The sequence below is a fragment of the Arsenophonus sp. PmNCSU2021_1 genome, assembly GCF_036919435.1.
In the GTDB taxonomy this organism is placed as follows: Bacteria; Pseudomonadota; Gammaproteobacteria; order Enterobacterales; family Enterobacteriaceae; genus Arsenophonus; species Arsenophonus nilaparvatae.
In genome coordinates, this window is record NZ_JAZHPL010000011.1 from 590,644 (window position 1) to 632,072 (window position 41,429).

General features: G+C 43.1%; 59 protein-coding genes and 9 pseudogenes (1 of these 68 running past the window's edge). 26 read left to right on the forward strand and 42 right to left on the reverse strand.

Annotated elements, in window-relative coordinates:
* The 10 genes and pseudogenes from V3224_RS29270 to V3224_RS29315 form a co-directional block, all read left to right on the forward strand.
* Positions 1 to 677: pseudogene (locus tag V3224_RS29270) on the forward strand (IS701 family transposase); it begins 297 nt to the left of the window's first position.
* 238 nt (positions 678 to 915) lie between these two features.
* A complete protein-coding gene (locus V3224_RS29275) occupies positions 916 to 1,560 on the forward strand; it encodes a flagellar basal body L-ring protein FlgH (protein WP_334473931.1) in 645 nt (214 codons plus the stop codon).
* 61 nt (positions 1,561 to 1,621) lie between these two features.
* Positions 1,622 to 2,395, forward strand: a pseudogene (locus V3224_RS29280) (flagellar basal body P-ring protein FlgI); the annotation flags it as partial.
* Between the two features lie 179 nt (positions 2,396 to 2,574).
* Positions 2,575 to 2,892, forward strand: a complete 318-nt coding sequence (locus V3224_RS29285; RefSeq protein ID WP_442891172.1) for a flagellar basal body P-ring protein FlgI — start codon at positions 2,575 to 2,577, stop codon at positions 2,890 to 2,892.
* The gene (locus tag V3224_RS29290; protein ID WP_334473844.1) at positions 2,892 to 3,428 is read left to right on the forward strand and encodes a rod-binding protein; all 537 of its coding nucleotides are present in this window, start codon (positions 2,892 to 2,894) and stop codon (positions 3,426 to 3,428) included. The genes V3224_RS29285 and V3224_RS29290 overlap by 1 nt, the downstream gene beginning before the upstream one ends.
* 158 nt (positions 3,429 to 3,586) lie before the next feature.
* A pseudogene (locus V3224_RS29295) lies at positions 3,587 to 4,011 on the forward strand (glucosaminidase domain-containing protein); the annotation flags it as partial.
* A gap of 106 nt (positions 4,012 to 4,117) precedes the next feature.
* Positions 4,118 to 5,140 carry a flagellar hook-associated protein FlgK gene (gene flgK, locus V3224_RS29300; RefSeq protein ID WP_334473845.1) on the forward strand — a complete coding sequence of 341 codons (1,023 nt, stop codon included), beginning with the start codon at positions 4,118 to 4,120 and terminating at the stop codon, positions 5,138 to 5,140.
* A gap of 137 nt (positions 5,141 to 5,277) precedes the next feature.
* Positions 5,278 to 5,961 carry a hypothetical protein gene (locus tag V3224_RS29305; RefSeq protein WP_334473846.1) on the forward strand — a complete coding sequence of 228 codons (684 nt, stop codon included), beginning with the start codon at positions 5,278 to 5,280 and terminating at the stop codon, positions 5,959 to 5,961.
* A 35-nt stretch (positions 5,962 to 5,996) separates the two neighbouring features.
* A complete protein-coding gene (flgL, locus tag V3224_RS29310; protein WP_334473848.1) occupies positions 5,997 to 6,935 on the forward strand; it encodes a flagellar hook-associated protein FlgL in 939 nt (312 codons plus the stop codon).
* A 455-nt stretch (positions 6,936 to 7,390) separates the two neighbouring features.
* A pseudogene (locus V3224_RS29315) lies at positions 7,391 to 8,158 on the forward strand (transporter substrate-binding domain-containing protein).
* 144 nt (positions 8,159 to 8,302) lie between these two features.
* On the opposite strand, the pseudogene fliR reads toward V3224_RS29315, so the two are convergent.
* From fliR to V3224_RS29400, 18 genes and pseudogenes are all read right to left on the reverse strand, one after another.
* Positions 8,303 to 9,081: pseudogene (fliR, locus tag V3224_RS29320) on the reverse strand (flagellar biosynthetic protein FliR).
* 2 nt (positions 9,082 to 9,083) lie between these two features.
* A complete protein-coding gene (fliQ, locus tag V3224_RS29325; protein WP_032115314.1) occupies positions 9,084 to 9,353 on the reverse strand; it encodes a flagellar biosynthesis protein FliQ in 270 nt (89 codons plus the stop codon).
* 8 nt (positions 9,354 to 9,361) lie between these two features.
* Positions 9,362 to 10,099, reverse strand: coding sequence for a flagellar type III secretion system pore protein FliP (gene fliP / locus V3224_RS29330; RefSeq protein ID WP_334473851.1), 738 nt, complete (start codon positions 10,097 to 10,099; stop codon positions 9,362 to 9,364).
* Positions 10,092 to 10,289, reverse strand: a pseudogene (locus V3224_RS30435) (FliO/MopB family protein); the annotation flags it as partial. The gene fliP and the pseudogene V3224_RS30435, both read right to left, overlap by 8 nt.
* A 94-nt stretch (positions 10,290 to 10,383) precedes the next feature.
* Positions 10,384 to 11,427, reverse strand: coding sequence for a tyrosine-type recombinase/integrase (locus tag V3224_RS29335; protein WP_334469839.1), 1,044 nt, complete (start codon positions 11,425 to 11,427; stop codon positions 10,384 to 10,386).
* Positions 11,384 to 11,578 carry an excisionase gene (locus V3224_RS29340; RefSeq protein ID WP_334469841.1) on the reverse strand — a complete coding sequence of 65 codons (195 nt, stop codon included), beginning with the start codon at positions 11,576 to 11,578 and terminating at the stop codon, positions 11,384 to 11,386. Before V3224_RS29340 ends, V3224_RS29335 begins: the two co-directional genes overlap by 44 nt.
* A 272-nt stretch (positions 11,579 to 11,850) precedes the next feature.
* Positions 11,851 to 12,093, reverse strand: a complete 243-nt coding sequence (locus tag V3224_RS29345) for a hypothetical protein (RefSeq protein WP_334469843.1) — start codon at positions 12,091 to 12,093, stop codon at positions 11,851 to 11,853.
* A 195-nt stretch (positions 12,094 to 12,288) separates the two neighbouring features.
* A complete protein-coding gene (locus tag V3224_RS29350; protein ID WP_334469845.1) occupies positions 12,289 to 12,858 on the reverse strand; it encodes a hypothetical protein in 570 nt (189 codons plus the stop codon).
* An 11-nt stretch (positions 12,859 to 12,869) separates the two neighbouring features.
* Positions 12,870 to 13,568, reverse strand: a complete 699-nt coding sequence (locus tag V3224_RS29355) for a phage antirepressor Ant (RefSeq protein WP_334469846.1) — start codon at positions 13,566 to 13,568, stop codon at positions 12,870 to 12,872.
* Between the two features lie 84 nt (positions 13,569 to 13,652).
* On the reverse strand, positions 13,653 to 13,898 hold the full coding sequence (locus V3224_RS29360) for a hypothetical protein (RefSeq protein WP_334469847.1): 246 nt from the start codon (positions 13,896 to 13,898) through the stop codon (positions 13,653 to 13,655).
* Positions 13,899 to 13,921: 23 nt separating this feature from the next.
* Positions 13,922 to 14,098 carry a hypothetical protein gene (locus V3224_RS29365; protein WP_334469848.1) on the reverse strand — a complete coding sequence of 59 codons (177 nt, stop codon included), beginning with the start codon at positions 14,096 to 14,098 and terminating at the stop codon, positions 13,922 to 13,924.
* A 15-nt stretch (positions 14,099 to 14,113) separates the two neighbouring features.
* Positions 14,114 to 14,560, reverse strand: a complete 447-nt coding sequence (locus V3224_RS29370) for a single-stranded DNA-binding protein (protein WP_334469850.1) — start codon at positions 14,558 to 14,560, stop codon at positions 14,114 to 14,116.
* Positions 14,512 to 15,180, reverse strand: a complete 669-nt coding sequence (locus V3224_RS29375) for a lambda exonuclease family protein (protein ID WP_334469852.1) — start codon at positions 15,178 to 15,180, stop codon at positions 14,512 to 14,514. Before V3224_RS29375 ends, V3224_RS29370 begins: the two co-directional genes overlap by 49 nt.
* A gap of 151 nt (positions 15,181 to 15,331) precedes the next feature.
* Positions 15,332 to 15,796 (reverse strand): annotated as a pseudogene (locus V3224_RS29380) (Sak single strand annealing protein); the annotation flags it as partial.
* On the reverse strand, positions 15,793 to 16,041 hold the full coding sequence (locus V3224_RS29385) for a hypothetical protein (protein ID WP_334467955.1): 249 nt from the start codon (positions 16,039 to 16,041) through the stop codon (positions 15,793 to 15,795). The pseudogene V3224_RS29380 and the gene V3224_RS29385, both read right to left, overlap by 4 nt.
* A complete protein-coding gene (locus V3224_RS29390) occupies positions 16,038 to 16,199 on the reverse strand; it encodes a hypothetical protein (RefSeq protein WP_334469856.1) in 162 nt (53 codons plus the stop codon). The genes V3224_RS29385 and V3224_RS29390 overlap by 4 nt, the downstream gene beginning before the upstream one ends.
* Positions 16,189 to 16,326, reverse strand: coding sequence for a hypothetical protein (locus V3224_RS29395; protein WP_334469858.1), 138 nt, complete (start codon positions 16,324 to 16,326; stop codon positions 16,189 to 16,191). Before V3224_RS29395 ends, V3224_RS29390 begins: the two co-directional genes overlap by 11 nt.
* An 11-nt stretch (positions 16,327 to 16,337) precedes the next feature.
* Positions 16,338 to 17,129, reverse strand: a complete 792-nt coding sequence (locus V3224_RS29400) for an antA/AntB antirepressor family protein (RefSeq protein WP_334473853.1) — start codon at positions 17,127 to 17,129, stop codon at positions 16,338 to 16,340.
* Positions 17,130 to 17,287: 158 nt separating this feature from the next.
* On the opposite strand from V3224_RS29400, the pseudogene V3224_RS29405 reads away from it, so the two are divergent.
* Both V3224_RS29405 and V3224_RS29410 read left to right on the forward strand, forming a co-directional pair.
* A pseudogene (locus V3224_RS29405) lies at positions 17,288 to 18,055 on the forward strand (peptidase dimerization domain-containing protein); the annotation flags it as partial.
* Positions 18,056 to 18,307: 252 nt separating this feature from the next.
* On the forward strand, positions 18,308 to 18,754 hold the full coding sequence (locus tag V3224_RS29410; RefSeq protein ID WP_334473855.1) for a hypothetical protein: 447 nt from the start codon (positions 18,308 to 18,310) through the stop codon (positions 18,752 to 18,754).
* A gap of 16 nt (positions 18,755 to 18,770) precedes the next feature.
* Here V3224_RS29410 and V3224_RS29415 read toward each other — a convergent pair whose 3' ends face one another.
* Positions 18,771 to 19,031 carry a hypothetical protein gene (locus V3224_RS29415; RefSeq protein ID WP_334473856.1) on the reverse strand — a complete coding sequence of 87 codons (261 nt, stop codon included), beginning with the start codon at positions 19,029 to 19,031 and terminating at the stop codon, positions 18,771 to 18,773.
* A 257-nt stretch (positions 19,032 to 19,288) separates the two neighbouring features.
* On the opposite strand from V3224_RS29415, the gene V3224_RS29420 reads away from it, so the two are divergent.
* Both V3224_RS29420 and V3224_RS29425 read left to right on the forward strand, forming a co-directional pair.
* Positions 19,289 to 19,834: a hypothetical protein gene (locus tag V3224_RS29420; RefSeq protein ID WP_334469871.1), complete on the forward strand. Its 546-nt coding sequence runs from the start codon at positions 19,289 to 19,291 to the stop codon at positions 19,832 to 19,834.
* Positions 19,835 to 19,917: 83 nt separating this feature from the next.
* Entirely contained in the window at positions 19,918 to 20,139 is a 222-nt protein-coding gene (locus V3224_RS29425; RefSeq protein WP_334469873.1) for a hypothetical protein, read from the forward strand.
* A gap of 383 nt (positions 20,140 to 20,522) precedes the next feature.
* Here V3224_RS29425 and V3224_RS29430 read toward each other — a convergent pair whose 3' ends face one another.
* From V3224_RS29430 to V3224_RS29445, 4 genes are all read right to left on the reverse strand, one after another.
* A complete protein-coding gene (locus V3224_RS29430) occupies positions 20,523 to 21,734 on the reverse strand; it encodes an IS256 family transposase (protein WP_334468808.1) in 1,212 nt (403 codons plus the stop codon).
* A gap of 52 nt (positions 21,735 to 21,786) precedes the next feature.
* Positions 21,787 to 21,927, reverse strand: coding sequence for a hypothetical protein (locus V3224_RS29435; RefSeq protein ID WP_334473857.1), 141 nt, complete (start codon positions 21,925 to 21,927; stop codon positions 21,787 to 21,789).
* Between the two features lie 47 nt (positions 21,928 to 21,974).
* A complete protein-coding gene (locus V3224_RS29440; protein ID WP_334473858.1) occupies positions 21,975 to 22,316 on the reverse strand; it encodes a transcriptional antitermination N peptide in 342 nt (113 codons plus the stop codon).
* Positions 22,317 to 22,824: 508 nt separating this feature from the next.
* The gene (locus V3224_RS29445; RefSeq protein ID WP_334473859.1) at positions 22,825 to 23,550 is read right to left on the reverse strand and encodes an XRE family transcriptional regulator; all 726 of its coding nucleotides are present in this window, start codon (positions 23,548 to 23,550) and stop codon (positions 22,825 to 22,827) included.
* 107 nt (positions 23,551 to 23,657) lie between these two features.
* On the opposite strand from V3224_RS29445, the gene V3224_RS29450 reads away from it, so the two are divergent.
* Complete coding sequence (locus V3224_RS29450; protein WP_334473861.1) at positions 23,658 to 23,876, forward strand: transcriptional regulator; 219 nt, start codon at positions 23,658 to 23,660, stop codon at positions 23,874 to 23,876.
* A 146-nt stretch (positions 23,877 to 24,022) separates the two neighbouring features.
* Here V3224_RS29450 and V3224_RS29455 read toward each other — a convergent pair whose 3' ends face one another.
* Both V3224_RS29455 and V3224_RS29460 read right to left on the reverse strand, forming a co-directional pair.
* Positions 24,023 to 24,253: a hypothetical protein gene (locus V3224_RS29455; RefSeq protein ID WP_334473862.1), complete on the reverse strand. Its 231-nt coding sequence runs from the start codon at positions 24,251 to 24,253 to the stop codon at positions 24,023 to 24,025.
* Between the two features lie 316 nt (positions 24,254 to 24,569).
* Entirely contained in the window at positions 24,570 to 25,238 is a 669-nt protein-coding gene (locus tag V3224_RS29460; protein WP_334473864.1) for a LexA family protein, read from the reverse strand.
* A 103-nt stretch (positions 25,239 to 25,341) separates the two neighbouring features.
* Here V3224_RS29460 and V3224_RS29465 point away from each other — a divergent pair, with 103 nt between their 5' ends.
* The 4 genes from V3224_RS29465 to V3224_RS29480 all read left to right on the forward strand — a co-directional run bounded on the left by V3224_RS29465 (position 25,342) and on the right by V3224_RS29480 (position 28,076).
* Positions 25,342 to 25,551, forward strand: a complete 210-nt coding sequence (locus tag V3224_RS29465; RefSeq protein ID WP_334473866.1) for a helix-turn-helix transcriptional regulator — start codon at positions 25,342 to 25,344, stop codon at positions 25,549 to 25,551.
* A gap of 182 nt (positions 25,552 to 25,733) precedes the next feature.
* Positions 25,734 to 26,105 (forward strand): hypothetical protein, encoded by a 372-nt coding sequence (locus tag V3224_RS29470; RefSeq protein WP_334473868.1) that lies wholly within the window; start codon positions 25,734 to 25,736, stop codon positions 26,103 to 26,105.
* A 243-nt stretch (positions 26,106 to 26,348) separates the two neighbouring features.
* Positions 26,349 to 27,365, forward strand: coding sequence for a replication protein (locus V3224_RS29475; protein ID WP_334473870.1), 1,017 nt, complete (start codon positions 26,349 to 26,351; stop codon positions 27,363 to 27,365).
* Between the two features lie 555 nt (positions 27,366 to 27,920).
* On the forward strand, positions 27,921 to 28,076 hold the full coding sequence (locus tag V3224_RS29480; protein WP_334467759.1) for a hypothetical protein: 156 nt from the start codon (positions 27,921 to 27,923) through the stop codon (positions 28,074 to 28,076).
* A 7-nt stretch (positions 28,077 to 28,083) separates the two neighbouring features.
* Here the strand turns inward: V3224_RS29480 and V3224_RS29485 are convergent, their stop codons facing one another.
* The 16 genes from V3224_RS29485 to V3224_RS29560 all read right to left on the reverse strand — a co-directional run bounded on the left by V3224_RS29485 (position 28,084) and on the right by V3224_RS29560 (position 36,823).
* Positions 28,084 to 28,461: a hypothetical protein gene (locus tag V3224_RS29485; RefSeq protein WP_334473871.1), complete on the reverse strand. Its 378-nt coding sequence runs from the start codon at positions 28,459 to 28,461 to the stop codon at positions 28,084 to 28,086.
* A gap of 305 nt (positions 28,462 to 28,766) precedes the next feature.
* A complete protein-coding gene (locus V3224_RS29490; RefSeq protein ID WP_334473936.1) occupies positions 28,767 to 28,922 on the reverse strand; it encodes a hypothetical protein in 156 nt (51 codons plus the stop codon).
* 106 nt (positions 28,923 to 29,028) lie between these two features.
* Positions 29,029 to 29,403, reverse strand: a complete 375-nt coding sequence (locus tag V3224_RS29495; protein WP_334467755.1) for a Mor transcription activator family protein — start codon at positions 29,401 to 29,403, stop codon at positions 29,029 to 29,031.
* Positions 29,397 to 29,819, reverse strand: a complete 423-nt coding sequence (locus V3224_RS29500; protein ID WP_334467753.1) for a gp16 family protein — start codon at positions 29,817 to 29,819, stop codon at positions 29,397 to 29,399. Before V3224_RS29500 ends, V3224_RS29495 begins: the two co-directional genes overlap by 7 nt.
* 137 nt (positions 29,820 to 29,956) lie before the next feature.
* Entirely contained in the window at positions 29,957 to 30,136 is a 180-nt protein-coding gene (locus V3224_RS29505) for a hypothetical protein (protein ID WP_334467751.1), read from the reverse strand.
* Positions 30,137 to 30,152: 16 nt separating this feature from the next.
* Positions 30,153 to 30,782 (reverse strand): LysE family translocator, encoded by a 630-nt coding sequence (locus V3224_RS29510; RefSeq protein ID WP_334467749.1) that lies wholly within the window; start codon positions 30,780 to 30,782, stop codon positions 30,153 to 30,155.
* Positions 30,779 to 31,021 carry a hypothetical protein gene (locus tag V3224_RS29515; protein WP_334467747.1) on the reverse strand — a complete coding sequence of 81 codons (243 nt, stop codon included), beginning with the start codon at positions 31,019 to 31,021 and terminating at the stop codon, positions 30,779 to 30,781. Before V3224_RS29515 ends, V3224_RS29510 begins: the two co-directional genes overlap by 4 nt.
* On the reverse strand, positions 31,018 to 31,188 hold the full coding sequence (locus V3224_RS29520; protein ID WP_334467745.1) for a hypothetical protein: 171 nt from the start codon (positions 31,186 to 31,188) through the stop codon (positions 31,018 to 31,020). Before V3224_RS29520 ends, V3224_RS29515 begins: the two co-directional genes overlap by 4 nt.
* The gene (locus V3224_RS29525) at positions 31,185 to 31,715 is read right to left on the reverse strand and encodes a host-nuclease inhibitor Gam family protein (protein ID WP_334467744.1); all 531 of its coding nucleotides are present in this window, start codon (positions 31,713 to 31,715) and stop codon (positions 31,185 to 31,187) included. Before V3224_RS29525 ends, V3224_RS29520 begins: the two co-directional genes overlap by 4 nt.
* Before the next feature lie 32 nt (positions 31,716 to 31,747).
* Positions 31,748 to 31,978: a hypothetical protein gene (locus tag V3224_RS29530; RefSeq protein WP_334467742.1), complete on the reverse strand. Its 231-nt coding sequence runs from the start codon at positions 31,976 to 31,978 to the stop codon at positions 31,748 to 31,750.
* Between the two features lie 2 nt (positions 31,979 to 31,980).
* The gene (locus V3224_RS29535) at positions 31,981 to 32,283 is read right to left on the reverse strand and encodes a hypothetical protein (protein ID WP_334467740.1); all 303 of its coding nucleotides are present in this window, start codon (positions 32,281 to 32,283) and stop codon (positions 31,981 to 31,983) included.
* 11 nt (positions 32,284 to 32,294) lie between these two features.
* Positions 32,295 to 33,449, reverse strand: coding sequence for an AAA family ATPase (locus V3224_RS29540; protein WP_334467739.1), 1,155 nt, complete (start codon positions 33,447 to 33,449; stop codon positions 32,295 to 32,297).
* Positions 33,450 to 33,461: 12 nt separating this feature from the next.
* Entirely contained in the window at positions 33,462 to 35,249 is a 1,788-nt protein-coding gene (locus V3224_RS29545; RefSeq protein WP_334467737.1) for an integrase catalytic domain-containing protein, read from the reverse strand.
* Positions 35,246 to 36,199: a DUF3102 domain-containing protein gene (locus V3224_RS29550; RefSeq protein ID WP_334469234.1), complete on the reverse strand. Its 954-nt coding sequence runs from the start codon at positions 36,197 to 36,199 to the stop codon at positions 35,246 to 35,248. The genes V3224_RS29545 and V3224_RS29550 overlap by 4 nt, the downstream gene beginning before the upstream one ends.
* A 12-nt stretch (positions 36,200 to 36,211) precedes the next feature.
* A complete protein-coding gene (locus V3224_RS29555) occupies positions 36,212 to 36,532 on the reverse strand; it encodes an IclR family transcriptional regulator (protein WP_334469232.1) in 321 nt (106 codons plus the stop codon).
* A 57-nt stretch (positions 36,533 to 36,589) separates the two neighbouring features.
* Complete coding sequence (locus V3224_RS29560; protein WP_026821883.1) at positions 36,590 to 36,823, reverse strand: hypothetical protein; 234 nt, start codon at positions 36,821 to 36,823, stop codon at positions 36,590 to 36,592.
* A 139-nt stretch (positions 36,824 to 36,962) separates the two neighbouring features.
* Between V3224_RS29560 and V3224_RS29565 the strand changes: the two genes are divergently transcribed.
* Positions 36,963 to 38,000, forward strand: coding sequence for a helix-turn-helix domain-containing protein (locus V3224_RS29565; RefSeq protein WP_334469221.1), 1,038 nt, complete (start codon positions 36,963 to 36,965; stop codon positions 37,998 to 38,000).
* 29 nt (positions 38,001 to 38,029) lie between these two features.
* Here V3224_RS29565 and V3224_RS29570 read toward each other — a convergent pair whose 3' ends face one another.
* Complete coding sequence (locus V3224_RS29570; protein WP_334469218.1) at positions 38,030 to 38,797, reverse strand: DNA adenine methylase; 768 nt, start codon at positions 38,795 to 38,797, stop codon at positions 38,030 to 38,032.
* A 233-nt stretch (positions 38,798 to 39,030) separates the two neighbouring features.
* Here V3224_RS29570 and V3224_RS29575 point away from each other — a divergent pair, with 233 nt between their 5' ends.
* The 6 genes and pseudogenes from V3224_RS29575 to V3224_RS29600 all read left to right on the forward strand — a co-directional run.
* Complete coding sequence (locus V3224_RS29575; protein ID WP_334467728.1) at positions 39,031 to 39,384, forward strand: putative holin; 354 nt, start codon at positions 39,031 to 39,033, stop codon at positions 39,382 to 39,384.
* Positions 39,381 to 40,025, forward strand: a pseudogene (locus tag V3224_RS29580) (transglycosylase SLT domain-containing protein). Before V3224_RS29575 ends, V3224_RS29580 begins: the two are co-directional and overlap by 4 nt.
* A gap of 106 nt (positions 40,026 to 40,131) precedes the next feature.
* Positions 40,132 to 40,641 (forward strand): hypothetical protein, encoded by a 510-nt coding sequence (locus tag V3224_RS29585; protein ID WP_334467726.1) that lies wholly within the window; start codon positions 40,132 to 40,134, stop codon positions 40,639 to 40,641.
* Positions 40,638 to 40,961 (forward strand): hypothetical protein, encoded by a 324-nt coding sequence (locus V3224_RS29590; protein ID WP_334467724.1) that lies wholly within the window; start codon positions 40,638 to 40,640, stop codon positions 40,959 to 40,961. The genes V3224_RS29585 and V3224_RS29590 overlap by 4 nt, the downstream gene beginning before the upstream one ends.
* A 2-nt stretch (positions 40,962 to 40,963) precedes the next feature.
* The gene (locus V3224_RS29595; protein ID WP_334467722.1) at positions 40,964 to 41,275 is read left to right on the forward strand and encodes a hypothetical protein; all 312 of its coding nucleotides are present in this window, start codon (positions 40,964 to 40,966) and stop codon (positions 41,273 to 41,275) included.
* A 2-nt stretch (positions 41,276 to 41,277) separates the two neighbouring features.
* The coding region (locus V3224_RS29600) for a phage protein Gp27 family protein (protein WP_334473932.1) at positions 41,278 to 41,429 on the forward strand (152 nt) is incomplete at its 3' end.

The following is a 41,429-nucleotide window of genomic DNA, read 5'->3' on the forward strand; positions in this document are numbered from 1 at the left end:
TTGCTGGCATAGGTTTAGTTAATTTGCTTTGGCATGATCTGACGAAGGTTGAATCAATTCCTATCAATTATCTTATTTATGATGAAGATTCTGATGGAAAAACAAAAAACACGCACTTTTCCGAAATGCTCACTCTTGCTAAAAAAAGAGGGATCATGCCAGAAGCCGTAGTGATGGATGCTTGGTATTCTAGCCTGGATAACCTGAAATCAATTCGCTCTCATGGTTGGATCTGGGTAACCACGCTGAGGAAAAATAGGATTGTTAACCATAACAAACAACTGAACAAGTTAGACATCTCAGAAGAAGGAACGTCAATACACTTGCGAGGATATGGTTGGGTAACCGTTTTCAAATTTACAGCCAAAAACGGCCGTATTGATTACATAGTAACAAACAAAGAGAATCCCACCCGTCAATACCTCAAATCTATCATGGATGCCCGTTGGTCTGTTGAAGTTTATCATCGAGAAGTTAAACAAAACTGTGGTATTGAACGCTGTCAGGCTCACACGAGCCGAGCGCAAAGAAATCATATTTTTCTCGCTATTTCTGCGTGGTTTGAACAACATAAACGTCGTATATCTGAAAAAATAACCCTTTATCAACAAAATTGGGACGTAATCAAAAGTGCTATTACTGAGCAAATCCGTGTTTTATTAGCGTACCCAAATTAGTTTTGTGCGAAACTCGTGTATTGTTCTGAAGCCATTTCTAGAATTTTATATGCCCGTGCGAAACTCGTGTTTAATTCATCCTGCCATCACTCTAGCAATAGACTGTGATGGTTGATCATAAAGAGTTTTTAACATGAATAAAAAGAGCATGGCCAATTTGCTACCGCTTATTTTTACCGCAACTCGCAAGACAGGAAATAGCCGATGGTGGTTGGCGGTTATTGGCTCGGCATTGGTAATGTCAGGGTGTGCGTACGTACCGAAAAAGCCATTGGTTGCAGGCCCAACAACGGTTGAGCCTGCAGCGATGCCAGGTGCCAAAGTAACCGGTTCGATTTATCAAGCTAGTCAACCGGTTAATTATGCCTATCAACCGTTATTTGAAGATCGGCGTCCCCGCCATGTTGGTGATACATTGACTATCATCTTACAAGAAAATGTCAGTGCCAGTAAAAATTCTTCTGCTAATGCCAGTCGTAAAGGGAAAAGTGGTTTTTCTGCTGGCGCTACACCGAAGGTGTTAAATAAATTAGTCGGCGTTGATAAATTACAGTTTGATATGGAAGGCGAAAATGAGTTTAGCGGCAAAGGTGGCGCCAATGCCAATAATACCTTCAAAGGAACCATAACCGTGACCGTCACTAAATTATTGGCTAACGGTAATTTGCAGGTTGTCGGTGAAAAACAGATCGCTATTAATCAGGGCACAGAATATATCCGTTTCTCGGGCGTGGTCAATCCAAGAACCATTAGTGGTAGCAATAGCGTCAATTCAACCCAGGTTGCTGATGCTCGTATTGAATATGTCGGTGATGGTTATATTAACGAAGCGCAAAATATGGGCTGGTTACAGCGAATATTGTTAAATATTTCGCCATTCTAAACAGAGGGAGCTTATGGTTGATTCATTATTAGCTAAGTTACTATTTTGGTTACCATTGCCAATGTTATTGTTATGTTCGAGCATGGTATCAGCAGAACGTATTCGTGATCTAACCAGTATTGAAGGCGTGCGGGAAAATGCGTTGATCGGCTACGGTTTAGTAGTCGGCCTGGATGGAACGGGGGATCAAACTATGCAAACCCCGTTTACTACCCAAAGTATGAATAATATGCTGTCTCAATTGGGGATCACGGTGCCAGCGGGTACCAACATGCAGTTGAAAAATGTGGCGGCGGTGATGATCACCGCCAAATTACCGCCTTTTGGCCGTGCTGGACAAACCATTGATGTGGTGGTTTCTTCATTGGGTAATGCTAAGAGTTTGCGCGGCGGTACTCTTTTGATGACCCCGTTAAAAGGCGCCGATAATCAGGTGTATGCCGTTGCCCAAGGTAACATCATTGTGGGTGGCGCCGGCGCCAGTCCCGGGGGCAGTAGTGTCAAGGTTAACCAATTAGCGGGTGGACGCATTAGTGGGGGAGCGGTAATCGAACGTGAACTGGCCAGCCAATTTGGTAAAACCAACATCCTTAATTTACAGTTGAATGAAGAAAATTTTTCACTGGCGCAGACGATTTCTGATGCAGTTAATCGTATCAAAGGTTTTGGTACTGCAACGCTATTGGATGCCCGGACAGTTCAACTCAGATTACCAGCTATACAGAGTGAACAAGTACGTTTTTTAGCGCAAATTCAGAATTTATCTATAAAATCAGTACCGATTGATGCCAAAATTATTTTAAATGCGCGTACCGGTTCGGTGGTGATGAATCGTACACGAGTTTCGCACCAATAAAAAAACGCTCTATTTTTAAGTTTAATTCAGCATAATATGTAAATAGATAAAACCTTATAAATTAAACATAACTTATTGTAAATTAAGTGAATTTATGCATTTCAGTAACTTGCAGATTAATCATTACTTTTAAGCCATTTCTAGAATTTTATAGGCCTGTGCGAAACTCGTGTCGTAGTGTGATGTTAGATAATTGTGCCATTTCTCAAGGTGGGCTTTCGATTACGGTGGATAGACAAATTAACGTCAGTCAGCCTGACACCCTTTTTGCCGGTGGTAAGACGGTAGTGACCCGTAACACCGATATCGCCCTGAATGAAAAAAATGATGGGCTACATAAAGTGAATGCCAGTGCCAATTTAAATGAAGTGATCCGCGCGTTAAATGTACTAGGTGCTACACCAATGGATCTCATGTCAATTTTGCAGGCGATGGAAAGTGCGGGATGTTTGCGCGCTAAGTTGGAGATCATTTAATGCAAGATCTTGCAACACTGGCGGGAGCAGCCTACGACGCCAGATCATTGAATGCCTTGAAGAGTCAAGTTAGCCAGCAGCCTCAACAGGGGCTGCGTCAGGTCGCTGAGCAATTAGAAAGTGTTTTTGTCCAGATGATGCTAAAAAGCATGCGGGCGGCTTTACCACAAGAAGGTTTGTTCAGTAACCAACAAAGTCATCTTTATACCTCCCTTTATGATCAGCAATTAGCCCAAGATCTGTCGCACAAAAGCTTAGGTTTTGCTGATATTATGGTTGAACAGTTAACTCGTCAGCATAGTGAACCGCAAGATGTTCAGTCTGCGCCGTCACTTAACCACCATCTACCGGAACAGATAGTTAGTACATTTCGCCGTTTTTTACCGGAAGAAGCAACGGGAGCCTTAAAATATCTATCAGAAAACAGTGCCGATTTCCTGGCTAAGTTGTTTATACCAGCCAGAATAGCCAGTGAAAATAGTGGTATTCCACATTTACACGAGTTTCGCACCAATAAAAAAACGCTCTATTTTTAAGTTTAATTCAGCATAATATATAAATAGAAAAAATCTCATAAATTAAAAATAACTTATTGTAATTTAAGTAAATTTATACGTCTTAGCAAGTTACAGATTAATTATTGTTCTGAAGCCATTTCTAGAATTTTATATGCCCGTGCGAAACTCGTGATTTACTGATTATTGCCCAAGCGGCCTTAGAATCCGGCTGGGGACAACGTCAAATTATGACCGCTGAAGGAACCCCTAGTCATAATTTATTTGCTATTAAAGCCGGTAAAAATTGGCGTGGTAAGGTGACCAATATCGTCACTACTGAATATATTGATGGCCAGGCAGTCAAAATACGCGATGATTTTCGGGTTTATCCTTCTTATTTTGAGGCGGTTACCGATTATGTTAATTTGCTGATGCAAAACCAACGTTACGCTAAAGTCGCGGTTGCCAACACACCAGAACAGGCAACAATTGCGTTACAAGCAGCGGGTTATGCTACTGATCCGAGCTATGCGCAAAACTGATCCAACTTATTCAACAGTTAAAAACTACCACTCAACAAGCAAAGCAACTCTATCAGCATGATTTAAGCGATCTTTTTTGATGCTCACTACTTAAGTTTCGTCTTTCGAAGCCGATATTTTATTGGTTAAAACCATTATCTCACTGTCGGTTAGCTGGCAGTATTAGAATTTGTTAGGAGACTGACTATGTCTGGCAGTTTAATGAATACCGCAATGAGCGGCTTAAAAACAGCGCAAACTGCGTTGGCAACAATTAGTAGTAACATAGCCAATGCTAAAGTAGAGGGTTATCACCGTCAAACCATTACCTTAGCAACGGATGGCAGCAGTACAAACAATGTGAATGGAGTAAAAGTGGCTGGTATTCAACGTGAATACGATGAATTTATCAATACCAATTATAACAAGTCATTAACAAAACAGTCTGAGTTAAAAGTTTATGCTGACTATGCATTGCAATTGGATAAATTAATGTCGGCTTCTGATACCGATTTAGCTTCATCGGTGACTGAATTCTTTAGTAGTTTGCAAATGTTGTCAACGGATGCTGCTTCTGAGCCGTTGAGAAATGTCGTGGTTAACAAATCTCAAGCTTTAGTTAATCGGTTTAAATCGGTTGAGCAGCAATTTAATGCCATGGAACGGCAGTTAAATGGCAATATTGGTATGATAGCGGATAAAGTTTCACAGTTGGCGCAACAAGTGGCCAATTTGAATGGTGAGATCACAAAAGTCAAAGGCCTGCAGAGCAATGTACCGAATGAGATATTAGATAGGCGTGATCAGCTGGCACGCGAACTGTCAGCAGTGGTTGGCATTAATGTTGTTGCCCATGGTGAGACTATCAATATTAACCTTACCAATGGCTTATCACTGGTCAACGGCAGCAAAGCGAATAAGATCTTCGCGCAGTCATCAGCCGCTGATCCTAACCATATCACACTAGGTTATGATGATGGCATGACCATCCGCCGTGAAATTGATTATGCTTCTGTCACTGGCGGTCAATTAGCCGGTGCATTAGCCGTGCGTGATGAGGTACTACAACCTAACCGACAAAAAATTAACCATCTGGGTTTGGTGTTGGCTGAAAGTGTCAATCAGGTTCAGCAGGGCGGTTATGATTTACAGGGTAATGCTGGTCAAGCACTGTTTAACACGAGTTTCGCACGGGCATATAAAATTCTAGAAATGGCTTCAGAACAATAATTAATCTGTAACTTGCTAAGACGTATAAATTTACTTAAATTACAATAAGTTATTTTCAATTTATGAGATTTTTTCTATTTATATATTATGCTGAATTAAACTTAAAAATAGAGCGTTTTTTTATTGGTGCGAAACTCGTGTTTAAGACTGGCCAACCGACTATTGTGGCCAATCAACAAAACCAGGGTAGCAGTGATTTTTCTGCTCAATTTACCGATACCACTAAAGTTAAAGGTATTGACTATGCCATGACCTTTGATGGTAACAATTGGCAGGTCACTGAACTGGCAACAAAGCAGCCGGTAACTGTCACTGTTACACCCGCATTTGGTACTAACGGCACAAAATTGACCTTTGCAGGCATGGAAATTGAGGTTGCTTCTTCTTCAATACCACAGGCAGGTGACCAGTTTATTATCAAGCCGGTTGAAGGTGTTATTGATGGATTATCGGTTGTGATGACCGATCCGACAGGTATTGCGGCTGCCGGCCAGGCGGGAGCAGGGCAGGCAGATAATAGCAATATTAAGGAAATATTAGCACTACAAGATAAAAAGTTGATTGATGGCAGGTCAACTTACAGCAAAGCTTATACTTCTGTCGTTAGTGATATAGCGGCTAAAGCAAATCAGGCCAAAGTAGACGTAAAAGCTCAATCAGTGATAACCGATAGCTATTACCAGAAGCAGCAATCAATTGCCGGTATTAATCTGGATGAAGAATATTTGGAAATGACCCGCATGCAAGAATTTTATATGTCAAACGCCAAAGTTGTTCAAGTGGCAAATAGTTTGTTTGAGACTTTAATGCGCATTTTCTGATGTTGATAATGTAATTAATTTAAAAGGAAAAAGTGATGGTAACACGTTTAAGTAATCAATTGATGCATTATCAAAAGATGAGTAGTATGATGCGCTCCCAGTCAGAATTAGCAGATAAATATCAGCGTATAACCACCAAAGAACGGCTGTTACAATCAGCCGATGATCCGGCAGCAGCGGCAGAAAACCTACAGATTAAGCAGACACAAGTCCGCTTAGCTCAATATCAAAGAGTGAATAATATTGCTCAACATCAGATGCAATCACAATTGCAAGTTGTAGACAAAATGGAGGATGTGACTCGTAACATCAAGGAAACCTTGGTGGCAGTTTCTAATCAATCGATTCTGAATGATAAAGACCGCCTGGCTTATGCCACTAAAATTGAAGATTTAAAATCTCAATTGTTTGTTTTAGCCAATAATAAAGATGGTTCGGGCAATTATATGTTTGCTGGTTATAAAACCGATACCGCACCGTTAGAGATGAATAACAGTGGTACGGTTAGTTATCAAGGTGGCGCCGATGCGGTTAAGCAACATATTGATGCTGATCGTGAAGTAACGGTGTACTTTACTGCCGAACAAGTTTTGCTGTCGGCAACTGGGTCAAATATTTTTCAATCATTAGATTCGGTAATTACTACTTTAAAAACACCTTATCAATCAGCCACTCCTCAGGATCAAGCTGCTATGGCTGCTGTGATAAGTACGGCTACTGGAGGTTTACAAGATACCACCAAAACCCTCTCTACTATTACTAGCCAGCTTGGTTTACAACTAAAAGAGGTTGAAAATTTAAGTAGTCGTCATGAAGAGACTTCAGTATTATTAAAAGAGCGGCAAAGCCAATTAATGGATACCAATTTGCTGGAAGAAATAACTGAATTTAAGCAGTTAGAAGAAGTGATGCAGGCTTCTTATAGCATATATGGTCAAATGAAAGATTTATCGCTATTTAAAATTTTGCGTTGAGTGATTTTGTTAATACTTTTTTAGATTATAAAGTAAACAACAAAAAATCAGCCGATAATTAAATAAAATTTTACCAGGAGTCATTTTCTCCTGGTTTTTTATTTTTTTTTCATCTACGCTATTCTTATTTCTATCTTACTTATTTTAATTAATAGCTGGAAAATTATTTTTATTATTCAATAATAGTTAATTCTTTATATTAAATATTAAGCCAATATTATTGCAGGATAATAGAATTCGATGGATAGCTATTGAATTAACTATCAAGTTACTATATATAATATAACGTCAAAAATTATAACGTAATATCAAAAAATAACAGTTTCATAGTGTTGAAAAAATAGTAATATTGAATAAATTTTACTATTTTTCATTTTCATAATTGAGGGTAATTTTGTTTAGCTCGATTTTTCTGCGATAAACAATTTCCTGAGATAAAGGAAGGAACAAGCATGATGAAGAAATTGACAGTAGTCAGCCTGGTTTTCTTGAGCGCAGCAGCACAGGCGGAGTCTCATCTTGACCGAGTGATGAAAACGAAAACATTAACGGTTTGCGCAAGGGGTGATTATAGGCCTTATACTCATTTACTGCAGGATGGTAAATATGAAGGGATTGATGTGGCCCTGATGGAAAATCTGGCCACCAGTCTGGAAGCGACAGTTAAATGGCAAAAAACCACCTGGAAAACTTTAATGGAAGATTTTCGCAGTAAACAGTGTGATATTGCGGTTGGTGGTATTTCTGTCACCTTAAAGCGCCAACAGACGGCTTGGTTATCTGCCCCAATCGCGGTTGATGGTAAAATCCCATTAGTACGGTGTGATGATAAAGCAAAATACCAAACTATTGAGCAACTCAATAAACCAACAGTTCGTTTGATTGCCCCGTTTGGTGGTACTAACGAAGCTTTTGTGCACCGTTATTTACCGAAAGCACAGTTACAGCTGACTCATGATAATGCAGCAATATTCCAGCAAATTATTGATAAAAAATTTGATGTTATGGTTACCGATGCATCAGAAGCGCTTTAGCAACAAAAGCAGTATCCAAAATTGTGCGCGCTTAATCCGAAAAGACCTCTGCAATACATTGAGAAAGCTTATATGCTGCCACGTGACGATATGAGTTGGAAACTATATGTAGATCAATGGTTACATCTAAATAAAAAGACCGGAGTGTATCAGGATATTGTTGCTGAGTGGATAGCGATACCTAAATAAACTCTATTGCTTATCGGGCAAAGTGGCTTTATTAATTTAAAAATAAGCTAAATTTATACCGGTTATGGCATAGAGTTAAACGGATTTAGCGATCTAGTATTAAATAAAGAATTAAAGTTATCGGAGAAAGCGATTTTAAAACTATTATTTTCCAGCTAATATAAGCAATATCAGTGTTAATTGACCGAGAATATCATTAAATATTTTCTCGGCATATTTGGTCACTATGGTTGTTAACAGCGGTAATAGATAAATACCAGTTAAAAGTGTCAGTGGGAAACCGACAGCAAAAATAGAAAGCTGGGGGGTCATTCGATTTAAAATCGCCAAACTGATATTAATAATAAGGTTAAAATAGGTAAAGTCAATAATAAGCCATAATAAAAAATAATTCCGGCTGATTGGGCAACTAATATAAAACTGTTGCTATTTAATGATGATGATAGCAGGGGAATGGTTTGAAAACTATCTGCTAACAGTGACAACAGCCAAAGATGAATATCGAAAGAGAGAAACAAGAGTAGTAATAATAGATTCACAAAACGCGCTATAATTGGCATATTGTGGCCGGCTGACGGATCAACAAATAATGCAAAAGAGAGCCCCATTTGCATGCCTAATATTTCCCCTGCATAACGAACGATGGCAAAGGTAATTTGCATCGTCAGTCCCATTAATAAACCGATTAAAACTTGTTGTATTAATATCCAACAACCCATGGCAGAAAAGAGCGGAATTTGCGGTAAAGGCAATGACGTTGAGATTAAAATCGTGATCATCAAGGCGAGGGCAATTTTGCTTTTTTTAGGAATTTGTTTTTCAGCAAAAAAAGGTGCAATACTAAATAGGGCTAATATTCGCACAAATGGCCAAAATAGTTGGTTTACATAAGTATAAAAAAAATCGGTGGTAAAAGTGATCATCATTAACCAATAAATTGCGGTAGTTGAGTGATTAACTGACGGGTATACTCGATAAATAGTTCTAACATCCATGGGCCGGCTACTATCGCGGTAACAAAAACAGCAATAATTTTAGGAATGAAAGACAGGGTCATCTCATTAATTTGGGTGGCTGCTTGCAATAAACTAATAATTAAACCACTGATCAACGCCGCCAGCAACAGTGGTGCTGCTAATGCAATAGCAACTTTCATCCCATCAATACCAAGCTCCATCACTGTTTCCGGTGTCATTTTTACTCCTAATTAAAAAAGCTTTGCGCTAATGAGCCTAAAATTAATTGCCAGTCATCAACCAAAACAAACAACATTAATTTGAATGGCATCGCAACAGTGGCAGGCGGAACCATCATCATACCCAACGCCATTAATACACTGGCAACCACCAGATCGATAATCAGGAAAGGAATAAATATCATAAAACCGATTTGAAAAGCTGTTTTTAGTTCGCTGGTAATAAATGCCGGCACTAAAATACGCAGCGGAACATCAGCTTGTGTTTGATACTCTTTATCATTGGCTAAGCGGGAAAATAGTGCTAAATCAGGTTGTCGGGTTTGCTGTAACATAAATTGACGTAAGGGTTTAGCGCCTTCAGATAAAGCCACTTCAATGGTAATTTTCTCTTCACTAAAGGGTAAATAAGCATTTTGATAAATTTTATCAAATACGGGTGACATGACAAAAAAAGTCATAAATAGTGCCAGGTCTAATAAAATTTGATTAGGTGGTGCGGTCGGGGTGCCTAATGCATTACGTAATAAGCCTAGGACGATGATGATGCGAGTAAAACTGGTGGTCATCAGCAGCAGCGCAGGAATAAAACCGAGCGCGGTGATAAAAATAAGCGTCTGCACTGGCAATGACCAGCTCTGGCCGCCATTGGCTAATGGCTGGCTAACGATGGTGGGTATAGCAGAGTAGGTATCGAATGGCAGCCAAAATAGCGTGCCTAATAATAAAAATAGCCGTTTACGCATCACTGTTTCTACTTTTTACTAAGCATGTTTTTATTAATTGGCCAAAAGAAGGTGGAGCAGATTTTGCCTCAGCTTGTTCGCTTAGTTCTGTTTTGGCCGGCATTTTATGTAGCAAGCTAATGTTTTCTTCGGTAACACCGAGCACCAGCGCTTGTTGATCAACTTCAATAATAGTAATTTTGGTTTTACTACCTAATGAATAGTTTCATAAAATAAAAATACTTATATATCAAATATATAAAAAGTGATTATCACTATAATTCACTATTTATTCACTATAAATTTTAAATTTCAATCCAACTATTATTCCTATCATCCTGATATTTAGCTGTCATTTCTGCTGATTTATGGCCTAACAATTTGCGAGTAAATTCACTTCCATTTTTATCTGTATGCAATCTTGCAGACAAACTTCTTATTTCATGAAAAGAAGGTGGCGTTCCTTCCCATGTTAATTTTGTTTTATCTCTAAAATTTGTAAATTCTGTTGATATTCTTACTGCTGTAATTTGTTTTTTATTTTTTGTAATAACAAAGTTAGCTTCATGATTAATGTTTTTCAAAATATTGCATAATTTTGTAGACTCAATTTCAAGATCCAGTGGAATAGCTATTTTAGTTTCGGTTTTTTGTTGAACAATCCACAATTTCCCATCATGAATATCTTCCCATTTCATTTTTGAAATATCAGATACCCTCTGACCTGTAACTAAAGCCAGTTTCATTGCATGAGTTAACCAATGATTATCATGGTTAATAAAGTTTAAAATAGTATTAAAGTCATCGAGAGACAGTCTGGCTCTCCGAATTTTGATTTTTGGTGTTTTTGTTAGCTCAGCAGGGTTTAATTGTACTAAACCACTAGCTAATGCTTCTTTGAAGCAGTCAATTAAGGATATTCTCAATACTTTTGCTGTTGTTATTTTTCCATCTTTAATAAATTCATGAATAAAATCAGCAATGTTTTTTGTTGTAATATTTTGAATTGGTGCATCAATAAATCCTTTTCTGATTACACCTATTCTCTGTCGATAGTCTTTTAATGTTTTCTCTCTCAATCCTCTTGTTTTCAATATTTCTTCGTATCTATCTAAAAACTCATGGAAATAGACAGATCCCTGTCCATCGATCCTTTCTGTTAGTGGTTTTACCTTGTCTGCATTGAGTAACAACTGATTCGCACTGATAGCCTCGCTAATTGCATAGGCTTTGTTTCTGCCTAAACCGTATTCTTTACGGGTACGTGGGTCTCTATACGAATAGTAGCCATTTCTTTTATACAGGTTAGGGGGTAAATCCCGATTTTTTATCTTTCTGGTTCTGGTCATGACCTATCCTTCCTAGCAACAAACTCTGATGGCTAATTTCGTTAAGACTGTTGACCTTGACGGCATATTCTTCGACAAGGTACTCTCTACCGTCCTTGATGGGTGGTGGCTGTATGAGTCCATTTCTTGCCCAAATTCTGACGGTATCCATTCGGCGTGGTCTATCCCTTCGAGCGTTCCATTCCGCTAAAGTAATCATGTTTATTTATCCTCATTCAAAAACTCACACTATTCTCAGGCGCTTCATTGCCCGACAAAAACAGATAGCCTAAGCACGAATGATTATCTTCGTGCTTTGTTAGGTTAGGGCATATGATTTGTGGGGAAGATATTAGGATTTATTTGCTGCATCGTTTGATGCTTTGTTTTGATATTGCCAGGGTGGGTCTGCGAGTATCAGGTCATACTTCACGTCATCTCCTGTTAAACATACCCGCTTTTATTTTTATGCAAGTCGTCTGTTTTTTCTAATACAGTGATTTTATTGCCGCCATTTCCGGTTAATGTTCCGTTTTCTCCATTGGTATCAAATTGATATACCAATCCTTTGTTTGTTAATTTTTTCTTCCTCAATCTAATTATTTTCATCATTTCACCATAATAAATAACCTGCATCCCTGCTTTGACATGATGTAACGTTGTTCTGTATTCATGGGTGTTATTCATAGGATTTCTCCGGTTATTGATTAAATAAATGTAAGCTTTGATCAAAAAGTGATCATTTATGAATTATTTGTGATAATATCATTGCCGTTGTGTGTTGGTTAGCAGCAACATTTTTCCTGGTGTTGGCCAGCCTTGCGCTGGTCTTTTTTGAGTGATGCGGAAATACCAAATAGCAGTTGATTTATTGAATAATTGCTAGTGAAGTATGACAGGTAATGGCATACCTTCATCTTGCAGCATCTTTAAATAGCCTTCATGGAGAGTTGTCAGACTTTCACGACCAAAATCAGATAAAATCATCCCGTCTTCGGGTGTAGTCGTAATAAAACCGTTATACATCCCGATGGCCATTTCCAGCCCTTGCTCTCTGCCATACTTCTCAATAGCAATGCTTTCAACATGATTAGCTAAAGCAAAGCGTTCAGCCGCAGGGTAAATGGTTATTGATGATGTGTCGTTCGCGTAAAGCGCAGCAATATCGATGCCACCCTCCTCATTTTGAACTTCAACTGTTCCGTTCTTTTGGGTTTGCTCGATAATAAAGCAAGCGGCCACTATCCAGCGCCAGATGCTTACACGTTGGTCTACAGTCGGTGAAAAGTAATTATGCTCCCATCCCTTGGATATGGCTCCTACAAGCGTGCATCCAGATTTTAAATCGTTATCAAATTTACCAGAGTCGAGCATATTGATAGCATCGGCATAAGTGAAACATCCTTGTTTCTCGTTAAAAATACCGGTTGATATCGGCACAAAATCATTCATTATTTAGTTTCCTATTCTGAAATAGCAAAGCGCCCCATTTTGGGATGATACCACTGACTGCCACGTTTCTCAGCCTGAAGCATCATGTTATGCCGTGTTTTTTTAAAGGCTTCCTCATCAACCACCGACATTTGGGTAATTTGGCCGCCTGGGGCAACATGGGGCACTTTTTTGCAAGGCACATTCCACGCCATGACTAACTGGCGACATTTCGCATCACTTAAGCCATACTTTGTTTTAAGATAGCTATAGCCCTGGAAACCTGCTGGGATAGTGCCTTTTTTGATATGTTCGATTTCTTCTGAAACTTGCTCTACCTGATGTTCAATACTCTTTAACCGACGCTCCTGTGCAACGTTAGCTAATGCCATTGCGGCGATAATTTCATTGGCGCTTTGTGGTTTACTTTGCTGCTCCAGTTTATCAATTAGCGAGCGGCGAACCGCTTTAGATTCACGGGTGGCAACGCGGAGGGCTTGTTTAAGAGCCATTTCGATAATTTCAATATCAGCGCCGTTTTTTTGACCTACGAAAATTTCGTAGGTCTCTCCTTCGAGTTCATCTTTAATTCTGGCGATGAAATCGTTATTACGAATAGGATTTTCACCATATTCTTTTCTTGTCTCGTTAACCATGAACAGCAATTGTTGAGAATCTATTGTTTCACTGTTAGGAAGCATAACATTTTGTATATTTATTAAATTTTGCATAGAGTAATTTCTCAAAGTTAATTGATGAATGAGTATTGATTAAGTGGAATAGGTTAGGTGGGGTAATGACTTCTTGCTTTGTAACTATTTCTTCAATGTGTCGAGAAATACCCCCAAATAGACCAAGAGTGCAGGGACTATCATGATGCCAATAACCAGTAGCTCTTGCCCGCCTAAATGAATATTGCCTAATTCGCCACGTTTAAACCTGATTTGCGGGTCAATGACGGCATCGGCATGTGCAAGATGTCCCACTATCAGTTCGAAGGCAAACGCTGCGCTGATAAACAATAATGTCGTGATTAGTAATTTGATGATGTTAAGTTTCATGGTTGAACCTCGGTAAAATTAGCTTATTTCTTAACGCAAATCGCTTTGGCGTTAATATCCTTGAAAGTTTCAAATTCCCGCTGAAACTGTTTAGCGGCGAATTGGCACATATTTTCAGTGTCAAATTCCTGAGTATGAACACTTGTAAAGTCATTTGATGAGTAAGGGCTGGCGTACATGGTTAAGATTAAAATCCACATGGTAGGGCTCCTTGTCTAAAAGGGGATAGAATCATCAAAATCGGGCTCGATAATTGTGTTACTGTTTGGCTGGTTAGTGGTTGGTATACCCGTTTTACCTTGGCTTTCCTGCGGTTTCTTCTCTTTCCGGTTGCCCAATATTTCAACGTCATTGACTAAAAATTCGGGCGATATCCTTTGCTGACCGGATTTGTCTGTCCATTTATTCTCTTGATAGGCAGTGGTAACACGAACAAAAGTACCTTTTTGTGCATGCTTCTCAATATATTCGGCTATTTGTTTAAATGCCTTACAATTAATCCATGTCGTTTCGTCCATCCATTGACCGTTACTATCTTTCCTTGATTTACTAATAGCTAGAGAAAATGTGGTAAATGGAATAAAAATATCGTTACTGGGAATATAGCGGATATCTAATTTGCCGATGCGTCCGGTAAAGTTACATTGGTTCTGGTTTGCCATGGAGCCTCCACATATTGATTAATTTTGCTGAGTTCTGCTTTCAGTTTTTCAATAAATGCTTGAACGGCTTGTTCAATTTCGTTAACTAAATCATCATCCTTGATAATTCGGATTTTGTAGTAGGCCAGGTTAGGGGGGAGTCTGTCATCATAGCTGACAAAATCGCACCAGTTTCTGCCTGTACACATCATTTGCCCATGCATTTGTAACAGGTATTCGTGTTTGGGTTTTCCTGTGATAATGGTTTCAATGTGGGTAGTGGTGTTGGGGCATTTTATTTCGATAAGTCCATCATCATTCACCAAACCGTCAGGACTGGCACCAAATAGCGCAATAGTCGGGTGGGGAATAAAGCCCACTTCGGTAACTGTGACATCAAACTCATTGAGGCAATATCGTGCTCTGGCTGTAGGTTCAAGGGCAATGCCCCGTTCAATGGCCTGATTGGTTTTAATTTCTTCTCGTCGTCCGGTGAGCGTTTCACAGACTAATTGCATGAGGTAATTTCGTTGTGTTGTTCCCTTGCCTTTGGATAACACCTTGTGTAAATTGCTGGCGGTGACTTTCCCAAGTCTTGCCTGAAACCACTCGTCCGTTCTCTGCTTCATGATTAGCCTCATTTTTCATTGCAATGTTGCGATAAATAGCCATTTTATTTTCTTCGCCAATGATATCCGTCTCTTCTGGTTTTAATTGCAGCCAATGGGATTTCATTGATTCAACACCGCCTTTTGCTGCTATTTCTAATTCCTTGATTAATTGATTGTAACGAGCCTTTTGTTGGGCTTCTTCTTTCTGCATCACAACTTTTTCCTGCTCAGGTAAATCTTCACCCGCATAGATATAAAATCCTAATCCAAACATCGAAATGGCTTTAGTGAGGCAGCGCATCAGCGCTTTGTTGATATCAACGGCGTTAGGATTGGAAATAGCCTGATTCCGGTAATCCATAACGGGTAACCACATTTTGCGGAGACATTCGTTATTACCCTGTTTGACGGTGAGGGTTAATGACACCATCGCACTGCCATCATTGTTATAGCTAACGGCATCAATGACATAGTAGGATTCTGGGTAATGTGCCATTAATACGCCCCACGCCCACGCCCACGCCCATGAGAGATAAGAAAGGCCGTTTTTCTTTTCAACTTTATCGTTAACATTAATCGCCGACAGCGTTTCCCAAACCTGTTGTTGAAAACTGCTCTCTTTTTCGGTATGTTGTGTTTCGCTCATAGATATTTCCTCTTAGGCGCTCGAAGTGCTTTGTACTGATGGATATTCTCATTTTTGAAATGGTCAAACAGTGCCTTCCAGATATCGTCAAAATCCTCAATACTGAGTTTTCGCATCACTGAGGAAGGCAGGCAGTCATAAACAGGCTGGACAAGTTCGCTGATTTCGTCGTCCAGCCTGTCCTCCCAATAAGCAATTTCTTGCTGTTGTTCGTACCAGTAATCTTCCATGGCGTAAGGGTTCATTTGACCTCCTCGAACTGAAATAGCATCCTGTTTTTTCTGGTTTTAATCTCTGCAACTAATAACTCGATTTCATTTTGTGAAAAGTGTGAGTTCAGTAGCAGGGTGATAATTTTTTCTTTAATATGACGTTTTTTCGCCTTTTCAGATTTAAGGGGCATGATGATTTTTTCCATAAGCTTTTAGTTGCAGTGATAAAGCGATTAGCCATATATCTTGTCGTTGGGTATTAATCGCTAACTTTGCTGCCTGTCTTGCCAGTACTAATAGGTTTCTATCTTTGTTCATATATTTAGCCCTTATGCCACCTGACTATATTTGTCGTGGGTAAATTCACCGTTCCAGTCTTTCTTCATCGGTAGCTTACTTTTGAGGTATTGGTTATATAGCCATGTAGCCCCCTTTTTTAGCAGAATGATTTTGTAACACTGACGTTGCCCATAATCGTTTGTCATGATGAAGGGTGATTCGGTTAAATATTTATCTCTTGCATAAGAATGAACACGCCAGACATGAGCCTTGCTGATATCCTTTTCTGCATCGTAGAGAAAATGACGCGATTCTAGAAAAAGGTTAACCTGGTTAATATTTACGCCATTAAGTTGTTTGCAAAACTGAACGGGTGACATACCAACCTGAAACAGGTTTTTTAGGCTATCGATTTCTGTTGTGAGGTTCTTGTTTTCTAGTAATAGCTTTTCTTTATCTTCCTCAGCCCGAACAACCATGAGTGCCAGTTCTTTGGTTGTTGGTAGCAATGTTTGAGGTTGTAAAATCCGTCTTTCGCATTCAATAAAATACTGTCTGGCCTGTTTCCCTTTTTCGTTGCGTTCAACCATGGATAGTTCTTTCGCCATATCGAGGGAAATGTGGTATTCCTTTGCTGGACGGCCTCCGAAGGGGTTTTCCCCAGAATTGGTGAAAACTATAAAGTCGATATTTTCAGCAAATCCATATTGTTTAATTCTGTCTTTTATCCATGTGGTAAAATCTTTCCCAATATCGAAAAACGCATGTAGATCACGAGCATTTACCGTTTGGATTAATTCACCACTAATGTTTTTTGTTTTGATGTTAATTAAATTTTGCATGTAGAAATTCCTCAAAGTTAATTGATCACGAGTTTCGCACGGGCATATAAAATTCTAGAAATGGCTTCAGAACAATAATTAATCTGTAACTTGCTAAGACGTATAAATTTACTTAAATTACAATAAGTTATTTTTAATTTATGAGATTTTTTCTATTTATATATTATGCTGAATTAAACTTAAAAATAGAGCGTTTTTTTATTGGTGCGAAACTCGTGAGTGATACTCAACACGATTTTACTCAGGATCCTATCCGTCCTTACGTAGATAATGAATGGGTGAAAGCGCAAGGTACCACATTAGGAGCAGATAATGGCATCGGTATGGCCTCTGCTTTAGCTGTACTGGATGATGAGCATGTTAAACATGGACCAATAGAGGTTTTACTCACCATGACGGAAGAAACCGGCATGGTTGGTGCTTTTGGCATACAGCCAAATTGGCTACAAGCAGATATTCTGATCAATACCGATTCCGAAGAAGAAGGCGAAATCTACATGGGTTGTGCCGGCGGCGTTGATTTTACCACCACCTTTAAATTGGCAAGAGAAGCCATTCCAGCTGATCATATAATCTTCAAAATAACACTTAAAGGGTTAACCGGTGGTCACTCGGGTGGTGATATTCATTTAGGATTAGCTAATGCGAATAAACTATTGGCGCGTTTTCTAGCAGGTCATGCCAGTGAATTACAATTAAAGCTCATTCATATTCAAGGGGGTAGCTTGCGTAATGCGATCCCTCGTGAGAGTGAAGCAATTTTTGCAGTGCCCATATCAGTAGCAGCTAATTTAGAAACCAGTAAAAATCACTATCTAGCGATGCTAAGATCTGAATTTGCCGCGCTTGAAAAAAACTTAGTCATTACGCTTGATGAGACAACAACAGAATTATTTGCGCTAACCGCAGATTGTCAATCTCGCACGAGTTTCGCACCAATAAAAAAACGCGCTATTTTTAAGTTTAATTCAGCATAATATATAAATAGACAAAACCTTATAAATTAAATACAAATTATTGTAATTTAATAAAATTTATGTGTTTTAGTAACTTGCAGATTAACCATTGCTTTTAAGCCATTTCTAGAACTTTATATGCCTGTGCGAAACTCGTGTTGATGAAAGATTTTGCAGACTGAACCCTAAACCCGTTATACTTACCAAAAAGGAGGATTCCCTATGGGTCAGGTTGCATTTGATACACTACAGGCATCAGAAGAGCTTCAAACGGCTGGGCTTACTAGTCAGCAAGCTAAGGCTATTTCGCTTATTGTACGCAAATCACATGAGGTTGCTGATGTAGCGACTAAAGCTGATATTGCTGATGTTAAGCGTGATATATCTGATGTCAGAAAAGAAATAGCGGATGTTCGTAAAGACTTATCGGCTGAAATAACTGATGTTCGTAAAGACTTATCGGCTGAGATTGCTGATGTCCGCAAAGATATGGCTGCTCGTTTTGAGAAGAATGAAGCTCAGATACAAGCGCGTTTTGAAAAAACTGATGCTCAGATAGCCTTAATTCGTAAGGATGTTGAACATATTGCTACTGGACTACTTTTAAAACTTGGTGGTGTAATCGTTGTGACTATTAGTGCTGCAACAGCAATACTTAAATTCTTCTAATCCCTATGTTGCAGGTTCAAGCCCTGCACAGCCCACCAATTTCACGGTATATCTTCATGAGTCTTCGATTCTCTTTTTTAAGACGCTTATTTTCTTTTGTTAAGCACTGTATAATTTCTTTGAAAGTTCTTGTTTCCATGTCGTCGTCATTCCATATATCAATGCTGCTTAAGTATTTCGCATCGCTCAAATCACGACTGCCATTAGTTACTCCAACCAAATTACCCATATTGGGATGTTTCGCTGTTACAATGCGTGGATTGTCCAATCTCATCATGTGTACTCCTTGTTAACATTTGCTGAAAAGATAGGATGTGTGCCCAAGTGCCACTTGGTGTCCGATTACAGTCATCACGGACGGGTAAACGCAATCAAACTATATTTAGCTATTTGAAAGATAATTTATAGTGTTGACTGTCCCACGAGCGCAGAGCCGCATTCACACATCCTGAAATTGATTTGATTGCCTGAGTGTTTAACCACTTCAGGCGGCAGTGGTTTGCGTATTTACCACAACACACAAAACAGGTTATTATGTGCTCACCACAACACATAGAAAAAGGAATGACACGCTCAATGACACCAATTAAAGAGAGGCATTTAATGCTAATTCGAGAATTAAATAATCCTGATAGCCCCATGCAGCCAATAAGCACTGAGAAATTTGACTTTTTAGAGGAAAAGATAGGCACTAATCAATTAGCATTAGATCTTAATTATTTGATTGAAATTGGTCTTGTTAAAAAAGGTGCAGTTGTTTTAGGTCATAATAATTATTCATTATTTTATGTTGAGCATATGGCTTTAACTGCTAAAGGTTTTGATTACGCCAATACCGATACTATCGGTAGTGAACTAAACGCCGTTACAATTAAAATACACAAAAATACTCTTGAGCAAATTGAAACAATTATCAGATCGGCTAATTTAGCTGAACCAGAAAAGCAAACGCTTTTAAAACTAGTGAAAGAAAAAGGCGCAGAATCTGTTGTAGGCAAATGTGTTGATACTTTGTTTGCTAATGCTGGTACAGTGACTCAAGTTCTTTCTGAATTAGCTAAAAGTCAATTTAACTCTTAATTGATTTGATTGCCTGATTATTTAGCCACCTCAGGCGGCAGTGATACACTTGGTGTTTTCCACAACAACCAAGAGGTAGAGTAATGAATGATTCATTAGCTAATTTCGATAGAAATTTACAATTTGAACTGCTTGAGTTAGCGGTGTACGATTATCCCGATGTTATTGAAACAGAAAATATTCCTGATCATTCACGTTTAGTTGATAAGAAAAAGCTTCTTCAAAACATCGCTTATTTGCAAGAAGAAGGACTGGTTAAGGGAGGAATTCCTTTCAGGAAAAGAACCTGCAATACATCGGATTAAAGCAACCAAAGACGCTATAAACCTTCTTACTGAGGAGGGTAGTATTTCAGCCTCTTTAAAGATCGTTACCGTAAAACTCCATAATGAATCTCTAGCGGTTATTCGAGAATGTATTCAGCAAAATGTTAACGATTCGGAAGAAAAAAAGCTGTTTTTACAGCAGATAAAACAGCTTCCCGCTGACGCCACAAAACACATCGTGCTTGAATTATTGGGTAAGGGGTAAAATCACATGCCGAACGCAATTCAGTGGCTACAAACAGTGCTCCATTTGGGATAAATTCATCCTCCGTGCTGTGTTTTTCAAACTTTATCCAGCCAATGGTGGGAGCGATTTCTAGCCAAAAGGGTCTGTAAAATTTTTTGTGTAAATGGCTCCTCCGTTAGCAGGTGATCCGATCACCGTACATCAACATAAATTGACTCATGGCGGGTTTCCAATCTTTGATAGGCATCGTCCATTTTATTGAAATATTATGCAACGCTAAATAAAGTAGCTTGAGGACAGATTCATCTGTTGGGAAAACTCGCCGCGTTTTAGTAATCTTACGCAATGACGCATTAAGTGACTCAATCGCATTGGTGGTATAAATGGCTTTACGGATTTCAGGAGCAAAGTCAAAAATAACGATTAGCCGTTCCCAATTGTTTGTCCATGACGGACTAATTGTCGGGTACTTCTCATCCCATTTGGCTGAGAATGCCTCCAGAGCAGACTCAGCAGCATCGACTGTCGCCGCACCGTAGATAGCTCGAAGGTCTGCTGCCACCGCTTTACGCTCTTTCCAGTGGACGTAGCGAAGAGAATTACGTACTTGATGGACTAGGCATAATTGAACACGGGTTTGCGGGTAAAGCACTTCAATAGCCTCAGGAAAACCTTTTAAACCATCACAGCATGCAACGAAAATATCTTGCAAGCCTCGATTCTTGAGTTCTGTCATCACGGATAGCCAGAATTTAGCTCCTTCGCTTTTTGCTATCCACAAGCCCAATAATTCCTTCTCTCCATGGATATTTATGCCCAAAGCGAGATAAACGGATTTGTTGATGACTACGCCGGAATCCTGGCTTTTAACAACAATACAATCAAGATAAACAATAGGATACAGCGCCTCCAACGGCCTTTTTTGCCAGGCTTTAACCTCTTCCATCACCTCATTGGTTACCTGAGAAATGAAGGTTCCTGACACTTCAACACCATAGACTTCTTGAAAATGCGCCTGAATATCTCGAACCGTTAACCCTCTCGAATACAGAGAAATTATACGCTCATCAAATCCATTAAACTGTCTTTCCCCTTTCGATATCAACTTTGGTTCGAAAGTGCTATTTCGATCGCGAGGAACATCCAACCCGATAGCTCCATGCACAGAACGTACATTTTTACCGGTTGTGCCGTTTCGAGAATTTCCCGAGTTGTTACCGATAGGATCATGTTTGTCATAACCAAGATGCATCGCCATTTCCGCTTCCAGCACCCTTTCAGCAAGACGTTTGGTGAGTTCTTTAAGCAACCCACCTTCTCCCAATAGGTCTTGTGGGGCATTACAATCTTTGAGTAGTTGATCAATCAATTCGTTACTGATAGGCATTTTGTTATCCTGTAAAAAGTTTTTTATCAAAATGCCATTTACACAGTTTATTTTACACTCTCAGCCAAAAATCTTTTCGGTCATTGGTCGATAAAGTCAATTTGTTATTGAAAAAAGTTAGCGCATAAATACGAAAATCTAATCGGTCGTCAGTATTTTGACACCCCATTAATTCAGGTTCGTTGTTTTCCATGTTTGACCTCGTGCTTGTTATTGAATTTCAAAATCATTTTAATACCTTTAACAGTTAGCGGTTACTCCAAAATGTGATTTTGGTTTTTTGTTAACCCGTCTGGAAGTGTATAAAGCTGCAATAGGAAGACAGCAGTTATTAAATGTGTCATACACTTTAGTAGGACGAATTGATATTGCTTTTTCTACACGATTAATCACCTTTCTTTTTAGTGAAAGAACAGGGAGTTTAGTGTTGGGTGGTGTTTGTTGCTGAGAGGGTTTGCTTGGATTTAAGGCTGCTTTCAGTGCCATATTAAGCGCTTTGTTATAGTCGTAAGCTGCTTGTTTGGCTCTTCTACGCTCATGTCTACGACTACGAGCATTATCATAACCATGAAAGTTACACATATTACCTCCTGACAATGGGTTTTGGTGGTGTGTGCCGGAGGTGTCCGGCTTATATTTACAGTCATATTGGTAGTTCCCTGGTGTTGGTTTTCACTTAATGACTGTATTTTGGTTATGTCACACACCCCAAAACCGACTGTTTGGGTGTTTTGTGGTTCGCTTTTTCAGCGATATAGTGTTAAAGAGCGGTACTGCTTAACTGTCGTCACTTGCCTTCATGTTCATACGCCTCAGGCTGGCTACTTGGCAACGTCTGGCAAAGTTTCAGATAACTCGCAGTATTGTCTGGCGTTTGCCTGTTGCAGTGAGTTGATGGGATGAATAATAGCTTAAGTTATTTTGAAAGTAAATAGCTTTAAATATATTTTTTATACCAAAAGTTATATTTATTGTTTTTGAACAAATTTAATTATAAAAAATCCTCATGTTTCTATGAGAATTCTAAAGAAAAGTACAAATTAGGAGGGTAATTGGCTGGTTAGCTGATGCAAAATATCTCGTCCAGCCATTAAATAAGCATTACAGATATGTTAAATACACGCCCTACTATTTTCACCGTTTTTATATCCACTATTTCGTCAGGATAATCAATAGAGTTATAGCTTTTGATAATAAGTTTACCACCAGGTTGCCGATGAAGGATCTTTATTCGAAGTAGATCATCCTGTTCAATAAAATAAATACCTCCATCAACAACATTATGATCACCCCTATTAACAAAAACAGTTGTTCCATCTGGAATTAATGGTTCCATGCTGTTTCCATGAACAGGAAACGCCTGAACATCTTTAGGCATGATACCGTATCTACGTAGCGTTGAGCGAGAAAACCTTAATTTATAATCATGGATGTCTATCCCACCATAGCAACCATTGCCTGCTGCTAATTCAATGCTTTTGTAGTAAGGGATTTCTAATTCATCATCATCTAATGGTGTTTTGCTATCCCACTCAGTAATTTCACGTAGTTTAATATCTTTTAAGGGTAAACCGTCTTTTTTCGGTTCCTGAAAGATGAAATTAGGTTCAATTCCATCACCGGTTGCAAGCCAAACAGGATCGACAGACAGAGCATTAGCAATCTCAACTGTTTTTCTCGAGCTTTGAGCTTTTCCTGATGTTAATTTCCAAACGCTAGGTTGTGACATACCAACAGCATCAGCAAGCTGACCCTGAGTAAACCCACGTATTTTCATGGCTAGATTTAGCCGTTCCGTAAATGTTGTTTTTTTCATATTTCAATTATATAGCTGTAGTTATAATACGACAAACAGCTAAAGTTATTTACTTTTATAATATCTTTGGGTATTATTGGTTATATGATAACACTAAAGGTTATTTTATGAAGAATGAACTGATTAATAAGGCTATTAGTATAGTCGGTAATCAGCAGAAATTAGCTGATGCATGTAACGTAAAACAACCTACAGTTTGGGCTTGGTTACATGGACGAAAAAAGCCGTCTGCTACTAGCGCAAAATGTATTGAATTAGCAACAAACAAAGTCGTCTTAGCAAGTCAGTTGCGCCCAGATTTACATGAATTATTTGGTGAAATTTAACACCACCGCTCTTTAACAACCTGGCCTCCCTGAAATTGGGAGATTTTAAATTCCCAGCCCATCGGGAGGGATAACTATTATCTGAAACTTATGGGTTAAGTGTAGGATAAAATTGCTGCAAAGACTATCAAATTGTCAGACAACTCTTAATTTAGTAGCTCTTGTTTGGATACCGCGAAGATTGAAGCATTAGGAAGTAAAGCCGCATTTTTATGTTTAACTGGTTTACTCTGACCATAACATTTACGGCGTGCATCACGAATGATAGCTAATTGATAGTCACTTGCTGTAGGGTGAAATTCCATAATGTGTTCGTAAGATTTATTCGGATTGAAACGTTTAGAACATATAGGGCATATAGCAGATGTTTTCTTCATAATATTTTTCCTTAACAAATTTAGATGAATAAATAGTCCTGTTTGTAATGGAAAATGGGTTCTGCCACTTCGGTACATTGTCTCTTAAGAGATACGCCGTCCGCCCGTGCGTTAGAGTGCGCCGTTCACTTTTTTCAATCTCTGGCTGTTTGCCTTTGATGAAATCAATACATACTAATAGTATACTAGTGTAAATACTAAAAGTTAACTTTCTTTGCAAAAAAAGTTAATTAATTGATAACTAAGTAATTTTATATAGAAATAATGAGTGAAATTTAGAATGATATATTTAAAGAGGGGCAAGATATGTGAAAGGTTAAAAAATATCATCAGACCATTGTGATTTAATCACTTTACCTATTATTTTGCAGTTTCCATTGCAAGAAATATTTTCGAATTTAGGATTTAGTGGTTCTAGATATAGCATACCTGAATAATGGATAAGACGTTTAAATGTAAATTCATGTGTATATATATTAGCCACACAAAAATCTCCATCTTTAACGGACTCATTTGGATCTACTAAAATTAGTATTCCTTCAGGAAAACTGGGACTACCGCCCTGAGGCGCTGTCATTGAATGTCCTTCTACTTTAAACCAAAAGGCAGCATCAGTAGCTTTTTTTGTCGACGGTATCCATTTAATTCCATCTTTTTTACTAAATTTCATCTCTTCAATAGTAAAAGCCATAATTTGCTCTTTAGTTAATAATGGATATTCAAATACAGGAATTTTCCTGACAATATTAGCTTTATCAACACTTATCATTCCATCGGAGATAATAGTGGGGTTATTGATTCCCACATAAAAAAGTATAGCAGCAATATCCTTTAAGGATGGCTCTCTCTTGCCGGTCATCCAATGACTAACAGCGCCCTTTGAAACAGAGAAACGCTCAGCTAAATCATCATAAGTAATGCCTTTGTCTTTCATTAAAGACTTGGCTAATTCATACCATTTCATTTTCATAGTTAAATTATACAATACGTATACCCATTTGTTGACTCACAATTAGTATACTTTTGTTGAATCTATAAATTACTTTATGTATACTTATCTGTGAATGATAAGGAGGTTAAAATTTAGAATGAACAATTTAAGTAAATATAGAAAAGAATTAGGTTTAACCCAAACCAACTTAGCCAACGTTCTTGGATGCACAAAAGGGAATATCAGCCACTACGAACACGGACGACGTAAAGCTGATCTCGAATCGTGCAGAAAACTTGTATGTTATTTTAATAACAATGGCTTAAAAGTAACGATAGACGATCTTTTTCCGCCAAAAGTTATATAAAAATAATAATTAATTAACCCGAACGATGCGGTATACCATCGGGCGACCGGATAGCATCCTGCTAAATGGCTGAAGCGGCAAAACCCACTTAATCACTCACAATCTCACTCTATCTATTATTTTTTTCACAAACCTCATAGGAATATCGAGGTAGGGAATTTTATTACTTAAGGATTATAACCATGGAATATTCAAATACTATCAAAATCACCTGCAAACCGGAGCATTTAGAATCTTACTTCTACCAGAAGATGGCATCAGAAGGCGGTAATAACGGGTTTGCTAAATCACTCGGGATACACCCATCAACAGCGAGTCGGGATAAAACCAGAATATTTAAATTAGCCTGTCAGGTCGTCTCAGAATACGGCTTGCCAAGGCATGTGCTGAGTGTGCCTGATTCATCGACACAAGAGGTTGTTATTACAAATATATCTGGTGAAGAAATATGTAAGCTAATAGACATGTTAGAGCATCTCAGATTGCAAAAAAAAGAAGCTTCAAAGTTAAAAAACGATGAAGCCTCTAAATGTCAGATCGAACTTTGTATTTAATTATAGATTTCAGGAAGTTTAATGAGAAGGGAAACGCCAAATTTCCCTTTTTTTCTTTCAATTTCAGCGAGGTCATTATGCCAAAAAAACGCCGATTTTACCAGTCAAATATCCATAAAAACATTATTCGAGAGAGAGAGTCAACAGCTCTTTCACAGAGTTAGCCGCCAAGAAGCTAAAAGCCGCATTTGAAGATGCGAAATTAAGGCTTAACCATCGCAAAAAATCAATTAGAGGTAATCAATGAAACATCTTACTCCAACCGAGACCGTTAACCAAATTGGGCGTCTAAATCTGTCTGGTAATGTTATCCCTGCTAACTGGTGGCATCATATCAAAATTCCAAGTGGAAAACCTGATACTACCGCTATTGTTCTTTTGTCTGAAATCATTTACTGGTATCGTCCAACTGAAATCAGAGACGAATCTACGGGCGAATTGAAAGGCTGGCGCAAGCGTTTTCAGGGTGACAAATTACAGCGTAGCTATCAATCTTTTGCTGATCAGTTCGGATTTACAAAACGAGAAGTGACTGATGCGTTAAAACGATTGAAATCGCAAGGTATTATTACACTAGAACTCCGTACAATTAATACTTCAACAGGGGCTTGTAGCAATGTTTTGTTTATTGAACCTGTTCCTGCACGTATTGATGAAATAACCAACTCAAGACAATTGGCTGATAATCAACTTGCATCAGAGTCAGTTTATGTAACACCTCCTACGTTGAAATGTAAGACCCCCTACGTTGAAACGGAACACCTATTACGTTCAAACGTAATACCCCCTACGTTGAAACGTAAGACGTATACAGAGACTACTACAGAGACTACTACAGAGATTACTACAAAGAATAAAAACATATTGATCGAACCCGTTCGATCTGAGGTTGAAAAAACAGAATCTGAAATTGCAAAAGCAAATCAAAATCCAATTGATTTAGCGTTTGAAGGCATATTCTGGCCACAGGTTCAGCGGAAGGTGGGTAAGCAATCCGCCAAATCAGCATTCAAAACTCAATTCAAGTTGTGGCGGAAGGAAACAGGTGAGACAGCGGAACAGTTTGCAGAAATTCTTGTGGCTGATATCCGTTCGAGGTTACAGGCTAAACAGTTTGGTTTTGAAAAGTTACCTCCTGCCACTTACCTCAATGGCAAACGCTGGCTAGACGATAAACTGGTAATGCAATCACATTCACCAAAACCTCAAACAACCACCACATCAACGTTTACTGTTAGTAACGGCTTGGTATTTTTCTGATGATGGAAATATATCTGCCAGGGAAATGCCAAAATTTATAAAAATCTAAAATTCAATCTCAATTTGCTATTCAAACACCCTCTAAAACGCTCTGTAATCCATTATAAGCCATTTTCTCGATTTAAACGTAAATTCTACCACTAAAATTTTATCGCTGCTCATAATGCGATACGGCGAGTTTTAGAGAAATTAAGTTTTGGTAGCATAAAAATTAATTTTTTGAGTTATTCATCATGAAATCAATTATTGATAGGACGTGAGATATTTAAACGGGAAACGTGCGATAAATGTGGATCTACCTGGGACAAACTGGATCTATCTGGGACAAGTCAGAGGGATTAAGTTGCACATAGTGAAACAGAAATCATGTTTTAAAACCCATTAATTGAAACCATCCTCTTTACTGAACTATACTCAATAAACTTCAAGATGCAGGGAAAGGAAGCTTAACGGCCTTACTACCCGTGCTTTTTGCTGAATAGTCGCCTGCATCTTGAAGTATGTTGAGTATAGAATCGAATCTACTACGATTGATTTCATTTAGAGGAAGTTTCCATGACGACCAAGAACAACAATCATGATAGTTCCGACTTTACAGAGAATCCCAAAAATGACCGAGTAGTCACGTTTGAAAAAGATGCCAGCAAGGAGAATAAACCCACCCCATCGCAACAGTCAAATAACCCGCCTGGTATCCGTCCTAAAAAATGAGTGATAGCTAAACCTTAGGAGGCGTGGATGCAGTTTTAATCTTGTTCCTCCTAATTTCCACCCTAGCTATTTGCTCTGCAGGAATGTAGGTCGCCAGCGCCCCCCAGGAGTCATCGATCACACCAGCAAACTCGCGCCATTCATCACTATCTGGTGCGCTATGGTGTGTTACATAAAGAATGACGTCTCCCGTATTGCCCAGCGCAAACGGCCCATTAGGGAGCCCTTCAAAACGAGCCAGAGGCCGCGATAATAACCCGCTGCCATCCTTGAGAATAACAAACACTTCAGTGGCTCGGTACTCAATCTGTCCGAACAGCTGCTGCCACGCGGAATGGGTGCCATCAGACCATGAGATGTTTAAGGCGCGCATGAGCTTGTACATCCATCTACGCCCGTATTTACGCCATACGGCTCCTGTTATTATTGCGGTAACCAGCGCTACAAGGGTTGACCAGTAAACCGCATATACGGCGACGGATTCATAAGCGGTTGCAGATATAAGACCAAAAACTAATCACGAGTTTCGCACAGGCCTATAAAATTCTAGAAATGGCTTAAAAGTAATGATTAATCTGCAAGTTACTGAAATGCATAAATTTACTTAATTTACAATAAGTTATATTTAATTTATAAGGTTTTATCTATTTATATATTATGCTGAATTAAACTTAAAAATAGAGCGTTTTTTTATTGGTGCGAAACTCGTGCTAATGTCGAAAACGTTATGTCAACGGTTTTGTGGTGCTCTTTCAGACCAACATTGGCAATAAAGTATCCAACATAGCCAGAAGCCAGCGTCACCAATGTTGCCCAGGGCAGATTTAGCAGTGATGAATCGAGCATATGAAATATCCTTCTATTGTTTGGTTAGCATTAAACCAATGCTCACTATCTGGTGTATAGGTTATATTTTTCTCTCCGACGTTTCACTATGTGAAACGAGAAACAGTCATCGAGACGGCTTATCTTCATCTTCAAACAGATTGCCCTGGATGCGAGCAATTTCTTCTTTTTTAACCCGTTTTATCACGGAATAAATCCACTGTAGCGAGACTTCGTACTTGCGTGCCAGGGCGCGGTGGTTATGGCCATTGAAGTCGGCAAATATCTCCCGGTCGCGCTGGTTTATTTTCCACATCAGCCCCATCGGGAAATAGACATTTTGCCCGCCCCATACCGCCATCATTTGACTGGCGACGGCATCGCCTATCTGGCTGGCAACAGCGGGGTCAACATCGATAATCTGTCTGACGATCTGCGCCGTGTGGTCGGCCAGCTCAACCAGTAACTCCGGCCCTTTACTGCGAAAGGTATGCTCTAGCATGAGGTTGTCCTTGCCACGCGTTTTTGCCACTGCTTGAGTTTCTCGATAACCTGGCTGGCCTGTTGGCTATCTAGCCAGTAAGGCGAATCACCGCCGGTTTCCCGTTTAACAAAGTGGGCCAGGGCTGTTGCTGACGCATCCCGGACAATGCCCTCATCGGCCATTGCCTGCCACAGGGCCTGCATTTTCTGGATTTGCGGACGGTCGGTCTGCTTTTTCGTCGTGGGTTGAGTCGGCTGGATACGAAAACCTTTGGCTTTTAGGGCGTTTAACACTTGCGCCAGTTGACCGATATTCAGGGCTTTTGCTGATGTTTTCCTCGTTAGCCTGTGCAGCATCTGGCGGTAAGTCGTGTCATCCAGTTTGAGGTGGTGGGCGGCAATATGGATTAACTGCAGGTATTTTTGTCGGGTCATCGGAGGCGTCCTTTATCGTTGTGGTCGGGGTCAGGATTCCTTATGCCATGAATAAAAAAATAATCCTTCGGGTTTTGAAGGATTATAAAATGAATATCGTTATTATACAATTGAATGCAGTAAACGCCGCTTTTCCGCTATGACTTCTTCACGCAAATCGCCTTGGCATCCATATCCTTGAAGGTTTCAAATTTTTCTGCGAACTGTTTGGCGGCCTGTTGACAGGCGGTTGCCGTGTCAAACGCCTGTGTATGCAGCGTGGAAAAAGCATTACCGGCATAGGGACTGGCGTATAGGGCTAAAATTAATATCCACATGATAATTTATCCTCTTTCACTGAATTAAGGTCGGATGTTCAATAAAACAAAGGCTGACCGCAATGAACACCAAGAAACCGGCAAACAGGCGGTTTTGTTGTTTGCGGGTTTCGGGCGATTGAAAATAAGGCCGCAAGCGGGCGGCAATGAGCGCGTAAAGCGTCATCATCAGCGCATCGACCATTACCATCGTCAGAGTCATAAGGGTAATTTGTGGCCCTAACGATTGGGACGGATTAAGAAAGACCGGTAGTGTGGCAAGTAGGAAGGCGAGCGCTTTGGCGTTGGTGATATCGGTCAGAAAACCCCAGCAGAACCGTTGCGCACAGCGGGTCAATGTCACGACATCGTAAGCATCCATGATGACTGGTGCGCGCCAGGTTCGGTAGGCGGCAAACAGTAGCCAGAGTACGCTAATGCCTTTCAGTAACAGCCAGGCTGTCGCTGAAGCGCGCAACGCTTCCGTGCCTAGTGCCACAATGGGTACCATCAAGCCTAATGCGGTCGCCTGACCGGCAATAAGCGGTAGCGTCTTGCACCATCCCCGCTGGAAGGCATGGTTAAGCGTGAGGATAGCGCCAGCGCCGGGTAATACGGCACTGAGCAAGGCACCGCCTAAAAAAACTAACCAAAGGTCAAGGTTCATGGTTTATTTACCTCGTGCGTTTGATGATGGGGTGGTGTTGATGGCGACTTTGCCGTGATACCTTTTAGCGGCACGACATCCCAATTAAGTACCCAGGCGCTATACCGCTGTCCGCAGTGTGGACAGGTCAGTAACAGGTCAATCCCCCACTCGCCGCTTTCCGGTTGTTGGATGATCTCGGCCTGGGTAGGATTCAGGCGTCGCGTTGCCTGATGGCAGCTGATGCAGGTAATGGTCATAACGTGTTTTCCTTATCTAAGGCGACGATGAGTTCGGCCAATATCTCGAAGGCATTTTGAAATTCACAATACGCGGCGGCAGAATGGTCTGCCTGCAGGTGATGCATGGCGCGGTTTATGTGCCTTTCAATTTGGCGGCGCAGAGGTTTTATTTCCTGATAGCTCATGAGGTCACCTCCTGCTCGAAGGGCGTAATAATGAAATCCTCAAGCTGATTGCGAAACGTAATGCCGGGAATATTCAGTCGCTGGATAGTGTCCTGATTTTTGAGCAGGGCATTTTTATCAAGCTGTGCTTTGCGAATAATGCAGTCGGTCTGTCCGTTTTCTTCCAGCGCCTGAATGATATCATCCACCCCTTTTACCGAAACGGACGGTGGGCGGTTACGCCATGACACCTCGCCGGTTATCAGGTTGGCGGTTTTGGTTTTGCCGTTTTGGGTAAGCGCCTCACGGTTGGCCTCGCACCAGGTCTGGATACCTCTTTGCAACAGGGTGATGCGGGCTTTCCTGGCTTCAATATCAGCCGCATGTTGATGGGTTAACCGCGCAATTTCATCATTAATCTCTGTCTCCAGTCGGGTCATTTCCCGCTGGATATCGCCCAGATTTTTAATATCGTTTATTACCTGCTCACGGGTTTGCGGCGTGCAGGCACCCGCCGCGGCTTTAAGCCGCGTTATTTTCTTTGCCATCTTTTTTACCTTTTCATTAACAACGTCGGGAATTAAACGCGCTCGAAAATAATGTCTTCCAGGGCGTCACTGTGTTGAATATGCTCAAATAAATTCATGTTGTATCGGGTCGCGATTTCACCAAGACGCTGGTCTTGTTCATCAAAATCACGGCAGTTCTCGCAAATCGACAAATAGGTTTCATCGTCCTGTTCCGGCATATCGACGGTCTTTGCCAAATAAACCGATTGGCGAGCGGTAATACGGACAGGGCGTGTTGTCATGATTAACGTACCTCCCAGGTGATTCGGCAGTTATCTTGCAGGAACTGGTATTTTTCCCAGCGGCCCTGACGGTCAGTACCCAGGGCATAGCGAACGGCATGGCCGTTTTTATATAACGCATCACACCGTCGGTCATGCAGCAGGGTAAGGGTCGGACGGCTATAGCCATCAACGGTAAACTGACTGACGATAAAACCTTCCTGGCTGAGTTTATCCATCACCGACAGGCATTGCCTGAACTGCTGCTGGATGGCCTGGTAGGTCATCGCTGACGGGTTTTTAATGGTCACGGCGGGGTTCAGCATAAAAGCCTCCTTTAATGCACACTGTGAATAATATTGGCGTCGATAACCGGGATGGCGTTTTGCGCGGCCAGGTTCATGGCGGCGGTCAGCAGGTTGCCGATAGCCAAGGGGTAAAGCAGGCTGACCGGCGTGTCTTTTTTCGGGCGCAGCCAGCTTAGGCGTTGACGCAGTGCCGGTATCGCATCCGGGCCAAGGACTTTGCTAAGGTCGCCGCCGACGCGTTTAAACTTGAAATCAAGAAAGTCGTTCAAGTGTTCATCTAGCGGCGGCAGGTCAATTACCTCGCAGCGCTGTACCACTTCCCTGACCGCTAACAGGCGCTCGGATAACTTGTCGCCCAGTTCGGGTTGTCCCAGCAGGACGATGGACAGCAGTTTTTTAAAGCCGTCTTCCAGCTCAAAGAAGCGTTTAAGGTGCTTTAAGGTCGGGATGGGCAGGCAATGGGCTTCTTCAATCACCAGTACATGGCTGTACCCGGCGCGGCTGCTCTCTTTTAATAGTCGGTGTAGCTGACGAAAGCGGGCCTCCGGCGAGCGTTTGAGTTTTTCCAGTGGGGCCAGGGTATGGACAATAGCCTCGGCGAGACTGGCGGCTTTCAGGGTTTTGCCCTGATGGTCGTTGTCTTCCATCGCCAGCACGTAGGGTTCAATCACCACCACCGGGGCGTTTTCCCGATAGATGCGGTCAGTCAGGTCACGTCGCAGCGTGCTTTTACCCGAGCCGGATTCACCGATAACCGCGATAAAGCCGCCATAGCTGGCGGTCTGGTACAACGCCTCGCGCACATAACGACTTTCAGGGGTTAAAAACACATCTTCATGACCTTGTACCGCGTTGTCGTCAAATGGGGCACGAAACAGCCCAAAATGCTTTTTGGTGGCAGTCAGTAATACCTGTTTTTTCAGTAACATGGTGTCTTCCTCGTTGCTAGGTGGTGTGTGCTTTTCCTTGCTGCTGGATGTGACCCCGTCAAAGCAGTCGTCCGCCGCGATGCCCTGGTCACTTAGCCAGCCACGGATGCGGTGTTTTAGTGCGTCGGTATCCTGTTTCGGCCACTGATGGTGATTGACTATTTGCGCCAGCGTCGCCTCGGAAAGGTCAAGCGCACGGGCCAGTGCTGCCTGGGTCAGGTTGTGGTGTTGTAACAGGGTTTTGAGTTTCAGCATGATGGCCTCCCGTTAACCGTGACTGGCCAGACTGACCACCACCTCGGTGGACTGGGCCATCAGCTCATCACCCAGCGCGTCGACCTGGTCAGCGGGTATGCCGTCCGGGAAGCGTTGGGTTAGCGTGGTGTAAAATTCACTGCGCCAGGTCTTGCCCGCCGCCTGGAAACGCGCGCGCAACTGTTGAACCACCACGACCGGGTTTAAACGTTCTTCAAAACGTGGCGCGCAAACCGTGGAAGCCTGGCCCTGTTTGGGCAGGTAAATGGGTGGGGTATCGCGTTCATTGTCCAGATAAGGGTTAAAGCGACCGCCCAGTGGCAGCGCTTTGGCTTTTTGCGCGGCAGCGGTTTCGGTGGGACAGGTGGTGCCATACATCGCCTGCTCGACTTCCGCCAGATGGTGTTGCGCCGGGGTGTGGGGTAATGCCTTGAAGGATTCGCCTAATGTTGGGGCATTGAGGGGAAAACCGTACTCGTCTTTCACCACTTCCGGTACCCGGTAAAAGACTTCCATGCCGTCCTCATTGATTATCACCACCTGTGCTTCACTGTCGCGCCAAGGGTTACGGACTATCTGTAGCCAATCGTTGTTACAAACACCCGGCACACCCCTAACGTCATATTCTTTGCTCCCAAATGACACGCGAAGATAGTCATTGACCTTACGGTTTTCCGGCAGACTCACCGCCAGTTCGCGGCACACTTCAACGGGTGGTGCCTTGATTAACTGCTGCGGAGTGATCCGTAGCCAGCTGTCGGTACGGGTCATGCCGGTACGGCGATGCAGCGCGGTACGGTTATACTTTTTACGCCATAACCCGACCCGGTGGTTCAGTTCATCAATATTATCGACTTGCACAAACCGCAGGCCGGATTCAAAACTACACTCCAGAATATCGCGCGCCTTTTCCACTGAGCCGGTGGCGCGGGCATTACGGGCTTTATGGGCGATAAGTTGAATACCGAGGGTTTTGCACAGGTTGCGCATCGTGGCTGAGACCAGCGCGCAGCCGGGGTCGGTATAAAGGATACGCGGTACACCATGTAATACGTCGGCCCCACTGCGCTCCTGCATGGCATTAATCAGCACATCGGTAAAGTTTTGTGCCGTTTCGCCGCCGAAGCGGTACTCGGCGTAAATCCAGCCGCTGGTGTGGTCGGTCAGTTCAAATGACCAGACGCGGTCATTGACAATACGGGCCAGATTTTTGGGCTTGTTCTTGTTAAACTCGGCCTCACTCATCATGCGCAGGCCGCTATCGCGCGTGGTGCGCCCTTTGGCGGGATTTTTCAGGTAATAGAGCACACACAGCGACGCATCCAGCTGCCAGACATGATTGGGATGCCCGGTTTTTAATTGAACGCACGGGGCAGGTACCCGTAACTGGTTGGGATGCAGGCGATAATGGTACAGTGCCCGGCTGATGGCATCGACCGACAGCGGAAACCACTCGCCAGTTTCATTATCAATATACCCGGCATCAATCAGGTTGTTCGCCCGCAGGTCATTAACCGTTTGCTGTAGACTGTAGAGGCGTTTACCATTATTGCGTTCAGATTCCATGATGACGCCGGATATCAGCAGGGCTTCGTCGCGTGTCAGGGCGCTGGTACCATAATCCACCCGCTGCTTGCGCGGCGGTTTATAACTGACCTGTTTGATTTTTCGCAGCAGCGTGGCTTTGGAAATACCGAGTGCCTGACAGCCTGTCTGATACACCGCGTCTTTGCCGCCATGCCCGGCTCTTTCAGCAGTCTGGGCAATGGTTAACAGACGTTCGGTCAGGATGGGGTTCATTGCACCACCTCCTCGACATTATCCTGTCCGGTGCCGCGCAGGTGTTCCGGTAACTGAAAATCCGCATCGTCGGCATCCGCATCGGCTTTTGTCCAGTCAGGCACCAACGCTGATACTGCGTGGTGGGGTAACGAAAAATCACTACGTAACACATTGATTTCAAACTCAATATCATTAAGCAAGCCCGCTAAATAGTCGGCGTGGGATGTGATATCACCACTGTGGCTGCTCAGTTTTTCCAGCCCTTCCCGAAAGCGCCCCATTAATATGGCTTTAACATCAAAGCCCACCAGGCCAATTTCTTCACGGAGCTGGCGTATGCCTTCTTCCCCTAACGGGCGATGCTGATTAAGCAGGCGTTTTTCGCTCAGTTCATTGATCTTTTGATCTTTCTCATTGGCCAGACGGCGGCTGGCTTCAAGTGACTTTTCCGTTTTACGCAGTTTTGCTTTTAGTTCCCGCACCGACATGCGATCAACTTCGTCTAGCGTCAAGCCCGCAATGGTGCCGCCTTCGGCCAATTCCGCCAGATCATCGTCGTCTTCCAGCATGAGTTCATAGAGTTTTGAACGGCCTAAACCTGAAAACGTATTCACCTTTGACTCAAGTGTCGGTGAAAGATATTTCAATGCTGCTTGTGCCATTTTTCGTGCTATTCGATATTCAAGACCTAACTGCTCTTGTACTATCTTCATGAATGTTCCATGTGGCTCATTCTCCTTAAGAATAATCAGCCGTTTCCCCGCCTCCAGCATGGCTTCGGCACTTTGTGCCATATAGAAGCGCGCTTCATGCACAATGCGCTCGCGTTCATAGGGCAACCCCTCGCCGTACTTATCCATAATGGCCTGCTGATGTTCAGCCAGGGCATTAAGGTTGTTCATTAAATCCGGTGCCAAAGGCTGTTCGGGGGCAATTTCAGCCGTTATCGGTAACGCTTTTCTACCCATTATTTTTTCCTCTTACGGTTTTGACGCTGATGCTACGCAGCGGCCATGCCTTTCTGCCATCTTGATTTGCGCCCGTTCGGTTTCATCAAAAAAGGCCAGGGCAATCTGTATCAATTCCTCACCGAGGCCGTAATTCCCATTGAAGCGCTTCTCAATCATTCCTTCTTCCACTAAAAATGGCAGGGTGCGACTGATATTGGCCGCAGAGTCATTGATTAGCGCCGCCAGGGCTTTATTGGACAGGCCATCGCGGTAATGCCCTTTCATGGCTTTCAAAATACGCAGCGCCCGTCGTGTGCGTGAAGAAGGGTGCAGTAATAAGGTGTTTTTCATCGGATGCCTCTTTTTCATTAATGGAAATTGTGTTACCGTCAGTGAAACGGGCGAATGTTATTTTTTATGGCGCTTTTTTCCCGATGGCATGGGAGAACCCATTATCTGTTCAATCGCCTGTTTGATTTTGCGGGCTTCCCCGCGCCAGCCCTGGCAGGAGCCATCAAGCAACATATAAACCTGATAGGGTTTGAAGCCGGATTGGCGTGCCCACGCCGCCACCGTCGGGTAGTTCTGATAGACACGATCATAAAAATTGCGCTTAAAGTCGGCGGGGTGTTGCAGTGACATGGTGTTACCTCCGTCATAAAAAGTTAAAAATAAATATACAATGGCATTCAAAATAATGTAAAGTCTTTTTTGTTTGTTTTTGTATGTTCTTTATTGCCGTAAAAAACCACTGGCTGTTATCGGCCTAAAGGAGACCTGTATGGCAAAGAAAAAAGCGGCAACCAGCCTGTCTGTAACTACGGCGGACAATATCACGATTGCGGGGGGGGGGGGGGCAATTGCATACCCTGAAAAAAATGCAGAAAACAGCGCCCAACAGGAAGTAATGGCACGTTTTGGGGATGGGCTACCCTATGAACGGGAAAGGATTGTGCATGAAGCCCGCTTCTATATGGCGCAAAGTGCCGAAGCCATGCTGGAGGCGGGGAAACGGCTGATTATTCTTAAGGAGAATGAGCCACATGGAACATTCATGAAGATAGTACAAGAGCAGTTAGGTCTTGAATATCGAATAGCACGAAAAATGGCACAAGCAGCATTGAAATATCTTTCACCGACACTTGAGTCAAAGGTGAATACGTTTTCAGGTTTAGGCCGTTCAAAACTCTATGAACTCATGCTGGAAGACGACGATGATCTGGCGGAATTGGCCGAAGGCGGCACCATCGCGGGTCTGACACTGGATGATGTTGACCGCATGTCAGTCAGGGAGTTAAAGGCAGCGTTACGTAAAGATGAGGCAGCCCTTAAACGCAGTCAACAACTGGTCGCCGAAAAAGAGAAGCAACTGCAACAGCTAAGCCAGCAACTGGCGGGCAAAACCTCGTCGGTTGCTGCAAGCGATGAACAAACACCCGTTGATGCACAGCAGTGGGTCACGCTGACGCTAGAAGGCGTGGGAGAACGCCTCAAATCCGAGCGCCTGCGATTGGGGCTTAGCCAGGAAATCTTCGCCGAACGGTGCGGGGTTAAAAAGCTCACTCAATACAACTATGAAAAAAGCGAACGACATCCTGATGCGGGCTACTTAATCGCGGCGAAAGCGTTAGGAGTCGATCTTCTTTATGTGATGACTGGTGAGCGCAGCGATGAAGCCAGTGCGCTCGATGTAGTGCGGGATGAGGAAGAGGCAGAGGTATTAACTGCCTTTCGACATATTCCGGGTGAAACCCGCGAAGTGGCTAAACGCACCCTGACAGCAATGGCAGAGAAAAAAGCCGCCCGCAGCCGCGCATGACCCATCCCTCTCCGTTGCAGTGGAGAGGGTTATTTGACGGTAATAATCAGCTCACGTCGTTGGGTGGGCTGATTACTGCTAAGGCTATACCGAATCGGGACGCTCTCCATCGCAAAGCCTCGAAACACTGCCCGCATCTCGGGAATATCATTAACCGAAATAATCATCATGCCCGCTAGGTCTCGTCCCATCCCCGCCAGTTTTTCATATTGCGCCAGACCAAAATCCACGCCATAGCCCTCGGTCCCCCAATACGGCGGGTCGCAGTAAAACAGCGTGTGCGGACGGTCATAACGGGCAATGCAGCTGGCCCAGTCCAGCTGTTCTATGGTGGTGCGTGATAACCGCAGATGCGCGAGCGACAGCTCTTCTTCCATGCGTAACAGATTCAGGCGTGGCCCCGTGGTGGTAGTCACGCCAAAGGTGTGCGCCGCCACCTTACCACCGAACGCCTGTTTTTGCAGGTAGTAGAAGCGGGCTGCCCGCTGGATATCGGTTAAGGTCTCGGTCGGGGTCATTTTCAACCAGTGATACATCGCCCGGCTGACCAGCGCCCATTTAAACTGGCGCATAAACTCTTCCAGATGGTGTTTCAGCACCCGATAGAGATTGACCAGCTCACCGTTGATATCGTTGATGACCTCCGCTTTGCTGGGTGACTTCATAAAGAAGAGCGCCGCTGCGCCACAAAACGGCTCGACGTAGCAGGTATGCGCCGGGAAGCGCGGTAAAATCTGTTTTGCCAGCCGCCGTTTACCGCCCATCCAGGGCAGTATCGGTAAAAAATATTGTTGCATTCACTGTAAGCCTTTTTCACTAATGGAAATTCGTGTAGACTCTTTCCTGTTCTCGAGAACGGAAAGCGCCACGGTTGACTCACAGGGCGGGTCGCGCTTTTTCCCTTGCCCCATTCGGGGCAATTGCTGAGCGTAATCTAGCGACTACCGGCTATCCCCACTAGTAAACCGCTTTAAAAGCGATTGGCGCACTGCCTTGTCACACTGTCTGCCTGATATTGAGGGAGACCGCCATGAAAACCCGAAAAAAATTGATGTTACCCCCCTTTAAAACCCCACGCCTCGGCGGCTGGTTGCTCACTGCGGCTGGTTTGTTGCTGGTGATTGGCCTGGTCTCACCGCAGCAATTGCCGGTGGTGCTCTACAAGCTGGCCTTAATCACCCTGGCGGCAGTCGTGGGTTACTGGCTTGACCGTTCGCTGTTCCCCAAGGCCCGCCCCGGTCAATATCTGCACCATGACCACCCGGAGGTGGCACAGGGTCGACATCCGGTACGCGGCGGCTGCCATCAGGTGTTTGCGGCAGCCCAACTGCGTCGCGCGGTGATTGTGGCAGCAGTGTGTCTGAGTGTGGCGATGGGGTTATGACCATGAACCGCTATCAACGTCCGCAGGGCGACCCCGGATGGCTGTTATTCCTTTTGCTGATAGTGCTCCTTGGTGGCGCGCTTGATGCCGATGCGGCGCGTCCCCCACAAGCCGCACTGCCATACCGGGCTGAGCTGATACGCAACGCCCGTCTGGTGTGGGGGCTTAATGCGCCAGTGGCGGATTTTGCCGCCCAGATTGAGCACGAAAGTGGCTGGCAGCCGGCCATCACCAACCGTATCGGTGCGCAGGGTCTGGGGCAGTTTATGCCCGCGACCACGGCCTGGATTGGGGAGGTAATGCCGGCACTGGCGGCCAAAGCGCCACTCAATCCCAGCTGGAGTTTACGTGCGGTGGTGAGTTTTGATAACTAGCTATGGCAACGATTATCGGCGGTCAATCGCTGTGAACGTATGGCGATGACCCTGTCGGCCTACAACGGCGGTTTGGGCTGGGTGCAGCGTGACCTTCAGTTGGCCAAACGTCTCGGTCACGACAGTGGGCGCTGGTTTCACCACATTGAACGGGTCAATGCCGGACGTCGCGTGAGTGCCTGGCGTGAGAATCGCCATTATCCCCGCCGTATTTTAAAAAGCCTGGCACCGCGTTACCTGACCTGGGGAGGGGCAAGCTGTGTTTAGTGCAGTCAGCCTGAAAAGCCTCGGCGGGGTTCTGGTAATGGCGCTGCTGTCGGGTATCTGGTGGCACGGCTACACGCAAGGCGCAGGTCGCGCAACCGAACGGTGCGTGGCAACCCTCAGTCAGCTGCGCGAGACGTTTGCCATGCAGGAAAAACAGCGCGCCGAGCAGGCCGCGCAAAGCCTGCAAGCCCTGCAACAACGATTTGCCCATCAGGTGAAGCTGGCGCATCAGGCTGAACAGGACTACCTGAATCGCATTGCGCAACTTCGTGACAAAACCCAACACTTAACAAGGCGGATAGAGGATGTTACCCAACATTGGCGGGATGAAAAAGGCCAGCCTCATGCTATGTCCTGCGTATTTACTCGTGGCTTCGTGCAGCACTACAACGCCGCCCTCGGGCTGTCAGACGTTGATGGTTCAGGCGTTGCCGCCCTTACCGGCGGCACTGGCAACCCGACCCGGTCAGCTGAGACCCCTGGCGAGCGACACACCCCGAGTCCAGTTACCCAGCGTGATATCCTCGCCAATATCACCGACAACGGGCAGCAATGTCAGGTCTGGCGGGCACAGGTCAATGGATTACTGGATTATATTGAAGGATTAACACCATGACATTACAGGTCGATTTTTGGGTACTGGTGAGCTATCTGTTTGGGCTGGCGGGCTTTCTCGCGGGGCTGGCCCGCTGGTTTATCCGCGAGACCGAAAAGCGTCAGGCCGAACGGTTTGCATCACTGGAGCGGTTGATGCGCGAGGCGTCCGATAAAGGGGTACGCCTTGAGCGCGAGGTACTGGAATTCAAAGTGGAGGTGCCGGAACGTTACGTCCGGCGCGACGAATTTATTCATTATCAGCAGGTGGTGGAGTCCCGGTTAGACGCGATTTACCAGAAGCTGGAAACGATACAACTGCGTCAGGTGGCAGGAGGATAAGAATGATAGAGACCGAACAGGCACGCCGCGAAGGGTTGCGCTGGGTGTTACTGCAGGTGGTCAACAAGGCGCGGCCGTATCCGGCCAATGACCGGCTACTGTGGGATGTGGGCCATTCGCTTTACCCGGACATGACCATGCTGGAGCTGCAAAAAGAGTTGCTGTTCCTTGAGGGCTTCAGTCTGGTTCGCCTGACCCGACCGCCCGCACGTTCATGGACGGCCACGCTGACGCCGGAAGGGGTCAATCTGGTGGAATACGTCACCGACGATATCCCCGGCATTGCCCGCCCGGCCAAATACTGGAGGGAGTGACGATGGCACCGCGCAGTCATATCGAAGTCTTGCCCGTCTCGGTGCGTGAATGGCTCGACCGGGCGCTGACCGAGCGTAATTTCAGTGGCTACCGGGAGCTGGAAGCCTTGCTGCGTGAGAAAGGCTATAGCATCGGTCGGGCGCAAATTTCTCG

Bases quoted from the DNA above. Each gene is read 5' to 3' on its own strand.
- V3224_RS29275 (WP_334473931.1), top strand. From the start codon at position 916: ATGTCAGGGTGTGCGTACGTACCGAAAAAGCCATTGGTTGCAGGCCCA.
- V3224_RS29290 (WP_334473844.1), top strand. From the start codon at position 2,892: ATGCAAGATCTTGCAACACTGGCGGGAGCAGCCTACGACGCCAGATCA.
- flgK (WP_334473845.1), top strand. From the start codon at position 4,118: ATGTCTGGCAGTTTAATGAATACCGCAATGAGCGGCTTAAAAACAGCG.
- flgL (WP_334473848.1), top strand. From the start codon at position 5,997: ATGGTAACACGTTTAAGTAATCAATTGATGCATTATCAAAAGATGAGT.
- fliQ (WP_032115314.1), bottom strand. From the start codon at position 9,353: ATGACACCGGAAACAGTGATGGAGCTTGGTATTGATGGGATGAAAGTT.
- fliP (WP_334473851.1), bottom strand. From the start codon at position 10,099: ATGCGTAAACGGCTATTTTTATTATTAGGCACGCTATTTTGGCTGCCA.
- V3224_RS29335 (WP_334469839.1), bottom strand. From the start codon at position 11,427: ATGACCAGAACCAGAAAGATAAAAAATCGGGATTTACCCCCTAACCTG.
- V3224_RS29340 (WP_334469841.1), bottom strand. From the start codon at position 11,578: ATGGATACCGTCAGAATTTGGGCAAGAAATGGACTCATACAGCCACCA.
- V3224_RS29345 (WP_334469843.1), bottom strand. From the start codon at position 12,093: ATGAATAACACCCATGAATACAGAACAACGTTACATCATGTCAAAGCA.
- V3224_RS29350 (WP_334469845.1), bottom strand. From the start codon at position 12,858: ATGAATGATTTTGTGCCGATATCAACCGGTATTTTTAACGAGAAACAA.
- V3224_RS29355 (WP_334469846.1), bottom strand. From the start codon at position 13,568: ATGCAAAATTTAATAAATATACAAAATGTTATGCTTCCTAACAGTGAA.
- V3224_RS29360 (WP_334469847.1), bottom strand. From the start codon at position 13,898: ATGAAACTTAACATCATCAAATTACTAATCACGACATTATTGTTTATC.
- V3224_RS29365 (WP_334469848.1), bottom strand. From the start codon at position 14,098: ATGTGGATTTTAATCTTAACCATGTACGCCAGCCCTTACTCATCAAAT.
- V3224_RS29370 (WP_334469850.1), bottom strand. From the start codon at position 14,560: ATGGCAAACCAGAACCAATGTAACTTTACCGGACGCATCGGCAAATTA.
- V3224_RS29375 (WP_334469852.1), bottom strand. From the start codon at position 15,180: ATGAGGCTAATCATGAAGCAGAGAACGGACGAGTGGTTTCAGGCAAGA.
- V3224_RS29385 (WP_334467955.1), bottom strand. From the start codon at position 16,041: ATGAACCCTTACGCCATGGAAGATTACTGGTACGAACAACAGCAAGAA.
- V3224_RS29390 (WP_334469856.1), bottom strand. From the start codon at position 16,199: ATGCCCCTTAAATCTGAAAAGGCGAAAAAACGTCATATTAAAGAAAAA.
- V3224_RS29395 (WP_334469858.1), bottom strand. From the start codon at position 16,326: ATGAACAAAGATAGAAACCTATTAGTACTGGCAAGACAGGCAGCAAAG.
- V3224_RS29400 (WP_334473853.1), bottom strand. From the start codon at position 17,129: ATGCAAAATTTAATTAACATCAAAACAAAAAACATTAGTGGTGAATTA.
- V3224_RS29410 (WP_334473855.1), top strand. From the start codon at position 18,308: ATGGGTCAGGTTGCATTTGATACACTACAGGCATCAGAAGAGCTTCAA.
- V3224_RS29415 (WP_334473856.1), bottom strand. From the start codon at position 19,031: ATGATGAGATTGGACAATCCACGCATTGTAACAGCGAAACATCCCAAT.
- V3224_RS29420 (WP_334469871.1), top strand. From the start codon at position 19,289: ATGTGCTCACCACAACACATAGAAAAAGGAATGACACGCTCAATGACA.
- V3224_RS29425 (WP_334469873.1), top strand. From the start codon at position 19,918: ATGAATGATTCATTAGCTAATTTCGATAGAAATTTACAATTTGAACTG.
- V3224_RS29430 (WP_334468808.1), bottom strand. From the start codon at position 21,734: ATGCCTATCAGTAACGAATTGATTGATCAACTACTCAAAGATTGTAAT.
- V3224_RS29435 (WP_334473857.1), bottom strand. From the start codon at position 21,927: ATGGAAAACAACGAACCTGAATTAATGGGGTGTCAAAATACTGACGAC.
- V3224_RS29440 (WP_334473858.1), bottom strand. From the start codon at position 22,316: ATGTGTAACTTTCATGGTTATGATAATGCTCGTAGTCGTAGACATGAG.
- V3224_RS29445 (WP_334473859.1), bottom strand. From the start codon at position 23,550: ATGAAAAAAACAACATTTACGGAACGGCTAAATCTAGCCATGAAAATA.
- V3224_RS29450 (WP_334473861.1), top strand. From the start codon at position 23,658: ATGAAGAATGAACTGATTAATAAGGCTATTAGTATAGTCGGTAATCAG.
- V3224_RS29455 (WP_334473862.1), bottom strand. From the start codon at position 24,253: ATGAAGAAAACATCTGCTATATGCCCTATATGTTCTAAACGTTTCAAT.
- V3224_RS29465 (WP_334473866.1), top strand. From the start codon at position 25,342: ATGAACAATTTAAGTAAATATAGAAAAGAATTAGGTTTAACCCAAACC.
- V3224_RS29470 (WP_334473868.1), top strand. From the start codon at position 25,734: ATGGAATATTCAAATACTATCAAAATCACCTGCAAACCGGAGCATTTA.
- V3224_RS29475 (WP_334473870.1), top strand. From the start codon at position 26,349: ATGAAACATCTTACTCCAACCGAGACCGTTAACCAAATTGGGCGTCTA.
- V3224_RS29480 (WP_334467759.1), top strand. From the start codon at position 27,921: ATGACGACCAAGAACAACAATCATGATAGTTCCGACTTTACAGAGAAT.
- V3224_RS29485 (WP_334473871.1), bottom strand. From the start codon at position 28,461: ATGTACAAGCTCATGCGCGCCTTAAACATCTCATGGTCTGATGGCACC.
- V3224_RS29490 (WP_334473936.1), bottom strand. From the start codon at position 28,922: ATGCTCGATTCATCACTGCTAAATCTGCCCTGGGCAACATTGGTGACG.
- V3224_RS29495 (WP_334467755.1), bottom strand. From the start codon at position 29,403: ATGCTAGAGCATACCTTTCGCAGTAAAGGGCCGGAGTTACTGGTTGAG.
- V3224_RS29500 (WP_334467753.1), bottom strand. From the start codon at position 29,819: ATGACCCGACAAAAATACCTGCAGTTAATCCATATTGCCGCCCACCAC.
- V3224_RS29505 (WP_334467751.1), bottom strand. From the start codon at position 30,136: ATGTGGATATTAATTTTAGCCCTATACGCCAGTCCCTATGCCGGTAAT.
- V3224_RS29510 (WP_334467749.1), bottom strand. From the start codon at position 30,782: ATGAACCTTGACCTTTGGTTAGTTTTTTTAGGCGGTGCCTTGCTCAGT.
- V3224_RS29515 (WP_334467747.1), bottom strand. From the start codon at position 31,021: ATGACCATTACCTGCATCAGCTGCCATCAGGCAACGCGACGCCTGAAT.
- V3224_RS29520 (WP_334467745.1), bottom strand. From the start codon at position 31,188: ATGAGCTATCAGGAAATAAAACCTCTGCGCCGCCAAATTGAAAGGCAC.
- V3224_RS29525 (WP_334467744.1), bottom strand. From the start codon at position 31,715: ATGGCAAAGAAAATAACGCGGCTTAAAGCCGCGGCGGGTGCCTGCACG.
- V3224_RS29530 (WP_334467742.1), bottom strand. From the start codon at position 31,978: ATGACAACACGCCCTGTCCGTATTACCGCTCGCCAATCGGTTTATTTG.
- V3224_RS29535 (WP_334467740.1), bottom strand. From the start codon at position 32,283: ATGCTGAACCCCGCCGTGACCATTAAAAACCCGTCAGCGATGACCTAC.
- V3224_RS29540 (WP_334467739.1), bottom strand. From the start codon at position 33,449: ATGCTGAAACTCAAAACCCTGTTACAACACCACAACCTGACCCAGGCA.
- V3224_RS29545 (WP_334467737.1), bottom strand. From the start codon at position 35,249: ATGAACCCCATCCTGACCGAACGTCTGTTAACCATTGCCCAGACTGCT.
- V3224_RS29550 (WP_334469234.1), bottom strand. From the start codon at position 36,199: ATGGGTAGAAAAGCGTTACCGATAACGGCTGAAATTGCCCCCGAACAG.
- V3224_RS29555 (WP_334469232.1), bottom strand. From the start codon at position 36,532: ATGAAAAACACCTTATTACTGCACCCTTCTTCACGCACACGACGGGCG.
- V3224_RS29560 (WP_026821883.1), bottom strand. From the start codon at position 36,823: ATGTCACTGCAACACCCCGCCGACTTTAAGCGCAATTTTTATGATCGT.
- V3224_RS29565 (WP_334469221.1), top strand. From the start codon at position 36,963: ATGGCAAAGAAAAAAGCGGCAACCAGCCTGTCTGTAACTACGGCGGAC.
- V3224_RS29570 (WP_334469218.1), bottom strand. From the start codon at position 38,797: ATGCAACAATATTTTTTACCGATACTGCCCTGGATGGGCGGTAAACGG.
- V3224_RS29575 (WP_334467728.1), top strand. From the start codon at position 39,031: ATGAAAACCCGAAAAAAATTGATGTTACCCCCCTTTAAAACCCCACGC.
- V3224_RS29590 (WP_334467724.1), top strand. From the start codon at position 40,638: ATGACATTACAGGTCGATTTTTGGGTACTGGTGAGCTATCTGTTTGGG.
- V3224_RS29595 (WP_334467722.1), top strand. From the start codon at position 40,964: ATGATAGAGACCGAACAGGCACGCCGCGAAGGGTTGCGCTGGGTGTTA.